The 57,671-nt window shown below is 58.9% G+C and carries 43 protein-coding genes and 4 pseudogenes (2 of these 47 cut by a window edge); 27 read left to right on the top strand and 20 right to left on the bottom strand.

The genetic code is table 11. The annotated features are described in order from the left end of the window. The 5 genes from NCR93_RS10845 to NCR93_RS10825 form a co-directional block, all read left to right on the top strand. Positions 1 to 2,049: the 3' portion of a glycosyltransferase family protein gene (locus tag NCR93_RS10845; protein WP_250518293.1), read on the top strand. 507 nt of this gene lie to the left of the window's left edge; only the last 2,049 of its 2,556 coding nucleotides appear in the window; the start codon falls outside the window, past its left edge; its stop codon occupies positions 2,047 to 2,049. Further along, a complete protein-coding gene (locus NCR93_RS10840) occupies positions 2,037 to 3,011 on the top strand; it encodes a CgeB family protein (RefSeq protein WP_250518292.1) in 975 nt (324 codons plus the stop codon). Before NCR93_RS10845 ends, NCR93_RS10840 begins: the two co-directional genes overlap by 13 nt. Next, the gene (locus NCR93_RS10835) at positions 3,008 to 3,913 is read left to right on the top strand and encodes a glycosyltransferase family 2 protein (protein WP_250518291.1); all 906 of its coding nucleotides are present in this window, start codon (positions 3,008 to 3,010) and stop codon (positions 3,911 to 3,913) included. The genes NCR93_RS10840 and NCR93_RS10835 overlap by 4 nt, the downstream gene beginning before the upstream one ends. A gap of 104 nt (positions 3,914 to 4,017) precedes the next feature. Then, positions 4,018 to 4,821, top strand: a complete 804-nt coding sequence (locus NCR93_RS10830; protein WP_250440120.1) for an ABC transporter permease — start codon at positions 4,018 to 4,020, stop codon at positions 4,819 to 4,821. 7 nt (positions 4,822 to 4,828) lie between these two features. Further along, positions 4,829 to 5,542, top strand: coding sequence for an ABC transporter ATP-binding protein (locus tag NCR93_RS10825; RefSeq protein ID WP_250440118.1), 714 nt, complete (start codon positions 4,829 to 4,831; stop codon positions 5,540 to 5,542). 18 nt (positions 5,543 to 5,560) lie between these two features. Here NCR93_RS10825 and NCR93_RS10820 read toward each other — a convergent pair whose 3' ends face one another. Both NCR93_RS10820 and NCR93_RS10815 read right to left on the bottom strand, forming a co-directional pair. After that, positions 5,561 to 6,799, bottom strand: a complete 1,239-nt coding sequence (locus NCR93_RS10820) for a glycosyltransferase (protein WP_250440117.1) — start codon at positions 6,797 to 6,799, stop codon at positions 5,561 to 5,563. Next, a complete protein-coding gene (locus tag NCR93_RS10815) occupies positions 6,792 to 9,437 on the bottom strand; it encodes a rhamnosyltransferase WsaF family glycosyltransferase (RefSeq protein WP_250532213.1) in 2,646 nt (881 codons plus the stop codon). The genes NCR93_RS10820 and NCR93_RS10815 overlap by 8 nt, the downstream gene beginning before the upstream one ends. A 1,508-nt stretch (positions 9,438 to 10,945) precedes the next feature. Between NCR93_RS10815 and NCR93_RS10810 the strand changes: the two genes are divergently transcribed. The 3 genes from NCR93_RS10810 (at position 10,946) to NCR93_RS10800 (ending at position 14,805) form a co-directional block, all read left to right on the top strand. Next, entirely contained in the window at positions 10,946 to 12,325 is a 1,380-nt protein-coding gene (locus tag NCR93_RS10810; protein WP_250532212.1) for a glycosyltransferase family protein, read from the top strand. Continuing rightward, entirely contained in the window at positions 12,322 to 13,350 is a 1,029-nt protein-coding gene (locus tag NCR93_RS10805; RefSeq protein ID WP_250440112.1) for a hypothetical protein, read from the top strand. The genes NCR93_RS10810 and NCR93_RS10805 overlap by 4 nt, the downstream gene beginning before the upstream one ends. 69 nt (positions 13,351 to 13,419) lie before the next feature. Continuing rightward, positions 13,420 to 14,805 (top strand): FkbM family methyltransferase, encoded by a 1,386-nt coding sequence (locus NCR93_RS10800; RefSeq protein WP_250518287.1) that lies wholly within the window; start codon positions 13,420 to 13,422, stop codon positions 14,803 to 14,805. 427 nt (positions 14,806 to 15,232) lie between these two features. On the opposite strand, the gene NCR93_RS32010 is transcribed toward NCR93_RS10800, so the two are convergent. Beyond that, complete coding sequence (locus NCR93_RS32010; protein WP_250518286.1) at positions 15,233 to 16,474, bottom strand: phytanoyl-CoA dioxygenase family protein; 1,242 nt, start codon at positions 16,472 to 16,474, stop codon at positions 15,233 to 15,235. Positions 16,475 to 16,627: 153 nt separating this feature from the next. Between NCR93_RS32010 and NCR93_RS10790 the strand changes: the two are divergent. After that, positions 16,628 to 17,252 (top strand): annotated as a pseudogene (locus tag NCR93_RS10790) (IS630 family transposase); the annotation flags it as partial. Position 17,253: 1 nt separating this feature from the next. Here the strand turns inward: NCR93_RS10790 and cysC are convergent. Continuing rightward, positions 17,254 to 17,823 (bottom strand): adenylyl-sulfate kinase, encoded by a 570-nt coding sequence (gene cysC, locus NCR93_RS10785; protein WP_250440109.1) that lies wholly within the window; start codon positions 17,821 to 17,823, stop codon positions 17,254 to 17,256. A 1,018-nt stretch (positions 17,824 to 18,841) separates the two neighbouring features. Here cysC and NCR93_RS10780 point away from each other — a divergent pair. The 4 genes from NCR93_RS10780 to NCR93_RS10765 all read left to right on the top strand — a co-directional run bounded on the left by NCR93_RS10780 (position 18,842) and on the right by NCR93_RS10765 (position 21,998). Next, positions 18,842 to 19,114 carry a hypothetical protein gene (locus tag NCR93_RS10780; protein ID WP_250440108.1) on the top strand — a complete coding sequence of 91 codons (273 nt, stop codon included), beginning with the start codon at positions 18,842 to 18,844 and terminating at the stop codon, positions 19,112 to 19,114. A 226-nt stretch (positions 19,115 to 19,340) separates the two neighbouring features. Then, a complete protein-coding gene (locus tag NCR93_RS10775; protein WP_502799849.1) occupies positions 19,341 to 19,640 on the top strand; it encodes a hypothetical protein in 300 nt (99 codons plus the stop codon). A gap of 255 nt (positions 19,641 to 19,895) precedes the next feature. Next, complete coding sequence (locus NCR93_RS10770; RefSeq protein ID WP_250518282.1) at positions 19,896 to 20,102, top strand: hypothetical protein; 207 nt, start codon at positions 19,896 to 19,898, stop codon at positions 20,100 to 20,102. A gap of 495 nt (positions 20,103 to 20,597) precedes the next feature. Further along, a complete protein-coding gene (locus NCR93_RS10765) occupies positions 20,598 to 21,998 on the top strand; it encodes a hypothetical protein (protein ID WP_250518281.1) in 1,401 nt (466 codons plus the stop codon). Between the two features lie 538 nt (positions 21,999 to 22,536). Here the strand turns inward: NCR93_RS10765 and NCR93_RS10760 are convergent. From NCR93_RS10760 to NCR93_RS10735, 6 genes are read right to left on the bottom strand one after another with little or no spacing between them, the layout of a single operon-like run. Next, positions 22,537 to 23,352 carry a glycosyltransferase family 2 protein gene (locus NCR93_RS10760; RefSeq protein ID WP_250440102.1) on the bottom strand — a complete coding sequence of 272 codons (816 nt, stop codon included), beginning with the start codon at positions 23,350 to 23,352 and terminating at the stop codon, positions 22,537 to 22,539. Between the two features lie 9 nt (positions 23,353 to 23,361). Then, complete coding sequence (locus NCR93_RS10755) at positions 23,362 to 23,718, bottom strand: DMT family transporter (RefSeq protein ID WP_250440100.1); 357 nt, start codon at positions 23,716 to 23,718, stop codon at positions 23,362 to 23,364. Then, complete coding sequence (locus NCR93_RS10750) at positions 23,715 to 24,554, bottom strand: sugar phosphate isomerase/epimerase family protein (RefSeq protein WP_250440099.1); 840 nt, start codon at positions 24,552 to 24,554, stop codon at positions 23,715 to 23,717. The genes NCR93_RS10755 and NCR93_RS10750 overlap by 4 nt, the downstream gene beginning before the upstream one ends. Further along, entirely contained in the window at positions 24,551 to 25,345 is a 795-nt protein-coding gene (locus tag NCR93_RS10745) for an NAD-dependent epimerase/dehydratase family protein (RefSeq protein WP_250440098.1), read from the bottom strand. The genes NCR93_RS10750 and NCR93_RS10745 overlap by 4 nt, the downstream gene beginning before the upstream one ends. Further along, positions 25,342 to 26,505, bottom strand: coding sequence for an FAD-dependent oxidoreductase (locus NCR93_RS10740; RefSeq protein WP_250518280.1), 1,164 nt, complete (start codon positions 26,503 to 26,505; stop codon positions 25,342 to 25,344). Before NCR93_RS10740 ends, NCR93_RS10745 begins: the two co-directional genes overlap by 4 nt. Further along, positions 26,505 to 27,512: a glycosyltransferase family 2 protein gene (locus NCR93_RS10735; protein ID WP_250440096.1), complete on the bottom strand. Its 1,008-nt coding sequence runs from the start codon at positions 27,510 to 27,512 to the stop codon at positions 26,505 to 26,507. The genes NCR93_RS10740 and NCR93_RS10735 overlap by 1 nt, the downstream gene beginning before the upstream one ends. 203 nt (positions 27,513 to 27,715) lie before the next feature. Here NCR93_RS10735 and NCR93_RS10730 point away from each other — a divergent pair, with 203 nt between their 5' ends. The 9 genes and pseudogenes from NCR93_RS10730 (at position 27,716) to NCR93_RS10690 (ending at position 42,158) form a co-directional block, all read left to right on the top strand. Continuing rightward, the gene (locus NCR93_RS10730; RefSeq protein ID WP_250518279.1) at positions 27,716 to 28,237 is read left to right on the top strand and encodes a hypothetical protein; all 522 of its coding nucleotides are present in this window, start codon (positions 27,716 to 27,718) and stop codon (positions 28,235 to 28,237) included. Continuing rightward, positions 28,212 to 29,326 (top strand): annotated as a pseudogene (locus NCR93_RS10725) (glutamine--fructose-6-phosphate aminotransferase); the annotation flags it as partial. The gene NCR93_RS10730 and the pseudogene NCR93_RS10725, both read left to right, overlap by 26 nt. Before the next feature lie 957 nt (positions 29,327 to 30,283). Beyond that, a complete protein-coding gene (locus NCR93_RS10720; protein ID WP_250518278.1) occupies positions 30,284 to 31,132 on the top strand; it encodes a Stf0 family sulfotransferase in 849 nt (282 codons plus the stop codon). A 946-nt stretch (positions 31,133 to 32,078) separates the two neighbouring features. After that, positions 32,079 to 32,522, top strand: a complete 444-nt coding sequence (locus NCR93_RS10715; RefSeq protein ID WP_250518277.1) for a type II toxin-antitoxin system VapC family toxin — start codon at positions 32,079 to 32,081, stop codon at positions 32,520 to 32,522. Between the two features lie 861 nt (positions 32,523 to 33,383). Continuing rightward, positions 33,384 to 34,676: an integrase domain-containing protein gene (locus tag NCR93_RS10710; RefSeq protein WP_250518275.1), complete on the top strand. Its 1,293-nt coding sequence runs from the start codon at positions 33,384 to 33,386 to the stop codon at positions 34,674 to 34,676. Positions 34,677 to 36,392: 1,716 nt separating this feature from the next. Continuing rightward, a pseudogene (locus NCR93_RS10705) lies at positions 36,393 to 37,743 on the top strand (IS30 family transposase). Positions 37,744 to 39,536: 1,793 nt separating this feature from the next. Next, a complete protein-coding gene (locus tag NCR93_RS10700) occupies positions 39,537 to 40,304 on the top strand; it encodes a hypothetical protein (protein WP_250518274.1) in 768 nt (255 codons plus the stop codon). Between the two features lie 522 nt (positions 40,305 to 40,826). Next, the gene (locus NCR93_RS10695; protein WP_250518273.1) at positions 40,827 to 41,303 is read left to right on the top strand and encodes a hypothetical protein; all 477 of its coding nucleotides are present in this window, start codon (positions 40,827 to 40,829) and stop codon (positions 41,301 to 41,303) included. 462 nt (positions 41,304 to 41,765) lie between these two features. Next, positions 41,766 to 42,158 carry a hypothetical protein gene (locus tag NCR93_RS10690; protein ID WP_250518272.1) on the top strand — a complete coding sequence of 131 codons (393 nt, stop codon included), beginning with the start codon at positions 41,766 to 41,768 and terminating at the stop codon, positions 42,156 to 42,158. A 1,120-nt stretch (positions 42,159 to 43,278) separates the two neighbouring features. On the opposite strand, the gene NCR93_RS10685 is transcribed toward NCR93_RS10690, so the two are convergent. After that, entirely contained in the window at positions 43,279 to 43,986 is a 708-nt protein-coding gene (locus NCR93_RS10685) for a hypothetical protein (RefSeq protein ID WP_250518271.1), read from the bottom strand. A gap of 115 nt (positions 43,987 to 44,101) precedes the next feature. Between NCR93_RS10685 and NCR93_RS32005 the strand changes: the two genes are divergently transcribed. Continuing rightward, entirely contained in the window at positions 44,102 to 44,860 is a 759-nt protein-coding gene (locus NCR93_RS32005) for a GAF domain-containing protein (RefSeq protein WP_350029155.1), read from the top strand. A 304-nt stretch (positions 44,861 to 45,164) separates the two neighbouring features. Here NCR93_RS32005 and NCR93_RS32000 read toward each other — a convergent pair whose 3' ends face one another. Further along, positions 45,165 to 45,938: a helix-turn-helix transcriptional regulator gene (locus NCR93_RS32000; protein ID WP_250532210.1), complete on the bottom strand. Its 774-nt coding sequence runs from the start codon at positions 45,936 to 45,938 to the stop codon at positions 45,165 to 45,167. 114 nt (positions 45,939 to 46,052) lie between these two features. On the opposite strand from NCR93_RS32000, the gene NCR93_RS10675 reads away from it, so the two are divergent. From NCR93_RS10675 to NCR93_RS10660, 4 genes are all read left to right on the top strand, one after another. Beyond that, positions 46,053 to 47,132: a zinc-binding dehydrogenase gene (locus tag NCR93_RS10675; protein ID WP_250523081.1), complete on the top strand. Its 1,080-nt coding sequence runs from the start codon at positions 46,053 to 46,055 to the stop codon at positions 47,130 to 47,132. A gap of 1,028 nt (positions 47,133 to 48,160) precedes the next feature. Further along, on the top strand, positions 48,161 to 49,810 hold the full coding sequence (locus NCR93_RS10670) for an OmpA family protein (RefSeq protein ID WP_250523080.1): 1,650 nt from the start codon (positions 48,161 to 48,163) through the stop codon (positions 49,808 to 49,810). Positions 49,811 to 49,827: 17 nt separating this feature from the next. After that, a complete protein-coding gene (locus NCR93_RS10665; RefSeq protein WP_250523079.1) occupies positions 49,828 to 51,309 on the top strand; it encodes a hypothetical protein in 1,482 nt (493 codons plus the stop codon). A gap of 9 nt (positions 51,310 to 51,318) precedes the next feature. Continuing rightward, positions 51,319 to 52,167, top strand: coding sequence for a hypothetical protein (locus tag NCR93_RS10660; RefSeq protein WP_241814305.1), 849 nt, complete (start codon positions 51,319 to 51,321; stop codon positions 52,165 to 52,167). A 57-nt stretch (positions 52,168 to 52,224) separates the two neighbouring features. On the opposite strand, the gene NCR93_RS10655 is transcribed toward NCR93_RS10660, so the two are convergent. The 8 genes and pseudogenes from NCR93_RS10655 to NCR93_RS10620 all read right to left on the bottom strand — a co-directional run. Beyond that, entirely contained in the window at positions 52,225 to 52,716 is a 492-nt protein-coding gene (locus tag NCR93_RS10655; RefSeq protein WP_241814318.1) for an RES family NAD+ phosphorylase, read from the bottom strand. A 5-nt stretch (positions 52,717 to 52,721) separates the two neighbouring features. Next, entirely contained in the window at positions 52,722 to 53,240 is a 519-nt protein-coding gene (locus NCR93_RS10650) for an Xre family toxin-antitoxin system antitoxin (protein WP_250502360.1), read from the bottom strand. 656 nt (positions 53,241 to 53,896) lie between these two features. Further along, complete coding sequence (gene arsN2, locus NCR93_RS10645; RefSeq protein ID WP_250532209.1) at positions 53,897 to 54,655, bottom strand: arsenic resistance N-acetyltransferase ArsN2; 759 nt, start codon at positions 54,653 to 54,655, stop codon at positions 53,897 to 53,899. 61 nt (positions 54,656 to 54,716) lie between these two features. Further along, positions 54,717 to 55,439, bottom strand: a complete 723-nt coding sequence (gene arsH, locus NCR93_RS10640) for an arsenical resistance protein ArsH (RefSeq protein WP_034474331.1) — start codon at positions 55,437 to 55,439, stop codon at positions 54,717 to 54,719. A 30-nt stretch (positions 55,440 to 55,469) separates the two neighbouring features. Next, positions 55,470 to 56,540, bottom strand: coding sequence for an ACR3 family arsenite efflux transporter (gene arsB, locus NCR93_RS10635; RefSeq protein ID WP_008342566.1), 1,071 nt, complete (start codon positions 56,538 to 56,540; stop codon positions 55,470 to 55,472). A 21-nt stretch (positions 56,541 to 56,561) separates the two neighbouring features. Next, positions 56,562 to 57,054: pseudogene (locus NCR93_RS10630) on the bottom strand (arsenate reductase ArsC). 23 nt (positions 57,055 to 57,077) lie between these two features. Continuing rightward, positions 57,078 to 57,554, bottom strand: coding sequence for an ArsI/CadI family heavy metal resistance metalloenzyme (locus NCR93_RS10625; RefSeq protein WP_250532208.1), 477 nt, complete (start codon positions 57,552 to 57,554; stop codon positions 57,078 to 57,080). 12 nt (positions 57,555 to 57,566) lie between these two features. After that, positions 57,567 to 57,671, bottom strand: partial view of an ArsR/SmtB family transcription factor gene (locus NCR93_RS10620; RefSeq protein ID WP_008342560.1) — the 3' end only. It continues 219 nt past the right edge of the window; only the last 105 of its 324 coding nucleotides appear in the window; the start codon falls outside the window, past its right edge; the stop codon is at positions 57,567 to 57,569.

Genomic DNA, 57,671 nt, shown 5'->3' with positions numbered 1-57,671 from the left:
CCCGCCGACTGGCGCTTCAAGCTCGCGCTGCCGGTTAATGAGCATTTGCCGCCGCGCAACGTCGATCTGCCAGAGAGCCTGATCACATGGCGCACTTCGCCGCCGGACTTCGGGCGCTTCGTCAACCGCTCCGCAATCACCATCTTGCTGCCGCGCGTGTTTTCGGCCTCGGGTAACAAGGAGTTCGCGGAAACCCCGCCGCCGCGCCTGTTCGAAGCGGCGCTTGCGGGCGGCGTGCAACTGGTTCAGGAATCGCTCGCGGAGGTTGCACAGGCGTTCGAACCGGGCCGTGAGATTGTGCTCTTCTCCGATGCGAAGGACTTCCTTGGCAAGGCATCGGATGTCATCAACGATCGCGGCTATCGCAACCAGATCGCGAGCGCGGCGCGAGAACGCGCATTGCGCGACCACACCTACGACCGTCGCGTGGCAACGATGCTTGAGGAAGCCGCCAGCCTTCCGTCGCGGCCCCTTGCCTCTGATACGCCCGCGTTGTCAGTCGAATCGAAGGTGGCACGCAAGACGCTTCTGTTCGTCAGTCACAACTACGTGGCGCGGGGCGATTTCGGTGGCGTTGAGATCTATCTGGACCGCTTGCGCACGCAACTCGGCGACGACTTCGACATCCTGTTCTTTGTTCGCGGGAACGCGGGCGAGCATTGGGACGCGCTCCTCCTCGACCACAATTACGAGCTGCTCAAGCGCTACACGTTCGCAGAGCCGTACGCGGTGCAAATGCTGTCGTCGCCGGAACGGGAAAAGGCTTTCCGTGCGATGCTCATCGAACGCAAGGTCGATTTCGTTCACTTCCAGCATTTCATCGGGCATCCGCCTTCGCTGGTGCATGTCGCGCGTTCGCTCGGTATTCCGACCGCAATGACGATTCATGACTATTTGCCCGTTTGTAACGAATATCAGTTGATCTCGTTCAAGGGCGAATTCTGCGGCGCACCCGATGTTTCGCTGGCGCAGTGCGATCTGTGCCTGTGGAAGAAGCGCCAGATTCTGCCCGGATCGCAGGCGGCGCGGCGCGCGTTCTGGAACGGCGTGCTCGAAGCGTCGGATCTCATCTTCTTCAACACGGAAGGCGGGCGCAATCTGGTTCGCACCATTTACCCTGCGGTGCGTCAGCATGCCGGCGTTCATGTGCTGCCTGTACCCATTCTCGACGATGACACGGTCAGTTCGCGCTCGTCGCGAACAGTGAAGCAAGCCGGAGAGCCGCTGAAGGTCGCGCTGCTTGGCAACGTGACGGTGGGAAAGGGCGGTGACCTGTTCGCGCCCGCCGCGGCCGCACTCGCTTCGGCCCCCGTGGAATTTCACGTATTCGGCCGCCTCGACGACGACTACGCTTATCTGGCCGACAAGACAGCATTTCCGAACGTCTTCGTGCACGGTACCTACTCCGCGAATCAGCTTCCCACTGAACTGCTCGAATGCGATGTGTCGGTGCATGTGTCCATCTGGCCAGAGACATACTGTCTGACCTTGTCGGAGGCGTGGCAGAACGGCATCGTGCCGATCGTCTCCGATATCGGCGCACTCGGCGAGCGAGTGAAGAATCGCGTGAATGGAATGAAGATTCGTGTCGGTGCGGAAGGCGATCTCATCAATGCCATCCGGCTGCTCGCGGAAGATCGAGCGCTGCTGGCTGGCCTGAAGGCGAACATAGACGCGCAACAGCCAGGTGTTCTTTATCCGACGCTCACGCCCCATGTCGTCGCGCTGAAGGAGCACTACCAGCGGCATCTCCGCGATCTGTCGCATTCCGCTCGGTCTTCCGCCGATGTACGCGCGGAAGGCATCGCCGAGCTCGGGATCGTGTTGCAATCGACATCATGGTTTCAGAGCGGAGCCGCTCCTCGACTGCCTGCGGCCCAGGCGTCGTCGTTGCAGTCCATCGCGTCGGCCGTCATGCCCAAGCAGATCATGAACGAGCTTCGGCGCTCGAAGCTGCGCAACGTACACGCCTATTACGCAACGCATGGCTTCAAGAATACGGCGAAGCTCCTGGCAAAACATGCAAAAAGGATCTTATGGACACGATAGAACGTGTGCTGGTATGCAGCGCTTCGCCTGATTCGATCAACAACAACGCGCAATTGCGTGGCTACGTCGCTGAAGGTTTCAGTGAACTGATGGGCGCGGCGGCCGTTCGCGTGACGTCGCTCGAAGCCGCCGAATTCTGTGCGGAAGAATTCGCACCGCAACTCGTGCTTGTGTTCGGATCGTGCATGCCTGCGGTAAGCGTCTATCACGGACTGAAAAACTATTGTCTGCGCACCGGGGCCTGCCTCGCCTTCTGGCTGCACGACGATCCTTACGAGTTCGACTTCAATTACAAGATTCTGCACATCGCGGACGTGATCTTCTCGAACGACCGCTGGGCCGTAACGCACTATCAGCATCCACGCGTTCATCATGTACCGCTGGGCGCGAGCAGGAGCGATCATTATCGCGCGCCGCGTCCGTTGAAGGATCGCGAGGTCTTCTTCTGCGGCGTCGGGTTTCCGAACCGCGTGGGACTGCTGCGCGACTGCGCGCCGGCTTTGTCGGGCGTGAACGTCGAAGTGCTCGGTGCCGAGTGGCCGACGGAGATCAAATTCGCGCGCAACGAGCGCGTCGAGAATCGCCTGTTGCCCGACTACTACGCGAGCTCGCTCGTCACGCTGAATATCGGGCGACGCTTCGATCTCGCCAATGCGCGCTTCAATCTCGATGCGCCGACGCCCGGACCGCGCACCTTCGAAGCGGCGATGGCGGGCACAGTGCAATGCATGTTCGTCGAAGGCCTGGAAATCTACGACTATTTCGATCCGGATGCGGGCGAAATCCTGCTTTTCGATTCGCCCGCGGAATTGCGTCGACACGTTGAAATGCTTCGCGACGATCCCGGCAAAGCCGCTTCGATCGCTGGCGCGGCGCAGCGGCGCGCGCTCGCAGATCACACCTACGCGCGCCGCGCCGAGCGCATTCTCGCGCTCGTTGCGCAGCACGCGGCGAGCGTATGAGCGAGGCGGGCGCAACGCGCGCTATCGTCGCCGTCGTGGTGACGATGGACCCGGATCCCCGCACTTTCGAAGCCTTGCTTACGGCGACGCGGCCACAGGTCGACGCCATCATCGTGATCGACAACGGCTCCCGCGTCGACTCGCTGCGGCAAATCACGAGCTTGTGCGACGGACGCGCGATGCTGCACGCCCTCCCGGACAATGTCGGCGTCGCGGCAGCGCAGAATCGCGGCATCGGATTGGCCAAGTCGCTGAATGCGACCGACGTGCTCCTGCTCGATCACGACAGCGTGCCTGACACGCGCATGGTCATCGAACTTGGCATGGCGGCCGACACGCTGGCCCGTTCCGGGATCGCGGTTGGCGCTGTTGGACCCGCGATCGTCGACAGGCAATCGGGAACGGCCGCGCCGCTGCCGCAAATCATCGATGACGCCGTGCGGTTCGTCCCTATGCCATCGCAACCGGCACCGTGCGAGTATCTGATCGCGTCCGGCACGCTCGTCTCCGTCGCAGCCTTCGACGCCGTGGGACCGCTGGATGAAGCGTATTTCGTGGATCAGGTCGATATTGAATGGTGCCTGCGTGCAAAGCGGGCTGGCTTTGCGTTCTGGTGCGTGCCGCAGGCGCGTCTGGAGCACGCTATCGGCGACGAAAACATTTCGTTCTGGTTTCTCGGGCGGCGTCAACTCGCCGTGCACAGCCCGCGTCGCGATTACTTCTATTTCCGGAATTCCATTCGGCTGATTCGCACCGCGGGCGTGGCTAAGCCCTGGAAGCGTTTCTGGGCGCGCAGACTCGCGAGACTTTTCGTGCTGCAATTGCTGTTCGTGCCGCCGAGGGGTGAGAGGGCGGGCGCAATGTGCCGAGGCATGATGGAAGCGCTTCGCGAGCCACGCTGAACGCGGCGTGCCGCTGGCGCGTAGACGCGGATCCGACGCGCCGGGCGGCGCTTTGGCGGAAACGCATTCGGCTACAATAGTGGGCTAAATTTTTGCAAGCAGGTATGAACACAACCTCAATCAACCGCTTCAAGGGTCTGCGCGATCTCGGGGACGCGCTCGCCAACCCGCATCTCTGGGCGCTGCTCGCCTGGTATGACATACGGCAGCGCTATCGCCGCTCGATTCTCGGACCGTTCTGGGTCACGCTCTCCACCGGCATCATGATCGGTACGATGGGCGTGCTGTGGTCCGTGCTCTTCAAGAACGACGTAAAGTCCTTTCTGCCATTCTTTGCGATTGGCAACGTCGTGTGGACGTTCTACGCCGCACAAATCAACGAGGCGTGCACGAGTTTCACGCAGTTTGAATCGACGATCAAACAGATTCGTTTTCCGATGGGCGTGTATCTGTTGCGCATTCTGATGCGCAACCTGATCATTCTCGGGCACAACTGCGTGATCATCGTGATCGTCGTCGGCCTGCTCGGCCCGAGTCTGACGTGGCATGCGTTGTTCGCCCTCCCCGGACTACTTCTCGGCACGATCGCCATGCTGGCCATTTCGATGATTGTGAGCGTGTTTTGCACGCGCTTTCGCGACATGCCGATGATCATCCAGAACGCGACGATGGTGCTTTTCTACGTGACACCGATCATCTGGCGTCCGGAGGCGCTTGGCGAAAAGCATCAATGGGTGGCGCAGTACAATCCATTCGCGCATCTCATCGAGATTGTGCGGGCGCCTATCATCAACGGTTACTTTCCGTTGGATTCGTGGATCTGGTCGCTCGCGACCACCTTTGTACTTCTTGTGATCGGCATCGCGCTGCAAGGACGTTTCCGTGACCGCATCGCATACTGGCTGTGATTCTACGATGAGTGACTCATACATTCGCGCGCAGAACGTCGTCGTCGAATTTCCGATTTATAACGCGTCGCACCGTTCACTGCGCAAGTCGCTGATGCGCGCTACCACGGGCGGGCGCGTAGCCGCGGACGCCGCCAAGCGCGTGACGGTGCGCGCGCTCGACGACGTCTCCTTCGAGTTCCGGCCCGGTGATCGGATAGGACTTGTCGGCCACAACGGCGCAGGCAAGACGACGATGCTGCGTGTTCTCGCCGGCGTGTACCCGCCCGTCGGCGGCTCACTGGAAGTGCGCGGCCGGATCGTGTCGCTGATCGACCTCTCTCTCGGCATGGACCACGAAGCAACGGGCTACGAGAACATCTTCCTGCGCGGCATCATGATGGGCATCAAGCCCAGCGAGATCGAACGCAAGCTCGATGAGATCGCTGAATTCAGCGAACTCGGCGAAGATTTCCTCAACATGCCCGTGCGGACGTATTCGAGCGGCATGCTGCTGCGTCTCGCCTTCGCGGTGTCGACTTCGATTCACGCCGATATTGTGCTAATGGACGAATGGCTGTCGGTCGGCGATGCCGCGTTCAACGAGAAGGCGGCCGAGCGTCTCGACAAGGTCGTGGAAAACTCGTCGATCCTCGTATTGGCTTCGCACTCGCCGAGTCTCGTCGAGAAGATGTGCAATCGCGTGCTGACCTTTCAGCACGGACGCATCGAAGAACGCTGATTCCCTTATCTCGGCTTTTCACGTCGCGACGGAGACTTCGGCCTTCCCGTCTGTCTGCGTCAGCCGTTGCTCCGCTGCATTGCCAAAGAGCGCCCGCTGAATCGCTGCGGTCTGCCGGTTCCATCCATAGACGTTTCGTGCGTGCTCGTAAGCCGCGACGCTCATGTTCGCATAGCGCTGCCGGTCATCGAGCAATTCGACCGCGCGCTCAAGCTTCGTGTGCCATTCGTGCGACCGGGAAAGCAGTCCTGTGACGCCGTCCGAGATCGCCTGCCGGAACGCATAGGTCGGGCTCGCGATCGTGACCGTGCCCGTGATCGCCGCTTCGAAGAACTTGAGCTCCGATTTGCAGTTCGTGAACGGGTTGTCGAGGAGCGGGCCGATATTCAGTTCGGTGCGCGCGATCAGACGTTGCAGGTTCATGTAGTCCTGCAACGGATAGCGGTCGATCCTGTGCTTGTACGGCTTGAGAATCGCGGCGGATTCGAGCGCGCCGACGATCAGCAGCCTGAGCCGGCTGTCGTCGCGGAGCAGTCGCGCGAGCGCCGGCGCAGCAATGTCGAAATCGCGCCGATGCGTGGGCGTGCCGCTGAAGTAGCCGATATGAAACGGTTGTGAAGACTCGAAGTCACGCTCCTGCTTTTGCTCGAACATCCGCTCGGATATGGCCTGTTGATCACGATTGAGGAAATTAGGGACGGTGCTGACAGGGAGCGACGGCGCGAATGCGCGAATGCGATCGCCGAGAAACGCGTTCGTCACGATGGCGCCGTCGCACATCTTGAGCAACGTGCCCTGGCGCGCAATTGACGCGAACCAGCCGTTGAGCGCCGATTCATTGTTCGCGTCCTGATCGAGCGAACTGAGAATGAGATGGACGTAATCGGTATCGAAGACGAGATCGTCGACGTCGAAGAGCACGCGCACGCCGCGTCGCCGCGCGCGGTCGATCAGTGCGCCGATGGACGGCGAAAAATGCGTGCGGCAGAAGACGAGCGCATCGACGCGGTCGACGATGCGCGCCATATGAGGCATGTCTTCGCGGAAAAACCACGAGGCGGAAACGTCTGCAACCGTATCGGCTTCGAGCGCCTGAGACATGTTGAAGACGCGATAGCGGAAGGTGGTGCTATCGGGCTTCTCGTAGAAGTAGGCGACGCGGCGGGGACGTTTCATCAGCGCTTCGTAGCGCCGCTCGAAGTTCAGGTCCCAGGGATGCGCGTAATGCAGCGGCTTCTCGTACACAGAATTAAACATTGCGCGATGCTCCCGTTTCGAGACTTGCCAATGCCGACGAGAACACCGCGTCCCAGTTCATCGAACGGGCGGCAGCCTCGGGCGCGCGCCCGCGCTGGGCGGCCTCGCGAATCGCGGCTTTTAGGCTCGCGACGGTCGGATCGACGCAGAGCAGATTCGGCGCATAGCGTTCGAGCGAAGTCTTGACGCCGTATCGATTCGACACGACCTGAATGCCGGCGCGGGCGAGATCGAGCGTCACGTAGCCGGGATGCGGCGATTCGACGAGGCACAGTGCGACGTCGGCGGTATGAACCGCGTGCGCCTCGGTGAAGGACACGGCCTCGTGAAGGTGCGGATAAACCGAGCCGGGCAGCGCCAGCGGCGTGAGGCCCGCGCCGAAGAAATGCACGTCCCACTCCTGTGGATTCAGGATCCCGTCTTCGAGGCACGCGCCGATCGCTTCGAGGCCGCGCCAGTAGAGATGACGCGGCTGGTCGGGCCGTGCGTGGAACGCGAACCGGCGTTTGCCGCCCGCCACGCGCGGCGCGTCCTTGGCGTTTCCGGAAGCCGCGACGGGCTCGAACCACGGCGTGTCGCCCCGGACGATGCCGCTCGCCGCGAGATGCGCGTGCAGCGTCTGCGAATCGACCACGAGGCGCAATCCCGGCGTCGATATCGTTTCAGCGCAGCGCAGTTGTTCTTCGCCGCACGCGTAGAGCGCGCGTTCGTCTTCCTGAATGAGATGAACGATCCGGCGCGGTTCGACGACCTGAATCGCGGCGTGCACGTTCCACCAGTTCGTCGCGATGAAGATGTCATCCGCGCCGACCGCGACTGCCGGGCCATCCTTCACCGCCGAGAACACGAAGTCGATGTTGCCGTCCCACGCGATCCCATGATGCCTGAACAGCGCATCGACGTTGCCGGCGTCGACGGCTTTCTGGCGCGTTACGACGCGCAGGCCCGCGCCCAGACGTTTCGCGAGCGTGACGGCGAGCGCGAGGCCGGCGCGCGGATCGGTAGCTAGCGGGCCGCCGTCGGCGGTGTCGAGGATGAGCGTTACATGCCGCTCCTGCCCCGCGACACAGAAAATGCGGAGCGGCGCGATCGGCGCGAATCGTTGCGTCAGGAGCGAGTGCAGTTCCGGACCGGCCGGTTCGGGCTTCCAGCCGGGCGCCGGCGCGGGGAAGGCGGGTTCGACCGGTTCGATCGCGGGCGGGGCCGTCTTGCCGTCGAGCGCGCGCATGGCGCGGCCTTCGGCGCGGCCGAATTTCTCGAAATGAACGAGCGGATTGATGCCGTGAGCCGCGACGTCCGGATTCTGCTTGAGATACCACTGCGCATCGAAGAGCGGACTCGGGTCGTGCTGCTCCACGGTGCCGGCGCTCGCGTAGTGATGGGCCGCGCTTTTTCCCGAGCCCGCATCGGGATGTTGCTGCACGTACCACTCGGCGTCGAAGAGCGGCGAGTTCGCGATGATGCGCGCGTTTTCTTCCAGACGCGCACGTCCGCCGAGGCCGAGGGGAAGTTGTTTTGCGATCCGCGCGCCGCGCGCGCGTAAGACCGCGCCGACATTGCGGCGTCCTCCGGGCGCATGAGCGAGCACCGAGCGCAGCGGGCGAGTGGCGCGCCAGATGGTGCTGGATTCGATGCCGCGCAAGGCTTCTTCCGCCTCGGATGCGCGCGTTTGGGCATCGTCGAGGGCGCGTTCCATTTGCGCTTCGAGGTCGGCGCGCGCGTCTTCTACGGAAAGGAGGCGCGCTCGCGCCTTGCGCAAGTCGAGTTCGAGGGTGAGGCGTTGTTGGGTTTCGCGTTCCGCGAGCCTTGTGGCGGCGTTCAATGCGCTTTCGGCTTGTTGCAGGCGCTGATGGATCTCGTCGATCCCGCTGGCTGCGTCCGAATGCTGACGCTCCGCGTTCGCGCGCAAGCGTTCGCTATGTTCAGCCTCCCAGCGCTCGCCGAGAACGGCGAAGCGGTTTCTGAGGTTCGCCACGCGGGCGGCGTCGAGTTCGCCAAGACCGCGCACCGAAGGCGGGATAGCGTCGCCCGTCAGAAGCACACCCAATCCGTGACCATGCAGGAACTCGAAAGCAGGGTAGGACTCGCGCAATTCCGACCAGAGACGCCATACCCCGAAGTCGGCTTTCCTTTCATTGGTGTCGTGCAGGAGAACGACGGACCGCTCGCTGAGCTTCGGTAACCACTGCTCGAAGTCGTGCCGGACGGCGTCATACGTATGGCAACCGTCGATGTGCAGCAGATCGATCGACGCATCGGGAAATTGTGTTACGGCTTCGTCGAAGGTCGTACGAAGCAGCGTCGAGAACGTGGCGAAACGGCGCTGATGGTAAGCCTGCAGGTCGTCGAATACCGGTTCGTCGTAGGTGCCTGCATGGGCGTCGCCACGCCATGTGTCGACGGCATAGCAGCGGGTGTCCAACTGCGCTTTTTCAACTGCGGCGCAGAATGCGGAGTACGAGACGCCGCTGTGGGTGCCCAATTCCACGATCGACTTCGGCCGCAGCGCTGCAACGAGCCAATGCGCGAAGGGGATGTGTCCGCACCAGGCGCTCAGCGCATCGGTACGATCAGCACGCCAGAAAAGCGGGTCCAGGGCGGTGTTACATAGGGCGGCAAGCTCGTCGGTATCTGACATTGCTACATTCTGTGCGTTGGTTTGGTTCGGCATGCAGTCGAGAAGAGTTTGCATTGGAGAGTCCGGACCCATCAGTATACCGAGCAACGGCCCGTGTCCGGCGGCTCTGCGCGGCGCGCTATATGGCGGCGGCATGTGCAAAGAATTGTTATGGCGTCCGTGTCGACGGATACGATTGAGCGAGCAGCTTCGAGGAGTCGCCGATGGATCGCAGGGATTCGATTCTGAAGTACATCTCCAAATCTCAATGCGGTATCGATCGGGCCGTGGTTTGGCACAATCGCGCGGAAGCGGGACGGTTACCGATGCCTGGTTCTCGACGTATTCGACACGGCCACTTTACGCGAGCGCGCATCCAACGATCCCAATGTCGATCAGTCACTGCTTGCGAATATCGAGGGGGATCTGATCGGCTCCTCGACGAGCATAGGAGAACTCGTCGGCGCGCGAGGGCAGAAGAAGCATTTGCCTAACCCCATTCGCTTCTTGCGCGGTTGCGCGGAAGCGCTCAAGCCGGGCGGGATACTTTCGATCGCGATTCCTGATCGCTGTGCGTGCTTCGATTACCTGCGGCCGGTCACGCGGCTATCGGAATGGATTCAGGCGTTCGTCGATGAACGGGAAAGGCCGAACGCCTGCACAGAACTTCGATTTCAGAGAGGTATTTGCTCATATCAATGAGGGCGAAAAAAGAAAAGCTACGCCTTTTTTCGCGGCGCGCCGCCTGAGTGAGTGGAAGCGGATCTGGAGCTCGAACAGCTTTTCGCGGACTAGAAGCTGCGCCTAAGCAACGGCGACCAATTATTGCGACGCGCATTGTTCGGTTTTCACGTCGGCGTCGTTCGAATTGCTGATTCGCGATGTCGGCTTCCTGGGCTGGCTCCATTCGATGTGGTCCAAATCGTGGATGCCGGATGTGAATTCCATGCTCACTTGCGATTGTGCGAGCCCGGACAACGTGCGAACGCAACCGATTACAAGGCCGTCAGAAACGGGCTGCTTCGGCGGATTTGGGAAGAGGCGGCGGAGGCGAGCCACACGTTGCAGTCCCTGAAGACGGACTCCGACATCAAGCGTGCGCTCATGACCGAGGATATTCGGGAAGCACACGCAAGGATTCACGAGCTCGAAGCGTCCATCTCCGCCCTGCGTCTGTCGACCAGTTGGCGCGCTACCGCGCCGCTTCAACGCGGGATTTCGATGTTGCGTGCGTTGCGTTCCTGAGAACGTTAGATAAAATGCGGCGCCGGGCGATCCTGGCCGGGCGATCGGATCTGTTGCCGGATTGTTGCATTATTGAGTTCATTTGCGATCTTCGTTGCAGGCCGCATGAGCGTCTTCGCGACAACGAAGGATATTGCCTCTTCGGGGAGGCACGTTTCGAACTGGTAAGATCCGCTTTTCGAGGCTTTGTCACCGAACGTCGAGCGCGAATCAAGTCGTTCTAGCCGTTCTCGTGAGTAATTCTACGTGCCACGTCTTCGTGAATACTGAAAGGAAGGGATGCTTTGAATTACGATTCGCGCAGCGAAATCACAGTCGCCGATGCGGTGAGCCAAGGATGGGCTTACCGAAGTTCCACGAGTCGCGTTATCCCGAATATCCTGGGCGCGATTTCTCCCCGTGTTCGGGCGCGCGAGTGGATGCCCGTACGGCAGGACAAGCCGCTCCCCGTCGGTGATTTGTGTAGTCTGGTGACGGATGCGCTTCGGTCGAACCCTTCCGGTCTGGCCATCATTTTCAGCCACGATCACTATCTCACCATCTCGGGCGGCGTTCAGAACGTCGTCGGAGACGAGCAGCGCGCGTTGATGGCCGATGGCTGGGCGTTTCTGCATGTCTGTCCGAATCAGCCGTTGCCATTGCTCGCGCCGCCGGGGAAAGCGGAAGATTTCCTGCTGGTCATGTCGCTGAACGGAAGCACCTGCGGCGTGATCCGCATGTCGGATCTGATCGCCGTCGTCGATGAACTGGCCCGGGACGGGACGCGCATTCAGCCGATCGTTCATCATCTGCTCGGATTCGCACCGGAGTTGGTCGGCGCGCTCATCGTGGCCAGCAAGGAAGAGCCGCTGGTCTGGATCCACGATCTCTTCACGCTCTGTCCGAGCGTGCACTTGCTGCGCAACGAGACGCGCTTCTGCAAGGCGCCGCCGAACCGATCCGCAGTGTGCGGCATCTGCCATAGCGGATTGGAGCGCGGCGAACATGTCGAGCGCATGAAGGCGTTCTTCGACGACGCGAAGCCGGTCGTTGCCGCGCCGTCGCGCACCATCCTCCAGTTCTGGCAAGAAAAGGGCGGATACGCGCATAGCCGTGCGGTCGTGATCGCGCCCAGCCGGATCGAATTCGATGGCGCGCGTGCGGCTCGTACACCCGATCGTCCGCTGCGTATCGCCTTCATCGGCACACCGATTTATCACAAGGGCTGGGATGTCTACGAAGCTTTGTGCCGCTGGCATCACAAGGACGAGCGATACGACTTCTACCATCTGGGCAGCAGGGACATGAAAGTCCCCGGCGTGACCTTCCGGCAGGTGACCGTCACACCCGACGATCGCACGGCAATGGCGCGCGCAGTGCGTGACAGTGAAATCGATGTTGTCATCAACTGGTCCGCCTGTTTCGAGAGTTTTTCCTTCACGACTCAGGAATCCATTGCGGCGGGCGCGTTCATCGTGGCTCGTCTCGGAGCGGGAAACGTATGGCCGATGGTGTGCGACACGCCGGAAGCGCGGGGCCGGTCGCTTGCCGAGGAGGTCGAACTGCAAGCGGCGTTTGCGAGTGGGGATGTCATCAAATGGGTGGATGAAGCCGCGCGCAGATACGGAAACATTGAGCTGAACGCTTATTCCTCGGAACTCGTGTCGACGGAGCGCCGCGCATGAAAATCCACTGCTATACCAGCATTTCATATAGCTATCTCGACAGAGCGCGGGTGCTGGCGGAAACCGTCCGTCGCTTTCATCCCGACTGGACGCTCTGGCTGCTCATGTCGGACGAGAAGCCGGATGGCTTCGAGTTCGATATCTCCGACGAAGTCTTCGACCATATGGTGACGGTCGCCGAGCTCGGCATCGACAACTGGAAGCAATGGGCCTTCGGACACGATGTCGTGGAACTGTGCACGGCCGTCAAGGGCGCGATGATGGACCGCCTCCTTCAGGATGATGTCGACGGCGTCGTTTATCTCGATCCGGACACGGCGGTGTTTGCGCCTCTCGAGCATGTGCTGGCCACGCTCGAGACACATTCGGTCGTCTTGACACCCCATGTCATCACGCCGGAAGAGACGATCACGGGCGTCATAGACAACGAAATCGGGTCGCTGAAGCATGGCGTCTACAATCTGGGTTTCGTCGCGGTTCGTAACTCGGAAAGCGGGCGGGCGTTCGCAAGATGGTGGCGCGACAGGCTGCTGTGCTTTTGCCATGACGACGTCCCCAACGGTCTTTTCACCGATCAACGCTGGTGCGATCTTGTTCCGGCGCTCTTCGATTCGGTCGGGGTGTTGCGCGACAGCGGTTATAACGTCGCGAGCTGGAATCTGAGTACTCGCCCGATCAGTCTGCTTCCCGATGGCCGCATTCTGGCGGGGAAATCCGAACTTCGCTTTTTCCACTTCACGAAAGTCAATTCTGTGGGCGAAGCGGTCCTCCGGCATTACTCGTACGGCCGGTCGGAAGTATTCGAATTGCTGCGCTGGTACCGCGAGCGGCTGACCGAGAATGTCGCGACCGGCTTGCCCAAGAGCTATTGGGCGTACGGCGTCTATGACGACGGAACCCCGGTGCCTCGCCCGCATCGCCTCGCATGGCGGGGTCGCGGAGATTTGCACGCTGCTTTCGCCGATCCCTTTTCGACGGCAAACGGCGGTTACAAGAAATGGTGTCTGGATCAAGGCATCAACTGATTGAACAAGGCTTGACACTCCGCGAGCGCTGAAACTCGCCGAGAGAGACGAATTCTGGAGAATTGGCTGATGCCGAAGATTGTGACGCGATATGGCGAACTCGAAACGCTCGATCCTAAGCAGGACCTTATCTGCAAGATCCTCGCGAAATATGGTGAATGGGCGCAATACGAAGTTCGGTTCGTAGCGAGTGCGCTGCCCGATAATGCACGCATTGCAGATGTCGGCGCGTTCCTCGGTACATTCTCACTCGGCGTTGCTCAGTTGACCAAAGTGGCGTTCGCCTGCCTGGTCGACGCTAATCCGGCTGTCGTGCCGTTGCTGCGTCATAACATCGAGAAAAACCTTGCGGCTGAACATGTTGTGGTTGAAGGGGTCGTCGGTGCTTCCGGAAGCGCGCCGAATGGATTCGTCGATCCGGCGAACGCCGGTTCCTTCTCGTTGGTCGCCAATCGTGAGAATCGGGTGTCCGCGCCTGCCGCGCAACGAGCGGTGAGCTTGAGCGAACTCGCGGACCAGTACGGTCCATTCGATCTGATCAAGCTCGATGCCGAGGGGATGGAGCGCGAGATCATTGAATCGTCGCTCGACTATACCGCGTCGTCCAACGCGTCGCTCTGGATCGAGTGCAACGAGACGCCGGAGTCCTTGAATTTGGCGGAACTGCTTTTGCAGCAGGGCTATCGCCTTTCCTATGTAGCGTTTCCTGCTCTATCGCCGACCAACTTCAACCAATGCGAGGAAATCGACTTTCCGTTTGCCTATGAAGCGGGGCTTTGGGCCACACGGGGCGCGTCGCCCGTCCTTGATGCATCGCTCGTCGAGGCCGGCTGTGTGCTTAAGGTGATCGATTCGAAAGAAGCCCTGCGTCACGCGATGTGGACGACGCCCCGCTGGGCGCCTAAAGACTGGGAGGGTCACGACAAGGAAGAAATCGTTGCGATGGCGGCGCATGCGTTGCTGGGTGAAAGCATCGGTGACTATCCGTGGGACGCTTCCTATCAGCAGTCCGGGCGAAGGTGGATGCCGGCGGTGCTTCAGGAGCGCATTCATGAATTGAATGTTGCGTTGGATCAGGCGACGCAACAGGTGCGTGCGAGCGAGATCGTTCTGTTCAATGAACGCGAACGGGCGACGCAACAGGTGCGTGCGAGCGAGATCGTTCTGTTCAATGAACGTGAACGGGCGAAGCATGCCATCCGTACGCTCGAGGACGAACTCAGAACGCTTTCCGAGCAGGCTCAGCAACTCACCGAACAAATCCGACAGACATCCGAGGAACGCCAGCGGAGCGAACAGCAAGCCCATGCTGTGACCGCGAGCCTGCTGGCCATCCAGCAATCTACGTCTTGGCGACTCACCCGTCCGATACGAGTCGTTTCTCGGGTCTTGCGGGGAGACTGGTCGGAACTGCGGCGCCTTTGGAGCGTTCATCGATCAGGTGAACGCCGATAGTCATGACGACATTGGGTTCTCGCGTACAGCGTGTATGCGCGACTTTGAAAAAGCGGCTCGATAGAGACTAAACGATGAGCGCTGTGGCGCGACAATCTGGATGAGAGTTCTCATCTTGATTTACGCGCGGCAGGCGCCTTTAAGCCGAAAACGGTTTGGCTCCTTAACGGCGAAAGTTCACAAGCCGAGTCGCTTACGTTCTTTCCAATGTCTCCCCATCTGCATTGGAAACTTTCCATCTACGAGCAGACACTCGCTGTCAACCGGAGATAGAGTTACGCCTTGTCGCGCTTAATCAAAGGATAAGCCGCTGCTGTCACGCGCCGCGGCGCGTGGTCGAGCAGAGAATGCCGCAATAGCCGCGAGCCTGCCTATGAGCCTTATGTTCACTTCGGCTCTCGCGTTCTCGCGGCAGATTGACGCGGGATTAGTCGGTCAGTGCTTCGCGGGCTACGGCAGAACCATGCAGACCCGTCGAGTCATAGTACGCCACGGCGCCATCGGCGAACGAGTGAATGACGATCGAGCGTCGCTCCAGTGCCTTATCGTTGCGCCCCGAACCGGCATGGAGAAGATTCTCGTGCCATATTAGAACCGTACCTTTCTTCGGCCGATAAACGACCGGCGAATACTTTGGAAGCATCTCTGCCCACGATGCGCAAACAGTGCGTCCGAACTCGCTCCAGTCGCCGTTAGCAACCTTGTTGCAGTTAGCTTCCGCGAGATAAACACGGCGCTCACGATGAGAACCCGGATAAACGACGAGTTCTCCGCTATCGGGCACCACGTCCTGCAGTGCGATCCACGTGCCACACATATAGCCGGCCGGAAACGGAGTCAGATGGACGAGATCGGAGTGTGCGTCTTGTTGACTGCCGAAGACGTAAGTCAGCGTCTGACAAGGACGGGCGCGTGCTCCGAAGATGAGATCCGCATACCGGCGATGACGGGCGTCGAGCCACAACTTCCTGATGCTCGGATATTGATAGTGAAGATGCTCGATGCGCTGGCTAGTCCCGTACTTGTATCCCTGATAGCCCGTTGCCACGGCATCATCGATTTCTGCGTTCACCGCATCGACCAACTCATCGTCTATGAGCCCTTCGACGATCATGAAGCCTTGTTCGACAAACTGCCTGAGTTGCTTTGCCTCTTCGCTCGTGATTTCCGAGCGGGCCACCATGCCATCAATATGGCTGTCTGCGTCGGGGCGGTCGAACCACGCGGTGTGCTGATCGTACGGGTAGAACTTGGAGTCGCAAGGCCCAGTGAAGAAGAGGGGAGCGTTGGCTTCTTTCAGCAGGCGCGCCGTTTCTTCGGCCAGTCCCGGTACGTGATCTACCGTGATCGCTACACACTCTGTCGATATTGCACCGTCCGGCTCTTTCAACTCGAAGTTGATCTGCTGTTCGCCGTTGGGAAGAATATGGAAGTGAGTTCTGACGCGAACGGTCTGTCCCGGGTGAATCGCGTCTATATGGAGCGTTGCCTCAGGCGCGCTCGGTGAAGAGACGGAGAGAACACTGTTCGCCAGCGCCTCAGATGAAATGATTACCTCCGCTTCGACAATCCCGCCGAATTTTGTCGCGTCGCCCATTGCGACAGACGCAATCGGTCGGCGATCGTTGGATTGCGAACGGGATCCCAATATACGCTTGATGCCGAACACCTCGCTCCTCCAGCCATAGTATGAGGCCGCAATTCTAGCCGAAAAGTCAATGAAAAGTCGTGGAAGGGACGGGTGTTCCAGCGGTATTCCTGTTTCTGCCAAAAACAACATAGATTGGCTAACGGCTTTGGGCCGCAAATCTATGACATCCGTGATGAGGTGCGCGATATTGTCGGGCTGTATCTGAGCCCGCCGACCAATGCCCTTGGTGCTGTGCGTCGATGAGAAGAGCCAGTGCCAGGCGCTGGAGCGTACGCAGCCGATGTTGCCGATGGGGCTGGGTTACCTCGAAGGAGTGACGCATGATTACGTCGGGCATGGCATCACTACTCTATTAGCGGCGCTCAATACGGCAACGGGTGTAGTCATTGCCCGGTGTAAGGCTCGCAACCGGCATCAGATTTTCTTGGCGTTTTTCAAGCATTTGGACCAGGCTGCGCCCGCGGCTCTCGATGTCCATCTGATCGTCGACAACTACGCGACACCCAAGCATCCGAAGGTCAGAGCGTGGCTGGTCAGGCATAGGCGCTACCACATGCACTTCACGCCAACCTATTCGAGTTGGCTGAATCAGCTTGAACGCTGGTTTGGCCTGATTGCACAGCAGGCGATCTGTCGAGGGGCGTTCAGGAATGTGCGCCAAGTTATTGCAGGCATCGGGCGTTATATCGAGCACTATAACCGGCACAAACGGCCGTTCGTATGGACAGTGACCACCGAATCAATCCTGCAAAAAGTGGCTCGGTTATCCAAAGTCATTTTTGGGACAGAACGCTAGCTCAAAGCAAAATTTGAGCGGGCGAATTCTTTCTCGCAGCTTGTTCTTCGATGAGCGCCGTCAGTTTGTCGACCTCTTCAGAGATTGAAAGCACGTCAGTCTTCAGCGTCAGGGCTGGCGAAGTGGGCGGTTCGTACGGATCAGAAATTCCGGTGAACTTCTCCACTTGTCCGGCGCGGACCTTGTGATAGAGACCTTTTGGATCCCGCGATTCGCACACAGAGATCGGCGCATCGACGAAAACCTCCAACATGCTCTCCCCTATGATGCCGGCCGCAAGTTTGCGGCACGCGATAGACGGAGAAATGACCGCGACGATCACCACTTCCAAGTGAGTCGCACAAACCGCGGCCACGTGAGCCACACGCCTAATATTTTCGAGGCGGTCCTGTGAACTAAAACCCAGATCCGAATTCAGGCCCTTACGCAATTCGTCGCCGTCGAGCACGGCGCATGTCGCCCCAATTTCCCTCAGTCTGGCGGCGAGAGCATCAGCAATTGTCGTTTTGCCTGCGCCCGACAAGCCCGTTAGCCATATGACGCAGCCGGTAGATCTTGATGCTGTCACCATTTCAATTCATCCGCGCCATCGGTAGCGGAGTTTATTATGTCTGAAGCTTGAGATACTAGCAGATTCGGTAGGGATGGCGTTCTTAAGAACCTGGCGGAAGGCCAAGCCGGGCGTCGAAGCTGCGCGAGGTAACTCAAAGGTCGGCAAAGACCGACAAGCGGGCCCGTGTCGCGACAACTTCGACGTTGCTCCGGCCCGGTCCTGTCGCTTACAAACGATTGTGGAGCTTGCATGAGAACTCAAAGCCCGACGCACACGGCTCCGAGCACCTGTGGTAGGCACCGGCTTCTCCGCTCGTATGCCGCATGAGCCCCGCCGGGAGACGCGATTGTGTCAACTCTCGCTTGCGGATTTTATCCTAAGCCTGCTTGGTACAGTCAGCCGCAAGTCCGCTGTGTAGTAGACGTCGTGCATATGGGGGAGTTTATCCCTGGAGTAATCGAGCGAATTGGCCCTGGACGTATCACAGATTCACGTTGTGGATGATTGCTGTCCGGTGCGCAGCGGTGATTTCGTGTGCGAGCATTGCACCGCCCCCCCCCCGCGTGAGAATCGAGTGCAATCAGAAGCAAGGCGTCGGTGGCGTCGTAATGACCGGGTAAAAAGCAGCGATTGCCAATGACGCGGATGTGGTCGTGAAAATCGACGGCGACGGGAAAATGGATCCAGCTCTTCTTCCATATTTCGTGATCCCTATTATCGAAGGGTGGGGCCATTACACAAAAGGAAATCGATTCTATGATCCTAGGCACATCGTCCGGATGCGGTTGCGAGTCATCTTCCGCTGGGTAAAATTAGCAGGCGATATTCTTACGAAACAGATGTGCTTTTGCGGCTGAATACCTTGCGCGCGGTCGTAGCGGATATTCCGATGGATGCGGTTTATGCCGATGAAGAACCAAATCTGAAAATATCGCAGGTGATTTTTGAGGAAACCTTAACTGATATCGTAAAACGTACCTTCTACAACTAATTTCATCGTTACATGACGGCGGCGACATTCGAGCTAATAATTGGCATGCTTATGTTCTGGTTTGGGTTGGGTTTCGGCATTTCTCATTGGATTGCCGCCGTTTTGAGCAAGATACCTCCGCCGCTCGGTACGGTCATGCTGGCAGCGCTCCCGGTGCTGCGTTTGGCCTCGCCGACGGGACTTTTTCTCGCCACGACCAGTCCACATCTGCAAACGCCCGACGAGATTTTTCATGTGTACGTTTCAAGCGTCGAACGGAAGATTCCTGGCGCAGCGGGTTCGGCGGCTCGTCGGGCGGTGAGGTCGATGTCGCGCTGATTGACCTCGCAAACATGATGTTCCCCATGGCGACACGGCCTGATGTGAAATACGACGCGCCGTTGCGGGCGAAGGTAGTCGGACTGCATTGGACCGGCCACCTGGCGGACGCAGAATTTCCAGGGTCGGCCATCTATCCGGCATATGCGTCCACCATCAGGCCATCGCGATCCGGGCAGGGCGCACGTTCGGTTTGTCTGCACTGCAAACCTATACGCTTGATTGCTTGTTCGACCTGCTGGTTAGCGCGGCCCTCACTTCTTGGGCTATCTTTACGGCCGACGCGTCTCGCTTGCGATCTTCGCGGTGCGCGCTGATGTTGTTTGGTTTCGTCAGCGATGAAGTGCTGCTGATTCCGGCGTGCTTCCTACTGATTGCCTACGTCGACCGAATTATGCATGAAAACCGGCCGGTTCGAGTGCGAGCGCTCCTCATCGGCGCTGCCTTGGCGACGCTTTGCATCAACGCGCGCCCGCCCTACGTGGGATTGTTGCTGCTGGCGTTCATGCCAGGGCTCTGCTTTTGACCTTGCCGGAAGCGACTATGGGCTACTGCGTCGTTCGTCGCAGTCATCGCCACGGCACTGAATCTCGTTCGGCTTCGTCGAGATGTTCAATCATGCCGCGTGGACGCCGGTGGCGTCGCCGCGTTCCATCTCGGGTCAGATTCACTTGCTGTCACATCCTTTGGATATTCCGCGTATTGCTTGGGCGACGCTGCAAACATGGGGCGCCTTCTACTGGATCGGCTTCGTCGGCGTGCTTGATGGTTGGATACGCATATGCATCTGGCCTACTACCGCATTGTGATTCCTGCCCTGCTGCCGGTGGTGGCCACCCCTGCGTTGAAGGCGAGACAAACCGAGCGGCACGCACTGCAAAACCGCTGCATCCTGATGCTCGTCTGCCTTTTGGGTCTCGGCATGATCGTCGGCAAGGCAGTCATCTTCTCGGGCTCGCGCCAATGGTCGCGCTCGGGCTGCCGATGATCGCAGCGCATATGCCGGAAGATCGCACGAGCAGCGGACGAGTCGCGCTCGCCGCGCTCGGAACGGCCGTGGCCTTGAGCTTTCCTATTCATAGCTATCTGAAAGTGTTGAGAGCTATCCTAAATCGCTTTTACATCCGAGTCGCCGAGACGTTTCATCCGTAGCAGTACGACGATCGCGCGAGCTGCGGCAGGAAGCGCCGCGGGACTCTCGATCTCGATAGCCTTCGGTACCGTTCGGGCAGCGCATGCTACTCATTTGACACGGTATCAAACAAACTGTACGCTTCCCTCCCGCGATTTCTCCTATTGGAAAATGTCGAGAACGACGAAATTCGGCATTGACTGTCGGTCGTGAAAGGACCAAGGTGAGCGGATTTCTTCATCGCAGATCATATTGATCGCGTGCCTGTCGGAATCCTCAAGGAACTCCGGAACTCGTGCCGTCGCCGGACTACGCGAGTCGGCTTCTCAATTCTCCCAAACATAAGCCTCCATGAAGCGCTCCGCCATCATCGAATATCGCACGATGCCGTGCTTCCTTGCAGCGCTACTGGCCGTGCTGGCGATCGCATTGCATGCTCCCGGACAACTTAGCTACGACTCAATCTTGCAGCTCTACGAGGCATCGATCGGGCGATCGGTAGGTTGGCAGCCTCCCTTCATGTCTGCTCTACTGGCCTGGCTGGGCGGTGGCACGGTTGCCTCATCAGTGTTCGTTGCTCTCAATGCATGCGCCACATATGGCGCGTTCATCATTGCCATACGCAGCGTACCAACGATCTCGGCAGCGCGAGCGCTGTTTTGCTCGATCGTTCTGATCAACCCAGTGGTCTTTGCTTACGTCGGCATCGTATGGAAGGACGTTCTCTTCGGCTCGTGGGCCGTGCTGACCTTCGCGATTTGCATCGCCGCTCAGCGCATGCAGTCGCCGTCCATTCGATTCGGACTCGTCGCGCTCGTCGCGATCATGCTCGGTACTGGCGCGTTGATCCGTCAGCAGGGCGTATTCGTGGCGCCGATTCTCATGCTCGCACCGTTCGCGATTGTGTTGTCTACATGGCGAGGAAGGCGCCGGACACAGTTGCTTGTCGTCAGTGGTGCGCTGTTCGTGTTTGCCTGGGCCCTGACCGGCCACCTTGTCAACCGAACGATCGCCGGGAACGACGGACGGGCCATGTCTGCCGCACCGGAGATCGTGCAGACATTCGATATTGCTGGCATGGTCGTACGCATGCCGACGCCTGACGCGATGGCTACCTTTCCGGGCCTCACGGCCGACGACGACAAGCGGATCCGCGAACGTTACGTACCCGACCGGGGAGACTTTCTATATATACCCACGCTGAAATCTGATTTGCTGCATGCTGCAGGCAGCGATTCACTGACTTCGGTATGGCTGAACGGTATCAAGGCGCATCCCATGGCGTACGTGCGGCATCGGGTGAGCAGTTTCATGTCGTTGCTGGATATGCACGATATCAATAAATGTCTTCCCATCCACGTCGGCGTCGAGGGCGAGGCCGAATACGTCAAGCAGCTCAATCTGCGCACGGGAACTTCCGCACGCGCTCAGTTACTCTATTCAAAGTTACAAAAGGTGTTTGCATTTCCAGTTTGGCGGAACTGGTTTTACGTGGCGATCATGGCAATCATCACCGTCATTCTGTTGTTCCGGAGGAATTGGGTGGCGAGTCCGAGCCGATTGGTGATCTCGGTGTATCTCGCCGCGATGTGGGTCTTTCTCGCCTCGTTTCTTCCGACCGGCATCGCGTGTGATTTCCGGTATCTGTATCCGATCATCCCGCCGGTTATGGCCATCCTCTTGACGCTTTCTTCTTGCAGCGGCGATAGGGACGATAGTACATCACCGCCTGCGGAGGCTACGCGAGCTTGACCGTCGTTTTGACGACGTCGCGCCGGAGGCTTCAGCGAAAAGGGGCGTTGAGGTCGCGCCGTTGCACAAATACGCTCCGACATTTCGGCCGATTTCCGCAAGCCGCTGCTCCCTCCTTCGTAAGTCTCGGGTCCGCCATATGCAGGCGCTACCGAATCGGCGCCTTGGCGTCGCTCTTACCCGCCGACGCTGTTAAGCGAAGCGGAAGTCAACATAGCGCACGAGGTCAATCGCAAGTCGTGTACTGATCGTGCGCGGTCTGAAACTTCTGTGCATGTCGGGCAGCCTTTTATAGGGAAGCCTCGAGGTCTCACCGGTGTCAGCCGCGGTTGGGTCGGACGTGACCTGGAAGATCAATGACCGAAAGCCATTCATCGACGCTGGTAAGCTGTTTCCCGCTTGAAGCGGCCTGAAAAACCAATCTTGACCACAAACTTCGCGATGAGAAGCACTGCGTCCTTGAAGGGACGCAAGCCTCCAGCAGACGCGTGACATAACCAAATCGCGACGACGGGCACGTAACGCAGCTCTGTTTCGGCTAACCGTTATAGGCTCCAAGGCACGCTTTGAACAGTACCTTCAGCACTGAAAAGTTCCCCCTGATGGCGCTGATCTTCGTTGGAACCTCGCCCTTCGGATAGCGACGCGCCGTAGGCAATTCGATGCATCGATAGCCTAGCTTAGGCGCCCGGTACGACAGATAAACAAGCAGTTCGTAGGTATTGAAGGCGTCACGGAAAATGTTGAGTTCCGGATCGACGAGCATTCGGCGGCTATAGGCACGGAACCCCTGCGTCGTATCTGTCCAGGAAAATCCTGAAAAGAGGCTTAGCATGGGCGCGTGGAGAAGACGAATAGCTAGATCGCGTGACAAGGGTGTATTTTCCGCGACGCCGCCAGGCAAAAAACGCGACGCCTGCACGAAGTCGTAACCTAGGTCTAGCGTCTCGATGAAGCGCGGGATCGGTTCGGGGTCGTCTTTGTCGTTTCCATCGATGGTCACGATGTGCTCGTAGCCCTGATCCAGTACAAAGGCATAGGCGCAACGCAACTGGGCACTCAGCTTTCCCGGCGCAGTCTTCAGCAACAAGCCGCGCACGCCGACCGTACGGAGAAACTCCTCCGCAAGCGATCCGTCCTTGCTTCCTCCGTCAACGATGATGACGTCCGCGATCGAAGGAATGCCCAGTGCGCTCATGCGTGTGAGCAGATTCCGAATCCGATTTCCCTCGTTAATGACCGGGATTACGACGGACGCCTTATGCTCACGGCCCAGCCAAAAAAGGGTATTGAAGGTGGGCACCTGCCAGGCGGAGCGATGGTCGCTCGGCGACGAATTGGATGCTGAGTTCATGGATTCTCTTCAGGCTACGCGGATTGTCAACAGAACCACGCCTGTCACGATGAAAAAGATGCCGGCTCCGGTCGTCCAGTGAAACGGTTCTCGGAAAATCAGCACGGAACTGAGTGCGACGGTCGCAATCGCGCCCGACGTGAGCACCGGGTGAGCGACGTTGAGCGGCAGTCTCGACAACGCTGCCGCATATAGGAGGAAAGCCGCTCCGTACAATGCGAGTCCCAGCCAAAACGGCCAGTTCGTCAGCGCAGCGAGCGGGTCGGCGGGCGATGGGAATTTGCGCGGCGGCAGCATTGCAAGCTTGACGAGCACGCTTGCTGCCGCGTTCGAACCTATGCCCAGTGCGAGAATGATCCACTTCATCGTACCGACGCTCCATCCCGAGCGTCTCCGTAGTGCGCGATAGCGACTTTCACAGCACGCTCGATCGAAACCGAGTGCGGCTCGTCTTTCGTCGCCACCATTTCTACGGTGACAACATGCCCAGGCAAGAACGCCCTTACCGCTTGACCTGTCGCGGCGTGGTCACAGTTGCCCGCACCGAGCGGAATCAGATCCGGCTCGCTTGCGTGCACATGGCCGATCGCGTCGGCATATGCACGAACCACCTCCGACGGATCTTCACCGTTGATTGCGATTGCGCCCGAATCGAGCTGCATTTTGATCGCTGGGTGAGCAATCTGTTCGACGACTTGCCACGTGTCGGCACTTGTCGTCATGAAGTTCGCTCCGTAGCAGGGCGGGTTCGGCTCGAGACACACGACGACCTCGTGCTCCGCAGCGATGTCGCCTAGGCGACGAAAGAAGCGCACGGCAATGTCCAGCGCCTGTTGATCGTCGAGGCCGCTGCGGTCGCGGTTTTTCGGCGAGCCGAACACCAGTCGCGTCGCGCCGGTTCCATGGCCGATGCGGCAAACTGCGCTGAGATGAGTCAGCAACGCCTGCTGGCTGTCGGCATCGCCGAAAACGTTCAGCCCGGTCGTGCCGAAAAGTAAAGACTGCATGCCGATCATCTCGATGCCGCGTTCACTCCACCAGCCTTTCACGCGTTCGATGTCGTCAGTGGTAGCGGAGGCGGGTCGTGGGAAATACTTGCCGGGGGCGAAGTCGATCGCGTCGACGCGATAGCGGGCGAGCAGGGCGGCGACAGTCTCATCCTCGGAGACGTCCCACGCGATATTTGAAACTGCGATCCTCATGATCCGCTTCCTTCGGCCGCCTTGACTGTGGCCGGCTCCGACTGTGCGTACGCGCGAACCGCCTGCACGGTTTCGCGCGCGCTGTACTGATAGTCGCCGGAGGTCCCAAAGAGTGCGGCGTGGCGCGTGCGCATGTTGTATCGAGCCGGCGGGTTGCCGAGATGTTGCGCGAAAGGCTTGCCAAAGCCGAGTGCAGAGATGTCGGCGACACTGATCGGCTCCGCTGTCAGATGGATCAGACGGAGTCCCGCATTGCGAGCGGTTGCGACGTCGTACGCGAGGTTGATCATCGGATAGAATTGAAACACGCCACGGCTGTCGATGGCCGCGACGTTGTTGTCGTTCAGAAAATCGAAGATGACGTTCTTGCGCAGCCCAGGGCCGACGAGGCCGGGAAGCCGCACGATCAAATGATCGGGAAAATGCGACTGCACGAACTTCTCCAGCCGCCTGCGATTCAGCCCATAGGCATGCAATCCCGTTTCGTCGACGGGCGTGGTTTCATCCACGTCGAGCGGGCTCTTGAAAACGTCGACCGTGCTGATGAGCGTGAAGTGTCGGCATTGGACGCGGCGCAGGTGATTGATGAGCACGTCGATGTTGCGCAAATCGGCTCCTGGCTCGCGGTTGGCGATCCATTTCTGCGCGGGAGCTCCGGCGCAGACCACCGTGTCGAAGGACTGATCGTCGATTTCGCCGATGTTAGTCGACCTGAATGTCGACTCGAACTTGCCCTGCTTCAGCAGCGTGGTTCCGACGAAGCCGGTATATCCGATAAGTGCGTTGGTCATCTCGATTGATTCGAAAGAGTGAGATCGGTGAAGGCGACGAGCGGTTCGGAGTCCAATTTCTCCAGCACGTCGTAGATGTTGTCGATTTTGCCGCCAAGCACGGAAAAGCACCCTGGCAGATCGACGTGTCTTTCGAAGAAGATCGGCCGTCCGTCGTCGGTGTCATTCTTGGTGAGCACCGTCTTGATCTCGAACAAAGACTCGACGTACTTTGCGCCGAAAACCGCAGGCATGTAGCGTCCGACATCGCGGATCATGCGGTCGACGCGCGTTTCGCGATGATAGGCCGCCAGGCGCGCGTAAGGATCGATGCCCCGTTCGTCGCTCCAGTAAAGGTGAGGCGTATAGCGTACGTGAGACAGCGTGTGAAGCCCTCGCGAGGGAAACGGCATCATCGAGAAGAACGGGCCGTCCATGACTGTGATGCCAACCTTTTCGAGTTCCGGTGGCACCTTCAACAGTGCCATTTCCGTTATTTCCTGCTTGAGTTGTGTCCGTGTGCCGGGAAAGTCGCCGCCAAACTGATTTAGCCCGCTATACGTGCAGTTGAAGACGTAGCGGGTGGTCAGCGAGGCGAGAGCGTCTCCCGATGAACGAGTCGTTACCCGCAAGGCGTTGTTGGCCGATCTCACAATTTCTTCGGCTCGCGTGTTCAGACGGACTTCGATTGCCTCGTTCGACAGTTCCTGCGCGGCCCACGCCGCGAGCTTCCGGGAATCGAACGCATACTCGCGCACGACGAAAACTTCTTCGATCAGGCGCGGCTCGAACAACGCGCGGTGCGAAGCGTCTGCCGGTTCCAATTGCGCGCTGGTCTCGCGGCAGAACCGCTCGAATTGCCTGGCGGTGACCTTCGAGTTGCGCCGCGCGATGGCGTACAGCTTCACGAAATTGGTAACCACGGCGTCGGGCCAATCGTGCACGAAACGGGGCAGATTGATGCGGCTGCGAAAAGCGGTCGTGAAACTGCGCGGATAGTGATAACCGTTGTGCACGCGCGCCTGATTGTTGTACGACGCGCGCTGCATTAGGGCCGCTTCGCGCTCGAGCAGGCAAACCCGTTTGAAACCACGTTGACGCACGAGATATTGCGCGATAACCACGCCGTAGAAACCGCCGCCGATCACGACGGCGTCATACACTTTTACGCTCGTCGGCATCAGCGAATCCGCTCCGACCGAGCATCGGTCTGAATTTCTTCGATGTTGAGCTTCTCCCGGCGGGTCATACGCGCGCTGGTGAACTCTTGCCCGACGTGATAGAGCGGCCCCTCGTTGGAAAGGCTCGCCATGTGCAAGATGTATTCGGCGAGCACTAGCAAGACGAGCGAAATGAGAAAGAACATGCCCGATTGTTGCAGCGACATGCTAACCCATCCCGGCGCGACGTTCGGCTTGAAAAGGCCGATCATGACGACGTACACGGAGTAAATTAGGTTGGCGCCCGCTCCGAACATGCAGAGCGAAGTGACGAGACGCATCGGCGCGCGAGTCGTTGATACAAGCAGGCGTACACCGCGGTCAATGCTTTCGCTTAGACGCTTGGCGCGCACCTCTTTCGGAGGCGAACTGTAACGCAGCTTGAACCGGGAAAACCCACCCGTGAGCGGCAAATGCCGATAGGTTATTGTAGGCTGCGCGTGCTGCAGGATGAAATTCACGACGCGCTTGCTGACCAGCCGGTACTGCGGCGCCTCGTTGCTGAATTTCACGCCGCTGCAATAATGATAAAGCATGTCGAAAGCTCGGTGCGCTACGCGATACGGCATACTCTCCGCGGCTCGCGCCTGATTATCAGCCAATACGATATCGATGCCGCCGGTTGCCTTCTCCAGCATCGGTTCCACGAAACCGATGTCGTCGAGCAGCGGATCAAGGACGACGACAAAATCGCCTAGAGCATTTTCGAGTCCGACCCAGAATGCGGTGTCCGCGTCGACTTCCTTGGTGAGCGCATAGACCTGAAGATTGGGTTGCCCGGATTCGGAAGTCATGCCTCGCAAAATCGACACGCTGTCGTCCTCGGACGCATTGTCGATGATGATCAATTCGTAATCGCTGACGAGGCCGCCGACCGCCGTCGCGACTTCGTTCACAAGCGATTCGACGCGAGCGCTTTGATTACGAACGAGCAAGACGACCGATAGGAACAGGGGAAAGGGCGTCATTTGGATCCTTGGCTCATGCCCGAGGGCAGCTTGATACCGGAAACTCTTTATTGTAAAGGACCGTTGCAGGTCAGCCGTAAAATCCGGCAATTCGCTTGCGCTCGTCCCCAGCCGCCATTTCTCTCGATGCTCATCACTTTATGCAACGACCGACACACGATGGCCATTAATGTGCCGCTGAAGACGGTCGGTAGGCAACACCTTTGCCGGAGCTGCCCGACAGGGCTCGATTTCCTCATGCGCGGTTTTTTTGTCGCGCGCTCCACAAGCCGTTCGTGGGCCGTCTCGCGGGCTACGAAATGCGCTACATCGCCGGCAAGTCAAATATCTTGAGGGACCCATCGATCGTGAGCGGCTGCCTAATACGGTTCCGAACCGACGTGCTTAAATCGTTCGGCTGCTTCCATGCACGCTATTTCCCTGCTTCGGGAATTGCGACTACTTATCTCGCCGCACGCGTGCAGATGGTGCGCTCGATCCCGCCGCGCAGAAGGAATGCGCATCGCGGGTCGAAGCGCTGCTGTAACCGTACCCCCGATCAATTCGACGGCATGCTCGCCGTCGACGTCGCCGCCCGCCGCGCCAGCGTCACGCGCGTCGTGCCGATGAGCAGCATTACTGTGCTTGGCCCGACGGCAATCGGACGTCGAAGAAGCTTTTTGGAAATGCAAGCCTCAAGAATAAAGGACCAAATGCGGAATTGTCGGCGCGGTAGCGCGACGTAACATCGTCCCGGTGCTGGTCGAAGGACTGCGCCGCCTCGAATATCGCGGCTACGGCTCGTGCGGCGTGGCCTCTAAGCCACGGCGAGCCGCGCCGCGCGCGCAGCGTCGCGCGCGTGTCCGATCTCGACGCGCAAGTGCGCGATTCGGGCTAATCGGCATCGCGCACACGCGCTGGGCGACGCACAGCGCGCCCGTCACCGACAACGCGCACCCGATCTTCTCGCGCTGCACGGTGGCGCTCGTGCACAACGGCATCATCGAGAACTATGAGTCGTTGCGCGAGATGCTGAAGGGCAAGGGCTACGAGTTCGTCTCGCAGACGGACACCGAGGTCATCGCGCATGTGATTCACAACATGTATCGCGGCGATCTGTTCCAGACCGTGCGGGATGCCGTCAAGCAACTGCACGGCGCGTACGCGATCGCGGTGATGCACAAGGATCAGCCGCATACGGTCGTCGGCGCGCGTCAGGGTTCGCCGCTCTTCGTCGGCGCGGGCGAGGGCGAGAACTTCCTCGCGTCCGACGCGCTCGCACTCGCTGGCCGCACCGACCGTTTCGCGTTGCTCGAAGGAGGCGATGTCGTGGAGATCGGCCTCGACGGCGTGAAGATCGTCGCTCGCGAAGGCCGGCCCGCCGCGCGCCATCACGGACGCTATCCCTGAAGCCGATGAGTTCAGTCCGAGCCTGTTCGGCGACGGCGCCGCCGATGCGTTCTGCTTCACGCAACTGCGTCACTTGCCGGGAGCGCTGAACAGCGTGCTCGCGCTCGAACTGCAGATCATCTCGTGGTCGGAGCAGTTCGCGGCGCAAGGAGAATGCGCTGTTCCTCGGCCGCGGCCTGTGGTGACGGTCGCGCCGAACGACGCGCTGCTCGAAAAGCTGAAGTCGAACATGCAGGAAGTGCGCGCGCGGCGGAGAGTTGTATGTGTTCGCCGACGCAGATACGCGTATCGTCAGCGAAGACGGGATTCATGTGATCCGAATGCCGGAGCACGATGGCGCGCTGTCGCCGATCCTGCAGGTCGTGTCGTTGCGGCTGCTCGCGTATCACACGGGGTGTGCGCGCGCGACGGATCTAGATAAGCCAAGACATTTGGTTAAGTCGGTGACGGTGGAGCGAAAGCTGTCAGCTGGCTTGCTGATGACTATAGCTAGTGATTATTTGTTGCTCGGAAACAAAAAAAGCTTCTCGTCGCCCCCGCTAACGTGCGCCTCAACGGGCCGTCCAACCGAGGGTGGTGCCGGGGCAAGCGCTAATGGGCAAGGCCAAAGGCTCTTTCCAATTTCGGCGCCGCACAGCTATGGAATCGTCTTTTTTTGCGCCGGCCTGTTTCCAACAAAATTCGGAGTTGCGACGCGGAGGGACCCTATTGGTCGAGGGGTGATTTCGGGATCGCTGCCGCCCGGTACGCTCCGTCAGCCCGCACGGCCCGCTGACTCTTTGAGATGAACCCATTCGACGGAACCTCGCACCGGTGATACACCTCTATAAGCGCTTCCACGGGGTGACAGCTTATTAATTCGAGCAACCAACCGCTCGCGGATCAGAATCGCCGCCGAGCTTCCAGTCAACGCCCATTTGCGGACATCCTTTCATGACCTGGTTGTTTCTCTCGTCCAAGCTAGTTCTGGTAAAATTTATCGTCAGATCTCGCGTGATTCTTCGCTCCGGTGATCGACATAATCCCTTCAATCGGTCGATCAAGATGAGAGCGCGAGTTCGCATCAAATTTTAGCGCCACATGCGTATAAGCGAACTCTTTCGAAGGCACTCGCGACCGGAGTCGAATTGGTCGCATGCATCGTCCAAAGACGACATCTCAGTCGATAGCTGTCGAGGCAGGCATTGCCGGATGGGCGGGGGTGCAAGTCTCGCTTTAAGAGCGACGGTTGCACGACATGCAGCTTGGAGGATCAGATTTAGTCGAGAACGGCAATTTATCAGGAATTTGGGGTCGTTTCTTTATTGTTTAGAGTGACATGGCACGAGTATACTTACAGTCTGTAAAAGCGATTTTAACGTCCGCTTTTTGAAGGAGTCGTCATGATTAACAAGGTGGCTGAGGTATTTTCGCGTGATGCGGTGATCCACGATGCGATGCTGAGGAATTTAGCTACGGAGACACGACTTTACGCGATTTTCATTCTTCCGCGGACCGGCAGTACATGGCTAATGGAGATGGCCGAGAATTCAAAATTTCTGGGGACACCACAAGAATGGTTCAACGAGGGGTGGATTTACACGGAGGAGTTGGCAATGGGGTGCAGACCACCACGTCTTGTTGGTACAACAAGCGTCGATGAATACATCAGACGCACTGTAGCAGACTACCGTTCCGCAAGCGGAGTGATGGGTCTTCAGCTGTCGCCATATCAAACCCAATGCCTGTGCGAGATGCTTGAAAAACCGAAAGATGCGCTCGATATGGTAACTAAGTTCTACCTTCGACGTGAGAATCTGATTGCTCAGGCAATTTCACTCTTTCGAAGCGTAACGTCAGGATTGTTTCATAGTTATCAAGAGAGCCCAGTATTAAAATCTCGCTTGGACGCCGTGGAGTATGACGGGACAGCCATTCAGACATGGTGCGAGCACATTGTGACCGGAGAGATTTTTTACGATGAGCTATTTACGCGTATGAATATTTCGCCTGCTCGCTTTACATATGAGGATGTCGTCGCAAAGCCTAGGGAAATATTATCGTGGTTAGCGGCACACATAGATCAAAACTTGAAGTCGGGCGACATTGAAACCCAGGGTGGCAGAATGTCCAAGATGGGTGGCAAGACCAGTAGCGAGTGGGAGCAACGTTTCAGAGCCGAGCATGCACAATTTCTGGTCGATTTGGAAAACCGCCGCCCGCCGGTTGTCTCGGATTTTTTGGTCACTTAAACTCGACAACAGGACTGCCAGCTGACAAAGAAGGTTAGGCACGGGGAGCGTAATGCCGACCCCTTGCGATTTAGACGGCCAAGTCGGAAGCGTTCCAGTTCGGTCGGCGTTCGGGCTTCGCATTTGCCAGAGAATCGCTTCGTTGAAAGCCCGGTGCGAGCTCCAGCGACCAGAATGTCGAGATCCGTCGATAAATTGTTGTGCGTCGGCCTAGGCCGCATTGGCTTGGCCACGACCCGCCGCGCGAAGACTCGGTGGCGGCCTGCTTCAGGCGTTCTTGGTTATGCGCGACGAAGAAAGCAACGCGTCCTTATTGGCCCGGTCGCGGGCGCAAGCGATGTCGGACGTGACGCCCGCGATGACGAATCGCTGAAACGGCGACGGGCCAATGCGATTTAATTGTTCTCATTGTTCTCTGCTCCGGCCTTTTTTCGCGTCGGCGCCGGGAATCCTCTGGCCCATAGCTGTTCGTTGGAGAAGCTCCTCGTTGCACCAATCTTTGGCACATGATCCGTGGACGATTCCGAACCCGGTTAGTCGCCCCTCAAAAAGATTTTTTCCCGGTAACCGCTGCGTGATCAGATCAACCTGCAGCATCAGCTAGTCGGCTTGGCTGATCTGATCAACTGGGGCCGCTTGGGCCCCTGACGCAGCGACAATCACCTCGGCCGACCGGCCGAGATGTTTGTCGGTAAACCGGACTTCCTGCTTGACGCTATCCACCAAGACCAACCTCTCAAAGCTCATCGATGAGACGGTGAACGGCGGGCAGCCGCTCGTCATCGCGAAAGCGGGTAAGCCCGTTGGTCAAGGTTGTCAGGATCGGTACAGAAGCGGAGGAACCCCGCAGGCGTATTGGATCCATGAAAGGGCGACTGAAGGTGCCTGCTGACTTCGTTACGATGGATGCGGACGAGATTGCTGACATGTTCGAGGGCAAGACGAAGTGAAGCTTCTTCTCGATACTCATCTTCTCATCTGGGCGGCGAGCGATGATCCAGCGCTGCCGAGCAAGCGCGCAGCTGATCGAAGATCCGACCAACACGCCTTTACGTTAGTGTCCAGAGTAACCTGGGAGATCGTCATCAATCGCTCGCTCCGACGTCCCGATTTTCAACTCGATGCCCGCATGTTCCGAACGAACCTTCTTGACGCCGGTTACAAGGAGCTTTCGATCGAGGCTCATCACGCCCTCAAGATGCTTCAGCTTCCGCCGATTCACAGCGATCCGTTTGACCGGATGCTAGTCGCTCAGGCGATATCGGAAGGAATCGTGCTTTTACGCACGATGACATCGTGCGGCAGTACGATTCTGCCCCGGTGCAGTACGTCTAATCGCTTCGACCAACGCAAGCAGGATCGTCAAGACCATCACCCGATCAGGTGTTAGCCGGCGTTGACAGGAATGTCCCCGTAACGCTTGAGCGCCGCTAGAAGCGCACCAATCGGCATGAGCGCGAACTCGGCCCACACGATGAGACCGGGGAGCATGAGACCGACGATCGTTAAAATGAACAGCCCAACATTTCGACTCGTATTGAGCCGCTGAGCTGCGTTGTATGGGCATTGAAAGACAACTATCGAAAGGCGCATTGATATTGCGAGCTTTTCGTCAACCCTCGCGCTCCGAAGGGCCTAATATCCTAATCCACCTATCGCGTCACCGACGCATCGACCCGAGTGCAGCGCACTCCATTTGTACATACCTTCGCGCTCGATGAGCGCAATCTTCTTGTCCGGCAGCTTTGCTACCCACCAAGCTGGCCACGTCTTGCGGAAACTGAGTCCCATCAGAACCGCATGAACGCTAGCCTTTCCAGCAAAACGCAAAACCTCATCGACTGAGAACAACCTCGCAAGGACAGTGCGAACGTCTACTTTCCTTTCGTCTCCGGCAATCACGCCAAGCCTGACTCACGCGGTCCCACATCGAGGCGACCGTGATGAACAAGCTCTCGAGACGGGAAATCACTTGCACCATGAGTGCGGATTTCTTGATCTTTTCTGTCGGCCCGCGCAGCCGAAAACAAAATGCGCAACAAGAATTGCTTGGCTCGACAGGCTATGCCTGCGGTCAAGTAGCCGTACTTCGAATTCGTCCGGAGTAGGGATCATCGGGTTGCAGTGCTTCCCTGCGCCGGGTGAATCGAAAATCTGATCTCTAAGATCCCGGAAAGCAAAGCGTGCAGTACTCCAACCACCCCGGGACGTTCTTTTGATAGGTGAGAACGTCGCCTTTCGGATCACAGCCGTGAAAATCCAACTCAACTTCTCGACGCTGTTGGACAACGCCGGGCTGCCACAGCGGCTCACGAAAGAACTCACCGAACTCTTTCGACACCACCTATCCAAGGCACACAGCAAGACCCGCGTGACCTCGAACGCGATTTCCATCAAGACCCAAACGTACCGCGTGCGACATCTCATTGCCGGCTTTCGCGAGCTACGGAAGGGCGGCTTCGCGCTTCAGTCACCGTGGAACCTCTCGGAAAAACACATCGCCTATCTCGTTAAGCTTTGGGTCACCGAGAAGGAGCAGGCGCCGGGCACCGTCGAGAACAAGCTCACCTACTGGCGCACACTCGCCGCGTGGATGAAAAAGCATCAACTCGTGGGAACCGTCGATGACTACATCAAGCGGCCCGAAGGATATCGCCGCTACTATGTGGCTCAGGAAGATAAGTCCTGGGAAGCGGCCAACGTCGACGTTAACAACACGATCTCTCGACTCTGCGAGTGCGATCGCTGGGTCGCAATCCAGGTCGAGTTGCAGGCCACCTTTGGGCTGCGTGCACAGGAAAGCATGCTCTTGCGTCCCCTGCAGTGTTTGCGCGTATCAGGCCATCTGCATGTCATCGACGGCACGAAGGGTGGGCGGCCCAGGCTCGTGCCGATTGATGCCGAGTGGCAATATGACGTTCTGATCCGCGCGGCAAGGCTTGCCAACCCACGCACGGGGTCGATGATTCCAGAGCCGTGGTCGTTAAAGAAGTGGTATCGCCATTTCTACCATGTCCTGCAAAAGGAGGGCATTTCCCGCGGCGGCCTGGGCGTCACGGTGCATGGACTACGCCATGCGTACCTCCAGCGAATGTACGAGCAAATTACCGGGGTACCGGCACCCATCAAGCGGGCCGACCATCGGCCCGATCCAGAGCTTCATCAGCGGGCCATGCAACAGTTAGTGGAAGCCGCTGGACACAGTCTCGCAGCAAAGGCAACGGCATACATCTCGACGTTTGCCACGGCCGAGCGCCTGTCGCGACCCGTGATCACGCCCGATCAGGTGATCGCCGCCCTTAAAGGCGCGAATGGCGTCAAATCGGAAGCCGCGAAGAGCTTGAACATCTCGAGGCAAGCGCTTTATCGCCTTCTCGCAAAGTGCGGAGGTATTCAACCTGTTGCAACGGCATGCTCTGCCGTCGTGCACGCTGTCCCTGCGCAAGCGTGCTTGGGCGATGACACGCCTAGCGAACATCGCGGTGGGTCCCTCGACGATCCGGCGCGTGGTCAGTTGTCGTTGCTTGGCGATCTGCCGGGTTAACATCCATCTCGAAAACCGATGGCCTCGATTTCGCCAAGGCGCACCGCGGCGTAAGTCTTACGTCCAGCAGGGGCCATCTTGTCTAGCCATGGCGCAGCACGTCTGAACAATCCGGGGCCAAGCGATTTCAGGCTATGGGTGCAATCTGGAAACCCTTGTCGCTAAGTGAGAAGAGTCCCAGACAGCTTTTTTGGACGCCTGTTCAGAGACCGTTCCGGCCGTCGTGGGAAGCGCCGTTAGCCGCGCCCGCAGAGGCTTCTGGGAGTCTAATTTCGGTTTCCGGAACGAAACAGCGAATTAGCGATTCCATAATACGAAAAGTTAGCCGGATAAGGGGGGTGTGCATATTCGGCTAATTTTGTAACAAAGGGTTTTTCCATTAAATTCAACGATTTAGTTCCTTGCGCCAACACAGTGGGACACTATCCGGATAGCGTCCCTCGTTGGTCTAAGGGCTTCGTCTGACACCGCTGCTCACGAGGTAATGGGCTTCGCGCTGACGCAGGCGCCAATCGAACGCAGGGATTTCCGTGTGGCGGCTATTAAATTCTCAGGAACGGCGGTCTCCGCCCTCGCGCACGTTGTACCCGCGCAAGCGTGCCTTGGTGGTTACCCGCCTAGCGAACGTCGCGGCGTTTCCTCCGACGATCAGGCGCGCGGTCAGTTGTCGTTGCTCGGCAATCTACTGGGCTAACCTCCATTTCGCAAATCGATGGCCTCTGTTTAGAAGGGGGCGTGCGCGTAACAATCCGGGACCAAGCGATCTCAGGCGAAGGGTGCGATCTGGAACGCTTGTCGCCAAATGAGAGGAGTTCCCACCAGCTTCTTTGGCACGTCTATTGAGAGACCGTTCCGGCCGTTGCCTCCTAGCCGGGAGCGCCGTTAGCCGCGCCAACAGACGCTTCTGGAATCGAATTTTGGATTCCGGACCGAAAGCGTGGAATCAGCAATTCCATAATACGAAAAGTTATCCGAATAAGGGGGGTGTGAATATTCGGATCATTTTGTAACGCGCTCTTTTTCTTTTGAATTCATAGGACTAGTAAAATGCTCAGCCGCAATGGGACGCTCCGGAGAGCGTCCCTCGTGGCGTAAGGCTTCGCTGACACGGCTGCTCAGCGAATTGAAGGGCTCCGCGCTGACGCGTGCGCAGGTCGAGCGCGGGAGTTTGTCATTCACCATTAGATCGGGGATAGCAGATCGCTGAACCAAAAGACCTGAGGAGCCGACGACGCAGCGAAGAAGAGGGCGCTGTTCGTGGTGGCGCGATTGCCTAGTCGCGCGGCAGAGCACAACTCCCTGCGTGACGAGCGGTCGCAATCATAAGCCGTGCCGAATAAGGAGGTCTAACATTTGGCAGGTTTGTAGCAAGGCCTTTTGGCAGCGGAATGGACGATGCCATAATACGAAAAGTGTGCCGAATAAGGGGGAGGTGAATATCCGGCACGTTTTGTAACAGGTTTTTTTCGGCGGCGATTCAATGACTTATCTCCTCGCATCAACGCAATGGGACGCTCTCCGGAGAGCGTCCCTCGTGGCCTAAGGCTTCGGCTGACACGGCTGCTTAGCGAATTAGACGGCTCCGCGCTGACGCGTGCGCAGTCAAACGTGGGCGTTTCTCATTCACCACTTAGATCGGCGGTAACAGGGCGGATTCAACCGGTCGTCGCAACACCTTTGATCGAGGAGGTGTTTATGGGACGACCAGCGGGCTGGATGCGTAAGTTGACAGGGCGAGGAGCGATGCGCTCGCCAGGTGCGCCGTCGCATCGACGGGAGATCGAGCGGCGATTCTGGGAACAAATCGCAACAGGTATTACAAGCGAGAAGGCTGCAGAGGCGGTTGGCGTGTCGCAGGCCGTAGGCACTCGCTGGTTCCGTCATAATGGCGGCATGCCACTTTCCATGTTGAGCCCGATATCCGGGAGGTACCTGTCGTTCGCGGAGCGAGAAGAGATCGGACTACTTTCGCATCAAGGCGTCGGGGTGCGCGATATTGCTCGTCGTATCGGACGCAGCCCATCAACGGTCTCCCGGGAATTGACACGTAACGCTGCAACGCGTGGCGGGCAGCTTGAGTATCGGGCTTCGGTTGCGCAGTGGAAGGCGGAGCTGGTTGCCAAACGACCCAAACCTTCGAAACTGGTGACTAACCCACGGCTGCGCCACTACGTGCAGGACCGTCTGGAGGGCAAGGTTCGCGACGCCGATGGCCGTGAGATTTCTGCCCCGGCAAGCACCATTCAAAGGGAGAAACAAACCGCATCGCGGTGACCGTAAATGGGTCAATGGCTGGTCGCCTGAACAGATTTCCAACCGGCTGCAGACTGACTTTCCGGATGACGAATCCATGCGCATCTCTCACGAAGCCATTTACCAGGCTCTCTATATTCAGGGCCGATGTGCTCTCAAGCGCGAGCTGGTCAGATGTCTGCGCACTGGGCGGGCGTTGCGCGTGCCGAGGGCCCGGGCACAGGCCAAGGCTTGGGCGCACGTTAGCGAGGACGTGATGATCTCCAGCCGGCCTGCAGAAGTGCAGGATCGTGCCGTGCCAGGGCATTGGGAAGGTGACCTTATCATCGGCCTGAACCGGTCCGCAATCGGAACGCTGGTTGAGCGGACAAGCCGGTTCACCATGCTCGTCCATCTACCTCGCGAGGAGGGCTACGGGCTGATGCCCAGAACAAAGAATGGTCCCGCGCTGGCTGGCTACGGAGCTGTCACGATGGCCAATGCGCTCAAGAAAACCGTGACAGACATGCCTGCTCAGTTGTGGCGGTCATTGACTTGGGATCGTGGCAAAGAACTATCCGATCACGCCCGCTTTACGGTCGAGTCCGGGGTAAAGGTATTCTTCGCCGATCCACACAGTCCATGGCAGCGCGGCACGAACGAGAACACGAACGGCCTTCTGCGGCAATACTTTCCAAAGGGCACAGACTTGTCCCGTTGGAGCGCTCGAGAGATCCAGGCCGTCGCCAATACACTGAATTCCAGACCCCGGAAAACGCTTGGTTGGAAGACACCGGCCGAAGCCCTGGACGAATACCTGAGGTCTGTTCAATAATCGAGTGTTGCGACGACCGGTTGAATCCGCCCAGATCGCGAACAAAAAAGACCAAAGGAGCCGACGACGCAGCGAAGAAGAAGGCGCTGTTCGTGGCGGCGCGATTGCCTTCGCGCGGTAAAGCGCAACTCTTGCGTTACGAGCCGTCGCATTCCGTAATATGAAAAGCTTGTCGAGTAAGGGGGTGTGAATATTCGGCGTGTTTTGACATTGTCGCTCTTGCGCTCACGAACGCAGCCGGTCCGAAACCGTGCCGCGATCTCCGGTCGCATCCCGCTCGCAACGGTACTGCCGTGGCCGATAGCGCACCTTTATGAAGAAATTGACAAGCGGCGTGGGAATATCATGATATTCGTCGAACCGGTGAAACCGTTACGAACGTATCGCTTTCAGAGGACGGAACCCGCGTTGCTTCCACGACGGGCCGGAAGCGGTAAATGACGGCGGTCAGTGTGTGCCGTTTCCCCGGTTGCCGGCTTTCGGTACACCTCTGAATCGCCAACAGATCTCTTCGATTGAAGGCTTGAGTCGCGGGATGCTTGCTTCTGCAAAAATACCATGATCTTTTCCTACCTTTTCACCCGCTGAATAGGCGCTCCTCCCATTAACCAAATCTGGGAGGCGTCAGGGCCATCCATCTCTTCAGAACCAGCGTCGTCCCGCGCCGTCCCGAGTGACTGATTCCGCCGTTCGCTTCCATGCGTTTGAAATGCGGTGTACACATTGGCGGAGACTGTCAGCTTACCGTCGAGCCCCTGCTACTTTGAGCAACAAAAAGGACACACCAAGCACGCGACTGTCGCATTAATGCGTTCGTACCCGCCAACGAGAAAGTTAGTAATACAAATCGTGTAGAGCGTAAAGGCGGCCGCGGTTTTTTTGCCACTCGGCGCGGTAGGTACCGTGATCTCCAAGCGAGTCGTGGCGGCTGCCGCTTTCGTCCGTGTCTCTGCTCCTCACAGGGGAGCATACAGACGTAATGACCCTGCCTGCATGGCGTGGCGGGGAGCTTTCTTCCTGTATCTGCTTCAGGTCACAGCCTCGCCTTGACTTCTCGCTGTCGCGGGCATGCTGGTTTTGTTCAAACCAGTTCTCCGCCGCTATGCCGACAACGAAACGTCTGTGTCATCCGCCACCAGCACAACGAGCGAACAGCGCCGCTCCTAAGCAGCGTATTTCGCGCCTTATGTGGTCTCGAGCGCGCACGCGCGACCCGATGCGCGCGATGCGCCCTCGCGCTGGTGGAGCGAAAGCATGCGTGCGATGAAACGGCAACCCACCGCGACGTCTGAAGCATGGGAGCTGAAGCGACCTTCACGGTCCGCGGACGCTGAATTGACACACCTCGAAAGCGTGATACGCCACCTGCTAAGCGCGAATGCAGCGCCCATGCCGCTTTTCCTAGACCGGTCTTACTGGCTCAGGCGGCTCGAGCGTCTAGAGAAAGAAACCTGCCTGGTCCCCGCGCAGATGAAGCGCCTAGGCGCCCTTCGAAACCTTCTGATTGCAGAGGCATCATGTCGCCGGGAATGTGCGTAACCGTTCACTCATTGAAACGCGCTCAACCGAACCTATCACGCGGCAATCTGACTCACGCGCCGCAATCGACTGCGCGCGACGGTGGTTCCATAACCAGGACGCCAAGCAATCTTCGACATCACGATGCCTATCGCTCAATGTTCTTTGCTGGGTTGGAGCGAGCCAGGCCAACTTAGCAAAGCGTCGTCCTTCAACATTCAGCGCTCTGCGATGACTGATTAATTACTGCAATGAACCAACCACGAGAACACGAAATGAGAGATCCAATTCATAAACGAGAATCCGCGTTCCGTTCGTTAAACGATCGAATGCAAAGCGGCGCCGATCACCTCGCTCATCTGCAAAAGCACGATTCAGTCTCGGGCTCGCGCCGTCGGCGCGTCTGCCGCTGGTTGCGCCGCCGCATCGCGCCCATATTCGGCCGCGTGTGTGAGAGCCAAGTGCACTTTCGTGAAGACGTGATCCTCGAACATGCGCCGGGCACCGCAAACGCGACGACGTTGGTCCATTGTCTTGCTGTCACACCTTTCGGCGTTTTCGTCGTCAACTACTACGATTGGAGGGGCGAGGTTAGGCCCGGGACCAACGAAGATGAGCTCTTGGCGATCGATGACTTGGGCGGCGTCACGGTGCACACGTCGCCTCTACGGCGCGCAAAGCCGGCACTGCGTTATCTAGGGTCGGTGCTCTCTCAACACGATTGTCCGGTCGAGAGCATAGCCATATTTGCTGAGGCGGAGTGTCGCCTCCATCCGACGGCACCGGACGGCGTTCTAGCGTTGTCCGATTTACATTACTTCTTGCGCTTGAGATTGCTCAATTTTCGCGCAACGCATGCACGCTATCTCGACGCAGCGCGACTTGATAGCCATATATCTCGGACATGCGGTATGCCGGCGAAGCCAGTCACGCTGTCGATCACCGGGCGGTTGTCGCCCTTCGCTCAAGAACAAGACGGTACCGCGACGAAGAATCGGAGCGGAAACACAACGAAAGCGATGGCGAAACGTGGTCAAGAGTAGGGCAGGCACAGCGTCGATCCAACTCGGGCAACGCATTGCCACAAGAACTATCCAGACCTCCGTTGCGAACAGAACTCGGCGCGGGTCCGAGCAAAACCGGAAAGACTGCGTTTTTTAGAAGCTTTGCACCTTAAGGAGAATGGCTGTCGGCCTATATTGAACTCACTCACCGCGTTTTAACGCATCGACATGTCAGGCAGGCGGCCTCTGCTCGCCCGTCACCAGGTCTTCATCTCTCAATCCCAGTGGAATTAAGGACACGCTTGCCCACGCAGCGCGTCCGACGTAGCGCCACCATTGTCGGTCGCGTTCTTGATGCCGACTCGTCGAACCGGACGTTTATCGACGGCGACGATTCGCATGCCGCTACGCCTCTAGTTTATTTCCATCGTGTCTGCGCTTGAGGGCCGATGGGAGCATCTGATCGCGACGCGCATACCGCCGCCATCGTTGTTTTTAACCGTTGTAGTCCGCTTTCGGCATAACGCTGAAGGCAAACACTTTTCGACCTAAGGAGGTTTTATGAAAGTCGCTTTATTGGAAGTCCGTTATGCAGGCGGTCTGGATCTGACCGATCATGTCGTGGTGCAGGCCTCATCTCGTCTCACCCTGTCGCCGCGGCTAAGTGCGTTGCTCGGCATCCTAGAGACGTCGGAGCGACAGATCAGTATGAGCGTCAAAGTAGATGGGGTCAGCTATCGAGTCGAACGCAAGCAGAACGGTGAATATGTCGTAGGCGCGAGGCTAAGCATTCGCGAGCGCTGCTTGTCCAAACTGCGACTCTTTGAAGCGCCGAGTGAGTCTCAACGGCGGCTTAATGGACAATTCGCCCACTTGTTGAGCGTCTGGGCGCTTATCGGTGCCGGCTATTTGGTCTACACGACGAAGACCTGGGACTTGCGCGCAGTCATTGAAACAGTTTTGCTTTGCTTCACATCGTTGACGTTGTTCGTGGTCGGGCACATTTGCTTTTCGGATGTTCATAGGCCGGATCGCTGACCGTGTAGTTCGGCATCGAGGCCATTGGGTTCTCGGATCATCGATATAGGCCGATTGATAGCCGACGCACGCCGTCAGCGCCTCTGCAATTTTTCGTTGTGTGCAAGCCGCGGCGTACGACGCGGCTTGCCTCAATCATTCAACACGAAATCCACCCTCAGGGCGCTACACGGCCTGCAGAAGCAAACTCGGAGGTGCGTACGGCCCAGGCTAACTAACGGCTCGTTCCGAGGCACGCAAGTCAGTGGACCTAGCACAGGTCGCTTCTAGCGTGGGTTGCCGATCACATCGATCGGGGAACACAAGAGCGGACGAATCTGACACATTTCAGTACGCATGTCCGCGTATCCTATTCAGACGGCCAGTTTCCAGTTCGGAGTACCAACGGAAGACACGAGTAGAAAACAGGTCAAGTGACCACGCGTATCAAACGGCGCCACCCGAGCGCGCACGAGAAAAGTAATGGCCGCAAAGATGGCTCCCGCAGTAACAATCGAGGGGCGAGTAATCATTGCGGACGAAGTTGCCTCTCTCGCTGAAACGAAAGCGTTGAAATGTAAGCATTGCGGCGCTGCTGTCTCTTACGTGCCGCCACACGCGCGTGAGAACGGAGGTAAGGTGCACTGGGTGAAAGAATACTTCCGCCTGCTTCCGAAAGGCACCCACGAAAGGCGTGCGTCTCCGATGGCCAGCAATCACCGCCACAGGAAACGCATGTCGCCGATCGACTACCTTTGCGCCGCTTACCGCCTGGGCGCAAAGCTCGCACCGCAAATCGCTGTGGTGCTCGCCTTGGCCGCCATTCTCACCTATCACGCTATGACCAGCCGGTCGTTGGATTGGCTCTTGAATTGACCGAAAAGCGCGGGACTAAACCCACAGGCCATATCACTGATATGGCGCTTTGTGCTGGTCCCTCTCCGCTAACCCTCTGACACGAAAACGAGAACTCCAAAATTTTCGCGTGTGACAAGTTAGGTCTTTCTGCTAATTGTCACACTCGCGGCTTCCCTCGAGGATCCGATACACGCTTTGCCTTGAGATCTGAAGGAAGTTTGCGGCAGCCTTTTTGTTGTCGTTGAACATAACGATGGCATCACGGACCCGGTCGAGGGTGACGCCGGGCGCTTCTTCCTGCTGCACCCTATGCGTCGATAGATAGATACGCGTTTGCAATCGATGGCCGGCTGTGGCCTGCCGCTTCGACCACCTAACGCATGGCCTCCTCGTGCTGCGCCTTCGGCGCAATTTCGCCGTATCTCGACGAGGGCGGCAAGGGTGTCAATGCCACAACGGAGGTCGATTGCCTCGCGGTAGAGATTGACCCTCGGGTCATCGGCGAAGCGCAGCATCAGCGACTCCTCAGCGCGCCGATCATCGCCGTGAGCAGCGCCGTTTCTTGTTGGCCACATTCGAGTTCAAAACTCATTCCGTTGGGCAACTGCGCCACCAGGCGTGAGGGCAACCGCGGGCGGTGCGAGGGCCGCGTTGCTTCACGTCGCGTGGAGGCTGGCAAGGCTTCGGACCTCGCTGCGACGGAAGGTGCGAGCCCTACGACCGGCACGAACACCGGCACCCGGACGTCAAGAGGCCTCTCCGCGCGGTGGCATCTAGTCCGTGCTCGCGCTGGACCCGTCTAGGCAACTGGTTGGCGTTACGCCAGCCTTGAGGGCCGGCTCGGACACAGACGTTCCCGGTCTTTGGCATGCCTCGATCAACCGGCGCTTGCCCTCTGGATCAAAGCAGCGCGGGCCGCCTTCATCGATATGCGTGACTTTGAGAGGGAGGAAATCAAGATTGTCTGGGGTCATGTTTGCGTCCGCAAGTTATGGTTGCGGACACAAACATGACCCTCCTCAGTTGGGTTCGCCAGATGCGGAGGAACTACTGCTTACGAAGTACTGAATCATGCATGTGTCGGATCGGTGCACGCAAGGAGCAGCGGGCAGTGCAAGGCTGCTCCATCATTTCCCAATTATCTTCTTCGCCGTTCTTTCTCATCGATGATGGCGCAACGGAGCCGGTATGCGCTTCTCTCAATAGCGAGCGTCGCCGTTACCAACGCCTGCGTTAGGAAGTCGCGCCGGGCGGTCGATTGGGCGGTAGTGTGCGCCTGGGGCGTCTCACCATATTCGACAGATAGCTCAGGCATCGTCGGTTCTTTTGTCGAACTCATCGCGCTTGCCTTGCAGTCAGGCACGATTGCTACCAAAGACGCGACGGTCTCACGCTGTGAGCCGGCTCCTGCCACGTCGGCCGTGCATTCGAACTGCCTTCGGTCTTCGTCGCAACCGCCTGTCTCGGAGAAGAGGCGCGCAGGGTTAATCGACAATGAACTTCGCTCAGCCCCGGATTGAATCACCCGCGGCGCGAGACTGGTGCCTGCCGCACCGGAGGTCGCAGTCGGCGCTATCTGACTGATCGGACCGCTGTTGCGCAGCGCGTCCTCGGCGAGGCGCTTAAGTAGCGCCGCTCGTTGCCTTGGATTTGAGACGGCAGACACGGCGCGAAACAAGTCTGGCGTGACAAACTCGTTGATCGTTATCTTTATTTCCAATGAAGTCGTCATTGTGGTATTCCGACATAGCGCTTCCTCGCTTGCATCAAAGTTGCTCGCACGACGCAGTAAGAAAGCGCTCGAGTTGAAGATGTAGTGATTTGCCGCAGCATTGATCTGTGTCACGACGCTGCAGGTAAATGTCGCATTCCAAGGAGGGGCATGGCGTCTGTGAGTATGAGAAAGGGAACTTCATTCCCCTAGTGATGCCTAGTGCTTCAAAGTTCACCGGTAGTCGTTCGTGGGTGGGGCAGTGCGAGTTGGTTCCGTGCCGTCGCGGCAGCTCTTCTGGTTTCCCGTGGCTGATAGACAGTCCAGGCTCAACCGATCAAGTCCACTGTACCGGGGTACAGGCGCGTGCGAGCAAGCGAAAGCTCTCGAAAATGGGGTGGCTTTTAATTTCGTCCTTTCTCGCAGTCGTTCGTGGGTGCTGGTGTCTGCGCTGGGAACGGCTTCGACCGGAACGGCATTTGAGCGCAACATCGAGTCACTCGCCACCGCACCGTTTCCCACAGCGGAGTATGGCGATTGGATCGTGACCGCTTTCAAGGCCGGAAAGCCACTAATAGTTGACGACATGGTCACCGACGTTCGATTCGACGAGTCGCAGAGAGCCGCACACCTTGGACTTGGAATCCAGGCGGAGGCCGCGCTGCCGCTGCTTAGCAACGGCAACCTAGTCGCAATGCTTGTCGTGCATTCCGCCGCTCCGCGCGCGTGGTCAGAGCGGGATCCGAATGTTACGCGCGGTTGCCGAGCGTACTTGGGCCGCGGCGAGGCGAGCGCATCTCAACACCTCGCGCGACGCCAAGCTGGACGCGGCGTTCAGGGAGTGACTACTCTAAGAATCGAAGTGTATGGGTCAATCCCGCGACCTCGAATAGGGGCAATGGTCGCAGCCTGTGAGTTGGGTGACGCGGGCAGTTGCAGTCTCGCCGAGCGAGGCCGCAAAGGGTCAGCAGTGCTCCAGGCTGCAGACGTTAGACTCAGTCCGACTTAGTGTCGGCTCAGGCCGGATCCGCCCCCCGGAATACTGTCGTGGATGACCGGACCACTCGGTTAGCCGCCGTTGCGTCCCACACAGCACGACCGGCTGTTGTGGGTTGCGTGCCGCCGGTCGCTGTCAAGCAGAGGGCGGCCATGAACGGACGCTCGGCTTCCGACCACAAATCGTCGACGAGCGCCTAGCGACGAAAAACACGCGGGGCAATTACCCCGTCCCATGTCTTCGGTGGCTCGAGCGTATCCGATAGTCGGCTTTACTGGCCTCACTATGCTGACGCGCCGAGTGTAGGGAGCTCGATTCACGCAGGCGTGTAGATGGAAAGTTTCAACGCAGGGTCGTCGTTCGCCTGAAACGTCGCGTAGTCATAGCATTGCGCGCCGCGCTCCGGATGGGTCAGCACCTTCTGCCCGGACGCGCCCCCACGAACATCGTGCGCGTTCCACCATTTCGCGAACTCGGTGCTGTGCGCGCGGAGTCGTTCGACCAGTTCGACAAAGGCCGGATCGTCGGCATAAAGATCATGCGTTGCGCGAAACAACGCGATCATGCGACGCGCCTCGTTGGCCCAAGTGGCGCCGAAAAGCCGGCGCGAGTCCGGTTCGGCAAACATGAACACCAAAATGTTGCAATCCGCTTCGGCGAGACGGTCAAAGCCGAGAAGATCGGCCGCTGCTGCATTCCAGGCCAGCAGATCCCACCGCTTGCCCGTGACATACGCGGGAAGCTCGAGTGTCGCGATCAGATTTGCGATGGGTCTCGGCACGCTCTCGCGAGTGAAGGGCTGCCTATCGCCGCTGCGTGCGAGTGCGCGCAGATGCGCCGCCTCGACTTTGCCGAGCCGCAGAGCGCGAGCCAGCGCTTCGAGCGTGGTATCGGACGGACTCACTGTGCGGCCCTGCTCAAGCCGCACATACCAGTCCACGCCGATGCCCGCGAGTTCGGCAACTTCCTCGCGACGCAAACCGGGCGTGCGACGCCGCCGCAGGTTATTGAGTCCCACCGATTCGGGACTTAGCTTCTCCCGCCGTGAGCGTAGGAAATTCCCAAATTCGCTTCGGCTCGCTTTTGTCACGACCGTCCTCCCTCCGCAAGCAGGTACGCGGCAATCCCAGGATAGTACTAGGCCTTGTTATGGATTCTAAGCCCGCCAGAATGGCCTTGTCCGCCACCATCAAAGGAAACTCGTATGAAAGCAGCGATTCTGAAGACACTCGGCGAGCCGCTTGCGATTGAAGACCTACCCGATCCTTCTTTGGGCACAGGCGAAGTCATCGTGGACGTCGTTGCCGCGCCAGTACTGTCGTATGCGCGAGAAGTGTTCAGCGGCGAGCGCCGCTACGCGATCGAATTGCCGATCGTCCCTGGCTGCGGGGCAATCGGGCGCGTGCGTGCGTTCGGCCCAGACGCCACGCATCTCAAAACAGGCGATTGGGTTTTCTGCGATCCAACCGTTCGCTCACGCGACGACGCGCTCACGCCCGACATCACATTGCAGGGCTGGAGTGCACGCGGCGACGGCGGCCTGCGACTCGCGCGCCATTTCCACCACGGCTCATTCGCAGCACAAATGCGCGTGCCAACCGAGAACGCCATTCGGATTGGTGAAATCGATACCGCCGAAGCCGCAAAATGGTGCGCGCTCAACACAATGCTGGTTCCGTACGGCGGGCTGCTTGCGTCGAATCTGCAGGCTGGCGAGACATTGCTTGTGAGCGGAGCGACCGGCAACTTCGGCAGCGCGTGCGTAGCGGTTGCCCTCGCAATGGGTGTGCGCTGCGTGGTCGCGCCGGGCCGCAATGAGCGCGTGCTCGCGGATCTGCAAAGGCGCTTCGGCGAACGCATCCGTACAGTGAGGCTGACTGGCAACGAGGACGACGATCGGGAACGGATGCGCGCGGCTGCCGGAGCCCCTGTCGACTGTGTAATGGACCTGCTGCCGCCGTCTGCGACCACGAGGACGGTGCGCGCGGCAGTGACGGCCGTGCGGCCCTACGGACGTGTCGTGTTGATGGGCGGTGTCGGCATGCTCGGCGGCGACGGTCTCGACTTGCCTTACCCGTGGATCATGCGCAACGACATCACCGTGCGGGGCAAATGGATGTATCCGCCAGAAGCGGTCACGCTTATGACTGGCCTGATTCGTGGTGGTCTGCTCGATCTCAAGCACTTCGACGTGACGCCCTTCAAGCTCGACGACGTGAATGAAGCCATCAGTCATGCTGCGATGAATGGCGGCCCGTTCAGGATGACGGTCGTCCATCCATGAACCCTGCGGTTCTAGCGCTTCGGTCGCGCGATGCCAGCGCGCCGGCTTGCTTCAAACGACACACGCCTGACCAATGTGATTGGAACCGGGTTGACGAGATCTTGCTGTGAGGAATTTCTGATCCAAATTCTATGGCAAAGCGAAATTAGAGAGCCGACTGGCGACAATGGCCACTTGCGGAGCTGCGTGGAACGGCCTGTTTCGAGAAAGTCGACTGACCGATCGGGGGCGTAAGTGTTAGTTCGCTGACGGCGGTAGCTGCTGTGCCGTCGTGCGACGCCGGCAAGGTCTGCAATCCACCGGGGTGCAGACGCTAAACACGACCGACCTCGATGTCCGCAATGGCCGAGCCGCGTTCTTTCGTCGTGAGGAAAGGTTTCGTTCAGCCATTGCACCTGTCCTTTTGAGCAAGTTCAACAGGCGGAAGTATTAGTCGATGACCGCGAGAAGCTTCTCTTCCTTTCGCTTGTCTCTCTCAAAAAACAGGCGGACGAGAATCGCTTCTTCACTTCTTTCAACGCGTCGAGCACGACTGTGATTCGCTTCGGCTCAATGCCAGTTGCCACGTGCCTGGTGCGCGATGACTCAGCAAACTGATCGTTCATAGGCTTGATTGTGCCGGCAATGGCTGCAGCCTTCGTCGGCGGAGCTGCTCTCGGGAAGGCGGCCTCGTTGGGTGCAGCGATCACGTTCAAGACTGAGGTTGCGGATGCGGGTAAGCAAGGTCATGCACATGGGCGCGGCGTAAGACACGGGCACTATGTTAAATGGCGCGCCGCTCTGCACACGATGGAGCTTGGTCCTGCCACCTTGTCGGTTCGAAGAGGTCGACGCGCTCAGGCTCGTGACGCAATCCATCATTTGCGCTTCCAAATCCCCGATGGATTCGCCGCATAGCGACAAAAGAGCACTAAAGTTAATTAAGAGCTTGCCGTAAACCACTCTAGGTGGGCCTGTCATGCCGCATCGACGGGGAACGAAAAGCAGCGGCCGAACGGACGCGATAAAAACCAAGAACTGAGGGGCGAATGTCAATTGCATTCGGAAGGGCAAGGCCGTTATGGCTTGCCACGATCACTATTTTTGCCGCTACGGGGTGCGCCAACACTGGCGGCCTTCAAAGCAACAACAGAGGGGGCGCTTCTGGACAAAGCGACCTCAATATCTTCGAAAGCACATTCGCCAATCCCGATCCCTGTGCGAACAGCAGCCGGAACACCGGTATTGCAGTGGGCGTTGGCCTTGGCGCGATTCTCGGCGCAGTCATTGCGCCCAAGAATAAAGTGGCGGCAGCGGCCATCGCGGCGACGGCGGGCGGTATCGCCGGCGGACTGGTCGGCCATGCTGTCGACAGCCGGCGCTGTGCCCTTTCTAAGATTGCAGCTAAGCACGATCTCATCTATACGGCCGCTCCGCTCGAAGTCCGGGCGGCAGACACGGGAAAGACTGAACAGATCGGAAGCTCGTTCACCATCGTTGATACGACGCGCCACACGCAGTTCGAGACTGGTTCCGCGGAGCTGACACCCGACGCGAAAGTCTACTTCGCCGAAATCGCAGAGCAATACCGGACATCGACCCGCTTAGCAGAAGCCTCGGGCGATGGCGACAAGGCTGCCGCAGCCAATGCGAAGATTCTGTTGATCGGCCACACGGACGACATGGGCAACTCGGAATTGAACGCCGATCTATCGGAGCGCCGCGCGCGCACGGTGGCCAAATTGTTCGCGGAACACGGCGTGGCAGCGGGGAACGTTTTTTATCAAGGCGCGGGCGAGACCTTGCCGATCGCGGATAACCGGACCGAGGAAGGACGCGCGCAGAATCGTCGCGTCGAGATCGTGGATCTGGCTGGCGCGAGAACCGACATCCTGCAAAGCTACGCGAGCAGCCGCGTTCCGAAGTATCAGTATTATCGGCCGTTGTCGTCGCAACAAGACGATGCCCGCGTGCAAGCGGCGAGCGTGAAGCCCGGCCAGACGCAGACGGCGGTCGCACAGAGGCCCGCACGTCCGAAGAGGGCGCAGACGAGCACGACCCGGATTGCCGCAGCGCCGTCGGGTTCGACTTCGAAGCCCATCGAAGCTGTCTCGACAGCGACACCTGATAGCATCGACTTCGGCTGGCGCGAAACGATGCCCGCAGCAATCGGCCTTCGTTTCGCCGCCACGCCCGTCTCGCCGTCTTTCTCCTTGATGTCCAAGGCAGTCGCCGACGAAGCGCCGGTCACGAAGAGTTGCATGAACGATCGCCCGCGCGTTTCGCACGCGATGAAGTCAGTTGCGGACGATCAGGCCGTGCCTGTGAGGGACCACGTGCAGAACTTGTACGGCAGCAGCTGGGGCGCAACGCTGAACGGACAGTATCTCGCGCTGAAGGACGTGTCCGTCCTCCGCAACGGCTCGACGGCTGGCACGAAGCCGACGTTGCTGGTCTGGAAGGACTATCAGCAGAGCGGCGGTTTGGCAGGCCCCGCACAGGTGCGCCTGTCTCCAGAAGTCAATGCCTATGCTGTGGATGGCGGCGTACTGTATCGAGTGTTCGTCAATAACGCGGCCGTATTCGATTGCGCCGACATCATCTTCGCGAACGGCAAGGCGACTGCAGGCGAACTCGTGCGCCATAAGAGCAGCCAGTATTTCACTGTCGAATACGTGCCAGTCATCGCACGCACATAAGAATAGGAAAAACGATCATGATGGACCTCATACAGGCCAATCTCAGCACCGTTATTTGGTGCGTCGTGGCCGCCGTCGTTGCGCTCGGCGCCTTCGCATACCGTTCGACGCTTGAGTTCTGGCTGAACCACTGGAAATACACGTTTCCCGTGCTAGGCAAGACTGCACGCCTCGCGCGCCACGGAATTCACGCACAGGGCGGGTGGACCGACTCGGAACGCACGCTCTGTGGCGACTACAACAAGTTCATCTCGTATCTGTCAAAGGAAGAATTCAACAAGCGCAACGCGTATCTCTCCAAGGCCGATGACGGTGGTCGCTCCCCGACGCCCGTGTGGCTTCTCGCGCTCCTGACCGTGCTGGTCATCGCCGAAGGCCTTGGGTTTTCATATCTGCTTGGAAGCTGGATGGCTCGCGACGGCAGTGCAAATACGCACACGCTGCTGATGGTGGCGATCGTACTCGTGCTCTGCGTGATCATGGTGTTCCTGACGCACGTGGCCGGGCATCAGTTATACCGCTCGAATCTTGTCGTCCGTAGCCGCAAGCAGTGGAAGCAAGACAAGACCCAGGAGCGCTTCTCAAGCCGCAAGGTCAAGCTCGACGATGATCAGTCGCTCGACGACGGCGAACCGGACTATACACAGGTCGTGAATCGCATCGGCACCAATCACAGCTACTTCATGGTGGGCGTGACGATTGCGGTGATTGTGATCATCGCTGTGACGTCGACTTGGATGCGCTGGAGCAATCTCAACGCCGAGCAGACGCGTGAAGCAATGGGCATGAGCCAAAGCGTCGATGCCGGCAATCCGTTCGCCACGGCCAATGCAGTCCCTGCGGAACTCATGTCTAGCCAGAAGGCTGCCGATGACCGGGCGCGCGCGGAAGAGTCGTCGTCGACGCGCAGCGAAGGCGCCGCCGCGTTCATCACACTCGCAGTGATTTTTGTGGTGACGCAGATCGTCGGAATCTTCGGCGGCTTCGCTTGGGGATTCGGCGGTCGCGAGAGCCGCGCCGCGTGGAAGACGACGAAGGGCTTCACCACGTTCGAGGACTACAACAACTACTTCGCGCCGCTGCGCGCGATTACGCAGTCGCAATTGGAGAATCTTCAAAAGCGGATGGCCGAGAACGCCGACATTTCGGGCAAGACGTTCACGAAGACATTCCGCGACTACGCGATGGAGTTGCGCGCACAGTCCGATCTCGATGCTGCTCCGGTTCGCGCGCCTGCCGACACGCGGACCGATGAACGAGCAGCCGCTCAGGCCGTGACACAGCCGCCCGTCGCCGATGTCGCTGCGAGCGTCACGATCGACGAACTCGTGTCGGAAATCGAGGGAACAGCAGATCTCGCGCGCAAGAAGGAGCTGATCTATCGTCTCAACGAACCGGTGCGGACAGCAGTCATCGCCGAGATCAAGTTGCGAAAGGAGCGCGCGGAGCAGGCCAAAACTGCGCTTGAATCGCAACTCAACGATCTCTTCAAGGTTTGACTGTCGACCATGAAACGAATTGTCAAAATCGCATTTGCCGCGGTCGCAATGACCCTGTCCGCAAGTACCGCGATGGCGGGCATTAGTAACGACATTCCAAGCTGTTACGCGGCCAATCACATTAATCCGCCTGCGAGTGGAATCGACCGTGAACTGTTCATGGCGATTGATCAGACCACCGTCTTCGATGAGAAGCTACAAGCGCAGATCGCCGCGACCGCGGCTACCGCCGTCAAGCCGGGGAGCGCCTACACGCTGATCGACTTTTCGGCCTTCTCGCAAGGTCACTATACGGAAGTGGTGACACGCGGCATCATCGAAGCGCCAATATCGGCGAAGCTGCGCGACGACGTGAGCGAACGCGCGCTACGCACGTTCGACGCGTGCATGACAGGCCAGTCCGCGTTCGCCAGGAAGTCATTGCTGGCGGCGGTCGTGCAGGTCCAGTCGACGGCGACCAATGATCTTGCGAAGTCGGACATCCTCGCCGCGCTAAAGGACATCGGCGACAAAGTGCGCGCCTCTCCGGCCGCCGACCGTGTGCTTTTCCTAGCGTCGGACATGCTCGAAAACAGCTCGGTCGCGAGCTTCTACGCCCACAACACCGTCCGGCGCGTCGATCCTGCGGTGGAGCTGAGGAAGGCGAACGCGGCGGGTCTGATCGCCGATTTCGGCGGTGCGCGTGTCTATGTGATCGGCGCCGGGCTGCTTTCCGGCGATGCGAAAGCGCGCAATGCATACCGCGATCCGCAGACGATGACAGCGCTCAGGCAGTTCTGGACACTGTATTTTCAGCAATCCAATGCGAAAGTGCAGGAGTTCGGCGCTCCTGCTCTTCTCAGCCCGATTTCGTACTGAACGGGCAACAGGACGCTTACCTGGGCGATTGCGCAACACCGAAACTCAATCCCCGGGCTAGCGGATCGTCGTTAGCCGAGGATCGAGCGCAAAGCGTTCGTGGTTCTTCAAGGCGAGTTGGTCTGATGCTGAAGCAACGTTGATCAGCAAGTTCCAAGAATGTTTGCTGACGGTACTCGGGACTAAGGCGAGCGGGCTTGCAGCCAACAGCGCGTCGCCGAATTTCTGTTGATTTGGACTGACGGCACCCGGGCTCAACCAGTGCGGATTTGGAACCTCGGAAGGAAGGAGGACTTTGATCGGCGTGGTTCCGAGTTCAATCTCTAGTAGTCGATGGGGCACTCTATCCAACACGTCGAAGCACTTGTGCACAGCAACTTCCAATATCGTAGTAGCAGGGTCCAGTGAGGCATAGATCACTCGTTGTCCGGGCGACGACCACCGTCGTCCAACGAGAAAAGCGCCTTCGGCCGTGTTCCAGGTAGGGAAGTGCTTCTCTCGTTCGAGGCGCCAAACGGTTAGTGCGCTCGTCCCAAGCCCCGCCGGCAAAGGCGTCAAGAGTACACCCCGTAGTCCATACGGGCGAGCAGTGTCTTGACCAATTCCGCACCCTCGGAGCTTTGCAGCAGTTCGACCGGCCGACGCTGATCGAGCCCGATCGCGGGCTGCGATAGCCATCGCTCTGCGGCTTCCTTCGATCCGAGGACATCAATCGCCTGTTCGGTAATGCAAGCAAGCCTGAGTAGCCGATCCGTGGCATTGCTGTCGAGCAGGCGGCTTTCGTCTTTGCCGCGCTGCAGGGTTCGCTCACTCACGCCGATTGCGAGCAGTAACGCTTCACGCGAGACGACACCATACTCATCGATCATTTCGCGCGCGAGGGCCACTGGTAGACCCCTTGTTACGACGTCGTGAGCCTGTAACGAGGTCATATCAGCAACTCTTGCCATGTCCCCGAACTGTGACGTCCCGTTGCTTACATATGGTCCGAACGAAGAAATGCGGGTTTGGATCGCAAGGACGAGGCTCCGAAACGGCTTTCCCGTTTCGCTGTCGCGGACTGTCCGCTTCATCTCGATCTCCATGCTGCCACGTGTCTCTACATTTTGCGCCACGTGGCGGAATTTCACATTTCTCTATCGCCGCTATTAGGGGTGGGCGCTTCCGTAGAAAATTGCCATAGTCTGGGTAGGGGTCGACGATGCTCCGAGTGACCGTCAGGTGCAGATTACGTTTCTGCGGGAATCCAATGACAAAGGTCTCACGGCGACGTCGTCGCGGCGCTTGCGGAGCGCTTCATCGGCTTGCGCGTGCTGACCGTAGGATGCTGTGGCCATGCGACCGGAGCCCCGCGATTGGGTCCGATTGTGTGCGAATGTGTGCGAATGTGTGCGAATGTGTGCGATTGCGTGCTGACGGCCGGCGACTGAGCGTGACGACGTGACAGATATCTAAATATAACTATCCCGTTGTAGTTAGACGCAACCATCGGCCTGCCGATGTCGGAGGGGTCAGCTCTGCGCGCTGACGAACGTCGATATTAAGCTATCCTACGAAAAGTTGATAGAAACAGCTATGTCATTGTTCGGCGGAGGTAAGGTAGGGTTACAAAGCCCCGTCCGCTAGATCGGCGCGCTTTTACTTGCTCCGCCCAGTTGACTAACTGGCGGCGGAAGATCCCGCCAGGTTCGAATCCGTCGGCTCGTTCGGCAAAGACCGTCTAACCGATTCACCCAAGAACGGCGGGCTGGCCCCCGATACAGCGTGACCGGTTCGTCGCGTGGTAGATCAGGCATGACGTGTTCGTCGATGAGCGCCAGTTTATCGCAGGAACGCGGATATTTATTGATGTGGATTTTCGGTAGATATGCAGCCGGACGCAATTCCGACACGACTCTGACGAGTTCTTCATTGGGGCGCTGCGTCCGCGAACGCAATGAAAGTTGCCCGTTGTAATCTTTCCTCCTCGGTGGTACTGCTTTATTTCCTCGTCGACCTTCAACACCTTCAACATCGTGGTAGCAGACGCCGGACACACGCCTCGGAACTGGCTGGATGCCAGCAGAGGCGGAGGCACTTCGGTGCGCGCAACGGGTGCAAAGCCTTGACCAGCAAAATAGTGCTCAGCCGTTGTCGTTAGCAACACTACCGATCGAACCGCCCGCGTCCGGCACGCTGCCAGCAAATGGGCGATGCTGGTTTCGCCGAGACCGAAACCACGGGCGTCCCGTGCAACAACGATCGAGCGCATGAGAGCGAACTCGCCGTGATATTCGATGCAGCCACACGCGATGGTCGCAGATGGATCCACTCCTACGAGGAAATTGGTCAGGTGCTCCGCAACGCCGACCGTAGGCAATTCGTTGGCTTCGAGCAATGCCTCTATCGCGGCGAGGTCGGTTGCAACTGCTATCGAAGATGCATGATGCAGGTCCTGTGTGCCAGTGAGTCTCAACAGCCGGAAGAATTTCACAGAAACGCGGAGCATTCGACAGCATGCGAATGGGCGGCGCGACGCTGAAGGCGAGTGGCGACTGGAACCGCTCGCATCAGATACCCGATTGATTCACGCGCTTCATCAGTTCCTCAGCGCTCTCCTTGCGTTCGCTGTACCGGTCTACGAGGTATGGACCGATGTCGCGCGTCAGCAGCGTGAATTTGACCAGTTCCTCCATCACGTCAACGACGCGATCGAAATACGCTGAAGGTTTCATGCGGCCGGCTTCGTCGAACTCCATGAACGCCTTGGCCACCGACGACTGGTTGGGGATGGTCAGCATGCGCATCCACCGTCCGAGCACACGCATCTGGTTGACGGCGTTGAACGACTGAGAGCCGCCGCTAACCTGCATCACGGCGAGCGTCTTGCCCTGGGTGGGCCGCACCGCCCCGACCGAAAGCGGAATCCAGTCGATCTGCGCCTTCATGATGCCAGTCATCGCGCCGTGCCGCTCCGGCGAGCACCAGACCATGCCTTCCGACCACAGCACCAGCTCGCGCAGTTCGGCCACCTTGGGATGGTTGTCCGGCGCGTCGTCCGGCAGCGGCAGGCCGCTCGGATTGAATGTGCGTACTTCGGCACCCATCGCCGTGAGCAGGCGTGCGGCTTCTTCACTCAGCAGGCGGCTGAAGGAGCGCTCGCGCAGCGAACCATAGAGCAGCAGGATGCGCGGCTGATGGGGCGACGCCTTCGCAGCCTGCAGTCGATTGATATCGGGCACGCGAAACAGCGCGGGGTTCACCTGTGGGAGATCAGTAGCGAGATCGGACACGTTTGCCCTCTGTGATCGTTTCGTTATTCGTCAGGCGCACTCGTACCAGTCCTTTGAGCGGTTCACAATGCGCACCACGAGCAGCATGACGGGTACTTCGATCAGCACGCCCACGACGGTCGCGAGCGTAGCCCCTGAATTGAAGCCGAACAGACCGATTGCCGTGGCGACGGCCAGTTCGAAGAAGTTCGACGCGCCAATCAGCGCCGACGGACAGGCAATGTTGTGCTTTTCGCCGACCGCGCGATTGAGCCCATATGCAAGGGCCGAGTTGAAGAACACCTGGATCAGGATCGGCACAGCGAGCAGCACGATGACGAGCGGCTGCTTCAGGATGGCTTCGCCCTGGAACCCGAAGAGCAGCACCAGCGTCGCCAGTAATGCTGTGATGGACCACGGGCCGATCTTTGCCAACGCGGCATCGAACGCGGCCTGCGCCCTAACGAGGAGCACCTTGCGCAGGATCTGCGCGAGGACGACCGGAATCACGATGTAGAGCACGACGCACGTGAGCAGCGTCGCCCACGGCACCGTGATCGCGGAAATGCCGAGCAGCAGGCCGACGAGCGGCGCAAAGGCGACCACCATGATGCTGTCGTTCAGCGCGACCTGTGAGAGCGTGAACAGAGGATCGCCGCCGGTCAGCCGGCTCCAGACAAAGACCATCGCCGTGCAGGGCGCGGCGGCAAGCAGGATCAGGCCCGCGACGTAACTGTCGAGTTGCTCTGCAGGCAGCATTGGCGCGAACAGGTGCTTGATGAAGAGCCACGCGAGCAGCGCCATCGAGAACGGTTTGATCAGCCAGTTCACGACGAGCGTGACGCCGATGCCCTTAACGTGCTGGCGCACCTCGTGCAGCGAGCCGAAGTCGACCTTGACGAGCATCGGGATGATCATCACCCAGATCAGCAGGCCGACCGGCAGATTGACGTGCGCATATCCCATCCGGCCGATTGCCTCGAAGACACCAGGCAGGACCTGTCCAAGCAGAATGCCCGCGACGATGCACAGCGCGACCCAGACGGTCAGGTATCGCTCGAAGAAGCTGATGGCCGGTTTCGCGGGCGGCTTCCCCGAGGCGGCAACATTGGGGGTGTTCATGGGTGAATCGATGGAAAGGGTTCAGCTCTGAAGGATGTCGTTCAGCGCCTGCGGCAGTTGGGCGTTGTCCAGCCGCTCCAGAGCGAGCGCGAGCAGTTGCAGCGTGCGGTAGCCGATCGCTTCGCGCGTGAGTTCGAACGTCTGCCGCTTGCCTTCATCGCCGCCCGGCGCGTTCGCCGGATCGGCGTAGCCCCAGTGAACCTTGACAGGGCTGCCCGGCCAGAACGGACACGGTTCGGCCGCAGCGCTGTCGCAGACCGTGATGACGATGCGCATCTTCGGCGCGCCGTCCTGCGCGAATTCATCCCAGCTTTTGCTGCGATAGCCTTGCATGTCGATACCTGCGGTCGTCAGCGCTTCGAGCGCGAACGGATTGATGCGGCCGCTCGGGGCGCTGCCCGCGCTGTACGCGCGGACGTCCTTGCCGAGCTTCTTCCCAATGGTTCAGCATGCCTTCGGATAGCACGCTGCGCGCAGAATTGTGGGTGCAGAGAATCAATACGTTCGTGGTCATGGGGCTATCAGCGGACAGCGTAGTCAGCAACAGGCCGAGCCGGCAGGCTTCGCAGCAATGCGAATTGGTTTGCCGCTCGGAGCCCGGCAGGACGTTGCCCCTGACGACGCCGAAGTCTTCCGGCTCTCGCCATATACGGGCGCGCCGTCCAGCGTATGGAAGTGTTCCCAGGCAATACCCTGCGGATCGAGAACCCAGTGCTTGTCGCTGCGCGCATAACAGCAGGTGGTTTCGCCCTGATCGAGCAGGGCCAGGTCCGCGGCCTCGGCCCTCTTCGCGAGTTCGGCAAGCTCGGCGGCGGCGTCCACCTGGAAGCCGAGGTGATCCACGCCGACTTTCGTGCCTCGCGTCGAGATCGCAAAGTTCACGCGGGGATCGTCCAGCATCCATTTCGCGTAGTCGGCCTCGACGCGCGCCGGTTCGGCGGCGAGCAGTTTCGAATAGAACGCGACACTGGCTGCGATGTCGTCAACGTGGACGTGGATGTGAAACCGCTTCATGGTGGTTCTCCATCACAATTTGCATGAGGCCGCGCCAGGTCCAAGGCAAGGCTGCCCTTGACAGCAGTTTTCGGTCAGAAAGCCAAGCACCGCGCTCATCTGATCATAGACGGCCCG

It is taken from the genome of Caballeronia sp. ATUFL_F1_KS39 (genome assembly GCF_023630985.1).
Lineage (GTDB): Bacteria > Pseudomonadota > Gammaproteobacteria > Burkholderiales > Burkholderiaceae > Caballeronia > Caballeronia zhejiangensis.
This window is presented reverse-complemented; position numbering and strand designations above follow the sequence as displayed.

What these genes read in the sequence shown, in the direction of transcription:
- NCR93_RS10840 (WP_250518292.1), top strand. Translation starts at nt 2,037, where the DNA reads ATGGACACGATAGAACGTGTGCTGGTATGCAGCGCTTCGCCTGATTCG.
- NCR93_RS10835 (WP_250518291.1), top strand. Translation starts at nt 3,008, where the DNA reads ATGAGCGAGGCGGGCGCAACGCGCGCTATCGTCGCCGTCGTGGTGACG.
- NCR93_RS10830 (WP_250440120.1), top strand. Translation starts at nt 4,018, where the DNA reads ATGAACACAACCTCAATCAACCGCTTCAAGGGTCTGCGCGATCTCGGG.
- NCR93_RS10825 (WP_250440118.1), top strand. Translation starts at nt 4,829, where the DNA reads ATGAGTGACTCATACATTCGCGCGCAGAACGTCGTCGTCGAATTTCCG.
- NCR93_RS10820 (WP_250440117.1), bottom strand. Translation starts at nt 6,799, where the DNA reads ATGTTTAATTCTGTGTACGAGAAGCCGCTGCATTACGCGCATCCCTGG.
- NCR93_RS10815 (WP_250532213.1), bottom strand. Translation starts at nt 9,437, where the DNA reads ATGTCAGATACCGACGAGCTTGCCGCCCTATGTAACACCGCCCTGGAC.
- NCR93_RS10805 (WP_250440112.1), top strand. Translation starts at nt 12,322, where the DNA reads ATGAAAATCCACTGCTATACCAGCATTTCATATAGCTATCTCGACAGA.
- NCR93_RS10800 (WP_250518287.1), top strand. Translation starts at nt 13,420, where the DNA reads ATGCCGAAGATTGTGACGCGATATGGCGAACTCGAAACGCTCGATCCT.
- cysC (WP_250440109.1), bottom strand. Translation starts at nt 17,823, where the DNA reads ATGGTGACAGCATCAAGATCTACCGGCTGCGTCATATGGCTAACGGGC.
- NCR93_RS10780 (WP_250440108.1), top strand. Translation starts at nt 18,842, where the DNA reads ATGCTTATGTTCTGGTTTGGGTTGGGTTTCGGCATTTCTCATTGGATT.
- NCR93_RS10770 (WP_250518282.1), top strand. Translation starts at nt 19,896, where the DNA reads ATGCATCTGGCCTACTACCGCATTGTGATTCCTGCCCTGCTGCCGGTG.
- NCR93_RS10765 (WP_250518281.1), top strand. Translation starts at nt 20,598, where the DNA reads ATGAAGCGCTCCGCCATCATCGAATATCGCACGATGCCGTGCTTCCTT.
- NCR93_RS10760 (WP_250440102.1), bottom strand. Translation starts at nt 23,352, where the DNA reads ATGAACTCAGCATCCAATTCGTCGCCGAGCGACCATCGCTCCGCCTGG.
- NCR93_RS10755 (WP_250440100.1), bottom strand. Translation starts at nt 23,718, where the DNA reads ATGAAGTGGATCATTCTCGCACTGGGCATAGGTTCGAACGCGGCAGCA.
- NCR93_RS10750 (WP_250440099.1), bottom strand. Translation starts at nt 24,554, where the DNA reads ATGAGGATCGCAGTTTCAAATATCGCGTGGGACGTCTCCGAGGATGAG.
- NCR93_RS10745 (WP_250440098.1), bottom strand. Translation starts at nt 25,345, where the DNA reads ATGACCAACGCACTTATCGGATATACCGGCTTCGTCGGAACCACGCTG.
- NCR93_RS10740 (WP_250518280.1), bottom strand. Translation starts at nt 26,505, where the DNA reads ATGCCGACGAGCGTAAAAGTGTATGACGCCGTCGTGATCGGCGGCGGT.
- NCR93_RS10735 (WP_250440096.1), bottom strand. Translation starts at nt 27,512, where the DNA reads ATGACGCCCTTTCCCCTGTTCCTATCGGTCGTCTTGCTCGTTCGTAAT.
- NCR93_RS10720 (WP_250518278.1), top strand. Translation starts at nt 30,284, where the DNA reads ATGATTAACAAGGTGGCTGAGGTATTTTCGCGTGATGCGGTGATCCAC.
- NCR93_RS10700 (WP_250518274.1), top strand. Translation starts at nt 39,537, where the DNA reads ATGAGAGATCCAATTCATAAACGAGAATCCGCGTTCCGTTCGTTAAAC.
- NCR93_RS10695 (WP_250518273.1), top strand. Translation starts at nt 40,827, where the DNA reads ATGAAAGTCGCTTTATTGGAAGTCCGTTATGCAGGCGGTCTGGATCTG.
- NCR93_RS10690 (WP_250518272.1), top strand. Translation starts at nt 41,766, where the DNA reads ATGGCCGCAAAGATGGCTCCCGCAGTAACAATCGAGGGGCGAGTAATC.
- NCR93_RS10675 (WP_250523081.1), top strand. Translation starts at nt 46,053, where the DNA reads ATGAAAGCAGCGATTCTGAAGACACTCGGCGAGCCGCTTGCGATTGAA.
- NCR93_RS10670 (WP_250523080.1), top strand. Translation starts at nt 48,161, where the DNA reads ATGTCAATTGCATTCGGAAGGGCAAGGCCGTTATGGCTTGCCACGATC.
- NCR93_RS10665 (WP_250523079.1), top strand. Translation starts at nt 49,828, where the DNA reads ATGATGGACCTCATACAGGCCAATCTCAGCACCGTTATTTGGTGCGTC.
- NCR93_RS10660 (WP_241814305.1), top strand. Translation starts at nt 51,319, where the DNA reads ATGAAACGAATTGTCAAAATCGCATTTGCCGCGGTCGCAATGACCCTG.
- NCR93_RS10650 (WP_250502360.1), bottom strand. Translation starts at nt 53,240, where the DNA reads ATGAAGCGGACAGTCCGCGACAGCGAAACGGGAAAGCCGTTTCGGAGC.
- arsN2 (WP_250532209.1), bottom strand. Translation starts at nt 54,655, where the DNA reads ATGCTCCGCGTTTCTGTGAAATTCTTCCGGCTGTTGAGACTCACTGGC.
- arsB (WP_008342566.1), bottom strand. Translation starts at nt 56,540, where the DNA reads ATGAACACCCCCAATGTTGCCGCCTCGGGGAAGCCGCCCGCGAAACCG.
- NCR93_RS10625 (WP_250532208.1), bottom strand. Translation starts at nt 57,554, where the DNA reads ATGAAGCGGTTTCACATCCACGTCCACGTTGACGACATCGCAGCCAGT.